Consider the following 44076-nt stretch of genomic DNA (forward strand, 5'->3'; position numbering starts at 1 on the left):
TGTTAAAAAGTGTTCACCATGTCCCCGAACACCTGTCTACCATGTCCCCGGACTGTACAGTGGGAGAGGGCCGGGGTGAGGGCATCAGGCCGCACAAAACGAACCTAACCCAGCGCCTGAATCGCCTTCTCCAGCGCCTCGCGCAGCAGGTGACGGTCATGGCGATACTTGATATCGCTGGCCTCCAGCGGCTCCTGCACCACCAGACGATTGCCAATCCCTGATACATCCACTTTTGGGCCCACGACTACGCCGTCAATGATTTTCTTACCGACGTAATGCTCCATTAATTCAAGCTTGTCTGCCAGCGACAGGCTCGCCGCCGCCGGGCTCAGTTCACGTCCCAGGTTACCGATGTAGACCATCGGGGCAGGGGTGCGGCGCAGCGCCTGCGCCAGCTCTTTCACCAGCAGAATGGGCATCAGGCTGGTGTAAAAACTGCCTGGGCCGATCAGGATAAGATCCGCTTCCCCGATGGCCTCCACCGCTTCTCGCGTGGCGGGTACGCTCGGATAGGTCATTAACTCCGTTGGCGGCAGGATGAGCTGGTCGATATTCACCTCGCCGTAAACTTCATGCCCTTCGGCGTCGATTGCCATCAAGTCAACCGGTTGTTCGGACATAGGGATCAGGAATGCATCCACCTTGAGCAGATTGCGGATTAAGTTGATGGCTTCCAGAGGCCGTACGCTCAGGTGATCAAGCGCCTTTAACATCAGATTTCCGAGGTTATGCCCGGAAAGTTCGCCATTACCGCCAAAACGGTACTCAAACATCGCCGACGCGACGCTTGGCTCGGTAATTAACTGGTTCAGGCAGTTGCGCATGTCTCCCCAGGCAATACCGCCTTCGGCACGACGAATGCGCCCGGTCGAGCCGCCGTTATCGGTGGTGGTCACTATCCCTGTCAGCCTTGAGCCGAGTGACGACAAAGAGGACATAACCCGGCCTAAGCCGTGTCCTCCGCCAAGAGCGACCACTCGGTCAAGATCCGCAAAAGTGCGATTGCGCATACGTATTCCTTATCACGTTCGATCGCGTAACAGTAACCTAACTACCCCTAAAAGACGATGCCTCACCCGATGCAAAATGACGTATATCAATGTGAAAATACGGTTTTTAGGTATTCTGTAGCGAAAATGCAGGAACGATTCGCTATATAGATGATTATATAGCGAGGAGCGATAATGGCGTCGTCAGAATTTCCGCGCTACTATCGCCCTAACCACGTTTTCAAAATTGAAAACATACACTCTAGCCCTTGTGCCTGTGTCGAAAGATATGGCGCTCTGGCCGTGGCGAATTTGCCACCAGGGTACAGAAAGAAATGACTGTGCCTCCCGATCTGGAAAGGTGTACATGGCTTCACAACTTACTGATGCTTTCGCGCGTAAGTTTTATTACTTACGTCTGTCGATTACCGATGTGTGCAACTTCCGTTGCACCTACTGCCTGCCCGATGGCTACAAACCGGGCAGCGTCACCAATAACGGCTTTCTCTCCGTGGATGAAGTGCGCCGCGTCACGCGCGCCTTCTCTGAGCTCGGCACCGAAAAAGTGCGTCTGACCGGCGGTGAACCCTCTCTGCGCCGTGATTTTCCCGACATCATCGCCGCCGTGCGTGAAAACGAACGTATCCGCCAGATTGCCGTGACCACCAACGGTTACCGCATGGCGCGTGACGTGGCGAACTGGCGCGATGCGGGGCTGACGGCGATCAACGTCAGCGTCGATAGCCTGGACGCCCGTCAGTTCCACGCCATTACCGGCCAGGATAAATTTCAGCAGGTCATGGACGGTATCGACGCGGCATTTGCGGCCGGGTTCGAGAAGGTAAAAGTCAACACGGTGCTGATGCGTGATGTGAATCATCATCAGCTGGACACCTTCCTGGCGTGGATCAAATCCCGCCCTATACAGCTGCGTTTTATCGAGCTGATGGAAACCGGCGAGGGCAGCGAGCTGTTCCGTCGCCATCACATCTCCGGCATGGTGCTGCGCGACGCGCTGCTGAGACGCGGCTGGATCCACCAGATCCGCCAGCGCAGCGACGGTCCGGCGCAGGTCTTCTGCCACCCGGATTACGAAGGTGAGATTGGGCTTATCATGCCCTATGAGAAAGACTTCTGCGCCAGCTGCAACCGCCTGCGCGTCTCCTCCGTTGGCAAGCTCCATCTTTGCCTGTTTGGCGACGGCGGCGTAGACCTTCGCGATCTGCTTGAAGACGATGCGCAGCAGGACGCGCTTGAAGCACGTATTTCTGAAGCGCTGACGCATAAAAAACAGACCCACTTCCTGCATCAGGGCAATACCGGCATTACTCAGAACCTGTCCTACATCGGCGGGTAATCAGGCTTAAGAAGGAATCAGAATATGAGTCAGGTAAGCGCAGAATTTATCCCGACACGCATTGCTATCCTTACCGTTTCCGACCGCCGCGGCGAAGAGGATGATACCTCCGGCCACTGGCTGCGCGAGGCGGCCCATGACGCGGGGCATCACATCGTCGATAAAGCGATCGTGAAGGAGAACCGCTACGCCATTCGCGCTCAGGTTTCGCAGTGGATTGCCAGCGATGAGGTGCAGGTGGTGCTGATTACTGGCGGCACCGGCTTTACCGCAGGCGATCAGGCCCCCGAAGCGCTTATCCCGCTGTTTGACCGCGAGGTGGAAGGCTTCGGCGAAGTGTTCCGCATGCTCTCCTTTGAAGAGATTGGTACCTCCACGCTTCAGTCGCGCGCCGTTGCCGGGGTGGCTAACAAAACCCTGATTTTCGCCATGCCGGGTTCGACCAAAGCCTGCCGCACCGCATGGGAAAACATCATCGCCCCGCAGCTGGATGCCCGTACCCGTCCGTGTAATTTCCATCCCCATTTAAAGAAATAAGCTATGTCACAACTGACCCACATTAACGCCGCCGGTGAAGCGCATATGGTGGATGTTTCCGCCAAAGCCGAAACGGTGCGCGAGGCGCGCGCGGAAGCGTTCGTCACTATGCTGCCGGAGACACTGGCGATGATTATCGACGGCAGCCACCATAAGGGCGACGTCTTTGCCACCGCGCGCATCGCGGGGATTCAGGCCGCCAAGCGCACCTGGGATCTCATTCCGCTGTGCCATCCGCTGATGCTGAGCAAGGTGGAAGTGAACCTGCAGGCGCAGCCGGAGCAGAGCCGCGTGCGCATTGAGTCACTCTGCCGCTTAACCGGGAAAACCGGCGTAGAGATGGAAGCGCTGACGGCGGCCTCAGTTGCCGCGCTAACCATTTATGACATGTGCAAAGCGGTGCAGAAAGATATGGTGATTGGCCCGGTTCGCCTGCTGGCAAAAAGCGGCGGCAAATCCGGTGATTTTAAGGTGGACAGCCATGATTAAGGTGCTCTTTTTTGCCCAGGTGCGCGAGCTGGTGAATACCGACAGCCTGACGCTGGATGCGTCCTTTGAAAACGTCGCTGCCCTGCGCGCGCATCTGGCGGCACAAAGCGACCGCTGGGCGCTGGCGCTGGACGAAGGCAAGCTGCTGGCCGCCGTTAACCAGACGCTGGTGGAGTTCACCCATCCGCTGAACGCAGGGGATGAAGTGGCCTTCTTCCCGCCGGTAACGGGGGGCTAAGATGGCTGAAACCCGAATTCTGGTGAGCCCCGAGCGTTTTAACGTGGGGACCGAATACAGCTGGCTGGCGGAACGCGATGAAGACGGCGCGGTCGTCACTTTCACCGGCAAGGTGCGCAATCACAACCTCGGCGACAGCGTGAAGGCGCTGACGCTGGAGCACTATCCGGGGATGACCGAGAAATCGCTGGCGGAGATTGTCGACGAGGCGCGGGGTCGCTGGCCGCTTGGCCGCGTCACGGTGATTCACCGCATCGGCGAGATGTGGCCCGGCGAGGAGATTGTCTTCGTCGGGGTGACCAGCGCACACCGCAGCAGCGCGTTTGCGGCAGGGGAGTTCATTATGGATTACCTCAAAACCAAAGCGCCGTTCTGGAAGCGCGAAGCCACGCCGGAAGGCGACCGCTGGGTGGAATCTCGCGACAGCGATAAACAAGCCGCCAGCCGTTGGTAGTCGGTTTACGTGGATGTGTTAATCTTAACGTGTGTGTCTACTTAATCTTAATCAGGAGTGAATCATGGACCGATTTCCGCGTTCCGATTCAATAGTACAGCAGACCCGTAGCGGCCTGCAGACGTATATGGCTCAGGTGTACGGCTGGATGACGGTTGGCCTGCTGCTTACCGCGTTTATCGCGTGGTATGCGGCGAACACGCCTGAACTGATGATGTTTATCTTCTCCAGCAAAATCACCTTCTTTGGGCTGATTATCGCGCAGCTGGCGCTGGTGTTTGTGCTTTCGGGTCTGGTGCAAAAGCTGAGTGCCGGAATGGCGACCACGCTGTTTATGCTCTATTCGGCGCTAACGGGGCTGACGCTTTCCAGTATTTTCATCGTCTACACCTACTCCTCCATCGCCAGCACCTTTGTGGTGACCGGCGGGATGTTCGGCGCGATGAGTCTCTACGGTTACACCACGAAGCGCGATCTGAGCGGTTTAGGCAGCATGCTGTTTATGGGGCTGATTGGGATTGTGCTGGCGTCGCTGGTGAACCTGTGGCTGAAGAGCGACGCGCTGATGTGGGCCGTGACCTACATCGGGGTGGTGATCTTCGTTGGGTTGACGGCGTATGACACCCAGAAGCTAAAAAACATCGGCGAGCAGATTGACGTACGCGACAGCTCAAACCTGCGCAAATACGCGATCCTGGGCGCGCTGACGCTGTATCTGGACTTCATCAACCTGTTCCTGATGCTGCTGAGGATTTTCGGCAACCGTCGTTAAGGTTGTTTTGCCGGGTGGGGTGCGGTCTGGTGCCCTCACCCTGACCCTCTCCCACGGGAGAGGGAACAAACACTAAAAACGGCAACAAGGTTGCCGTTTTTCTTTTATTTCGCCATTACCTTTTCGTTCTTCGCTCTCAGCTTCTTCGCCCGACTCTCCAGCACCAGATAACAGACCGTTGCCAGCGCCAGCGGCAGGAAGTAATACAGCATGCGGTATGCCAGCAGGGCCGCGATAATCGTGCCCTGAGAGACATGCTCCCCGGCCAGCAGGGCAATAAATACCGCTTCCAGCACGCCGATCCCCGCCGGAATATGCACAATCACGCCCGCAATGCTGCTCACCAGCAGCACGCCCAGCACGAAGAAGTAGTTCACGTCCTCGCCAATCAGCAGCCAGATAATGGCCCCCATCGCCATCCAGTTGGCGCTGGAGACGGCCATCTGCAGCACCGCAAACTTCCACGAGGGCAGCACCAGCTTTTGCCCCTTAATGGTCATGTGACGGCGCCTGGCAAACGCGCAGGCCCACAGATAAACGGCGATGATCAGCAGCAGTACGATGCCCAGTATGCGCAGCGTGGCCTCGTCGATATACCAGTGCGCGGGCAGCTGCACCACGCCGATGGTGAAGATCACCCCGCCGAGCAGAATATAGCCCAGCCAGTTGGTGGTGATGCTTAACGAGAAAATGCGCGTGATGGTCCCGCCCGGCAGGCCGAGGCGCGAATAAAGGCGATAGCGCATGCCAATGCCGCCGACCCAGGTGCTCAGCGTCAGGTTAAAGGCGTAGCAGATAAACGACACCAGCATAACCTGACGTTTGGCCAGCTTGTGGCCGCAGTAAGCTCGGCCGAGCAGGTCATAGCAGCCGTACATCAGGTAGCTCACGATAACCAGCCCCACAGCGCCCAGCAGCACCATCCGGTTATAGTTGCGGATGACTTTCCACACCTCTTCCCAGTCAACTTTCTGCGCGTAGACCACCAGCAGAACCGCGACCGCAATAAAAAACAGCCAGGTCAGGATCTTTTTTGCCAGCCGCCAGCGCGGATGCGATTTCGACATCAGGGTTTGCCTCCGTCTTCCGCTTCAATACGGTCCTGGGTTTCCATTTCCGGTTGTACCGGCGGGTCCACCTGCGCAAGCTTAGGCGTATGCGCCGGCAGCCAGCCGACCATGGCCGGGAAATGGCGCAGAAAGTGGAACACCACCACGCTGATGCCCAGGTTCCACCAGGTACGTTTGGGGACCATGGATTCGTCCACGCGCACGCTGTCGTTAACGATCAACGCCTGCAGGTTATCCCGCAGAGTCTGGTTAAACTGGCGATCGTGAATGATCAGGTTGGCTTCAAGGTTGAGCGATAAGCTCAGCGGATCGAGATTGCTGGAGCCTACGGTTGCCCAGTGATCGTCCATCAGCGCCACTTTGCCGTGCAGCGGTCGGCGGCGATATTCGTAGATCTGTACGCCGCCCTTCACCAGATAGTTATACAGCAGCCGCGCGCCGACTTTGACTATCGGCATATCCGGCTCGCCCTGCACAATCAGCTTCACGCGTACCCCGCGCCGGGCCGCATTGCGCATGGCATGCAGCAGACGATAGCCCGGGAAAAAGTAGGCGTTAGCAATAATCACTTCGCGCTTCGCGTTGGCGAGCATCTTGAGATAATGACGTTCAATGTCGTCCCGGTGCTCGCCGTTATCCCGCCAGACGAAAAGGACCTGCGCTTCGCCGGGCTTCCGGTTCTCTTCCGGGCGATGGCGGCGTCTCCACCAGCGGCGAACGGCCTCTTTACCCGGCAGGTTCTCCAGCTCAAAGAGCAAAATGTCCTGCACCACAGGGCCTTCAATGCGAATGGCGTAGTCCTGCTTTGCCTCCGGGCCGTAGTCGGACATATGCTCAGCGGAGTAGTTAATGCCGCCGACAAACGCCACCGTCTCGTCCACCACCACAATTTTGCGGTGCATCCGGCGGAAAAGATTGGTACGCATGCCGAACAGGCGAGGGCCGGGATCGTAGTAGCGGAACACCACGCCCGCAGAGGTCAACTCATTGACAAACGTATCGCTGAGATCCGGCGAGCCATAGCCATCAAGCAGCACTTCAATTGTGACGCCGCGCTGTGCGGCGCGCAGCAGCACGCTGTGCAACTGCTTGCCGACGTCATCTTCGAACCAGATAAAGGTTTCGAGGATCACCTTCTGCTGAGCGTTATCAATCGCCTTAAACACGGCCGGGTAGTACTCGTCTCCGTTGACCAGCAGCGTGATCCGATTGCCTTCCTGCCAGGAACATTTCATAGGTGGATCTCCGCGCTCAGCGGGGCATGGTCGGAAAGATGTCGCCAGTTAAGGAGCGCCAGGGCGGTCGGGCTGCTGGCGTGGGCATTTTTCACGTAGATGCGGTCAAGCCGAAGCAGCGGGAAACGGACCGGGAAGGTGCGCGCAGGCCTGCCGTTGGCGCGAGTAAAAATCTCCTCCAGTCCGGCATCCACCTTCAACGGATGGTTTGCCCGCTGTCGCCAGTCGTTGAAATCGCCGGCCACGACCACCGGTTCACCTTCGGGAAGCGCGTTGGCCCATTCGGCCAGCATTTTCAGCTGCGCCTGACGATGGGCTTCGCGAAGGCCCAGATGAACACAGCCGACATGCACAGGTCGCTCGAGGTCGGGCGGGGTAATGCGGCAGTAAAGCAGGCCGCGTTTTTCGCTTTCCCCGACGGAAACGTCGCGGTTTTCGTAATGTTCAATGGGGTAGCGGGACAGCACCGCGTTCCCGTGATGCCCTTCCGGGTAGACCGCGTTGCGGCCGTAGGCGTAATCACTCCACATGGTGTCGGCCAGAAATTCATAGTGCGGCGTGTCGGGCCAGTTCTCAAAGTGGAGCGGATGCACTTCGTGTGCGCCCATCACCTCCTGCAGGCAGACAATATCCGCGCTGACGGTGCGAACCGCGTCGCGCAGCTCCGGTAAAATGAAGCGGCGATTAAATGCTGTGAAGCCCTTATGAATGTTTATCGTCAGCACCTTAAGCGAGAAATGCTGCATTTTTTGAGTCATAAGCTCCTTCCTGAGTGACTATCCCAATGAAAATAAAGTGTAGTCGGCGTCACAAAAAGATGCGGCGTTACGGAATTTTCCGTAAAGTGCGGTAGTCTGATTAAGCAGAGAAAAATCCTTCAGGAGAGAAGCCATGAAGTGGCAACAACGTGTTCGTGTCGCAACTGGCCTGAGTTGCTGGCAGATAATGTTGCATTTACTGGTCGTGGCCGTACTGGTGATGGGCTGGATGAGCGGCACGCTGGTGCGTGTTGGCCTGGGGCTATGCGTCCTTTATGGCGTCACCGTGCTGTCGATGCTGTTCTTACAGCGCCACCATGAAGCGCGCTGGCGCGAGGTGGGTGATGTGCTCGAAGAGCTCACCACCACCTGGTATTTTGGTGCAGCGATGATTGTGCTTTGGCTGCTGTCGCGCGTGCTGCAAAACAACCTGCTGCTGGCCCTGGCGGGTCTGGCAATCCTCGCAGGGCCTGCGGTCGTCTCGTTGCTGACCAAAGAGAAAAAGCTACGCAATGTTGCGTCTAAACATCGCGTACGCCACTGAGCCCGTCGTGGCCGCGATGACCAGCAGCGGCCACAAACTTCCCCAGACAATATCCAGACTCGCATCCTTCAGATAGATTTGCTTGGTGATGTCCGTAAAGTGCCGAATCGGATTTACCCACGTCAGATCCTGTAGCCATACCGGCATGTTCTCGACGGGAGAAACATAGCCCGAGAGCAAAATCGCGGGCATCATAAAGACGAATACCCCGATAAACGCCTGCTGCTGCGTCGAGCAGAGCGCCGAGATCAGCAGTCCAAACCCCACCAGCGACAGCCCGTAAATCACCATCGTGAAGTAAAACAGCGCCAGCGAACCGGCGAACGGGATCTGGTAGGCCCAAATACCGACTCCCAGCACGATGGTGGCCTGGAACGTCGCGACAATCAGCGCCGGCACCGCTTTGCCGACGAAAATCTGCCAGGTGGCGAGCGGGGAGACCAGCAGCTGATCCAGCGTGCCCTGTTCGCGCTCGCGGGCGACGGACAGGGAGGTCACGATCATCACCCCGATGGTGGTGATCATGGCGATCAGCGACGGCACCACGAACCACTTATAGTCCAGGTTCGGGTTGTACCAGTTGCGTACCACCAGCTCGCTGTTGTTGGGCTTCGGTTTGCCCTCCATCAGCTCCTGCTGGTAATCCTTCACCACCTGCTGCAAGTAGTTGGCCGCTATCTGGGCGCTGTTGGAGTTGCGTCCGTCGAGGATCAGCTGCATCGGTGCGGTCTGGAAGGTATCCAGATTGCGGGAGAAATCCGCCGGGAACCGCACCAGCAGCAGCGCTTTTTGCGTGTCGATGGTGGGCTGGATCTCCTGCGGGCTTTTCAGCAGCAGGATGTGGGTAAAGGCTTTCGCACGGGCAAAGCGCTGCGTCAGCTCGACGGAATGTTTGCCGTTGTCTTCGTTGTAAATGGCGATGGTGGCGTTGGTCACCTCAAGGGTGGCGGCAAACGGGAACAGTAAAACCTGGATCAGCACCGGCAAGACCAGAATGGCGCGGGTTTGCGGCTCGCGCAGCAGGGATTGCAGCTCTTTGCGGATCAGTGTCCATAAACGGTGAAACATGCGCGCTCCTTAATCTAACCGCCGTTTGGTTTTCATCCACGTCAACCCGATAAACATCACCGCCGACGCCATCAAAAACAGGGTGTTGATAATCAGCACCACCGGAATATTCCCCGCCAGGAACAGGCTTTGCAGGGTGCTCACGAAGTAGCGCGCCGGGATGATGTAGGTCACGGCGCGGATCACCGCAGGCATACTGTCTATCTGGAAGATAAACCCGGACAGCATAATCGACGGCAGAAAAGCGGCGTTCAGCGCCACCTGCGCGGCGTTAAACTGGTTGCGGGTGATGGTGGAGATGAGCAGACCCATGCCCAGCGTGCTGAGTAAAAACAGGCTGGTGATAAAAAACAGCACGACCAGCGAGCCGCGATACGGCACGCCGAGGATAAAGACTGACACCAGCATGCAGAGCAGCATCGCCAGCATGCCGAGGAAATAGTAGGGGATGAGCTTGCACAGCAGCAGCTCGACGCGCGTCACTTCGGTAGAGAGCAGCGCCTCCATGGTGCCGCGCTCCCACTCGCGGGCGATGACCAGCGAGGTCAGTATCGCACCGATTACCGTCATGATAATCGTCACCGCGCCCGGGATAATAAAGTGCTGGCTGATGGCGGCAGGGTTAAACCAGTACCGCGTTTGCACGTCGATCAGCGGTTCAAACGTCTCGCCCCGGTCTTCCGCGCGCTGCATCTGCCAGAGCTGCCAGATCCCCTCCGCGTAGCCCTGCACGAAGTTGGCGGTGTTCGGCTCGCTGCCGTCGGTGATCACCTGGATTGGCGCCTCGGTATTCGCCCGCGCCATATTGGCGGCGAAATCCACCGGAATGACGATCAGACCGCGAATTTTCCCGGCCTGCATTTTCTGGACCAACTCCTGCCGGCTGTCGCTGATGGTGGCGTCGATGTAGGGCGAGCCGGTCATGGCGTGAGTGAAGTCCAGCGCCTCTTCGCTCTGCTGCTCCAGCAAAATCCCGACCCGGAGCTTGCTGGAGTCCAGGTTAATGCCGTAGCCAAAGATAAACAGCAGCAGCAGGGGGATCACCACCGCAATCAGCCAGCTGCTGGGGTCACGCACGATCTGCCGCGTCTCTTTGATGCACAGCGCGCGCACCCTGCGCCAGGAAAGGGCATTACTGCGCATGGGCATTCTCCTTATCCCAGTCGTGGATGAGGGTGATAAACGCCTGCTCCATAGTCGGGTCCGGGACCTCATCGTCGGCGGCCTGGTTTTTCAGGTCGTCCGGGGTACCGTGGGCAATCAGCTTGCCGCGATACACCAGCCCGATGCGGTCGCAGTACTCCGCCTCGTCCATGAAGTGGGTGGTCACCATCACGGTCACCCCTTTTTCCACCATGCTGTTGATATGCAGCCAGAACTCGCGGCGGGTAATGGGATCAACGCCCGAGGTCGGTTCATCCAGAAACAGAATGTCCGGCTCGTGCATCAGCGAGCAGGCCAGCGCCAGCCGCTGCTTAAAGCCGAGCGGCAGCTCGTCGGTGGCGTGGGAGGCAATGTTAGTTAACGCGAAGGCGTCGCTCATGCGGCGGATTTTCTCGTTCTGCGCGCGCCCGCGCAGGCCGTACACGCCGGAGAAAAAGCGCAGATTCTGCTCGACCGTCAGGTTGCCATACAGCGAAAACTTCTGCGCCATATAGCCCAGATGCTGGCGCGCCTTGCCGGAGCTGACCTTCAGGTCCATATCCAGCACCAGCGCCTTGCCGGACGTCGGCACCAGCAGGCCGCACATCATCTTGAAGGTGGTCGATTTTCCCGCGCCGTTCGGCCCGAGCAGGCCAAAAATCTCGCCGCGTTTAACCGCGAAATTGACGTTATCGGTGGCGGCGAAATCCCCGAACTTTTTGGTGAGCGATTTCGCTTCGATCACCGTTTCGCCCGGCGTGCCTTCCACCGTATGCAGAATGGCGGCAAGCGGCGACTCTGACGTACCCGCGCCGCCCAGCAGGTCGATAAACGCGTCCTCAAAGCGCGGTGCGGTCTCTTCTATCTCGATCTCAGGCATCCCTTGCGCCTGGCGAACGTCGTCGGCGGTGGCCTCTTTTTTGAGGATAATGCGCACCGAGCGGCCCTGGATCATCCCGTCGCTGACCTGCGGCAGCCTGAGCACCCGCTGCAGCAGCCTGCGGTTGGACTCCTGCGGGCTGTGCAGCAGGAAGCTGCGTCCGGCCATGCTCTGCGTCAGCGTCGTCGGCTCGCCCTGATAAAGCAGTTCGCCTTCGTTCATCAGCAGCACGTCCCGGCACTGTTCCGCTTCGTCGAGGTAGGAGGTGCTCCAGAGGATCAGCATGCCGTCGCCCGCCAGCTCGTGCACCATCTGCCACAGTTCACGGCGCGAAATGGGGTCAACGCCGACGCCGGGCTCATCCAGCAGCAGCACTTTCGGCTCGCCGACCAGCGTGCAGGCCAGCCCCAGCTTCTGCTTCATCCCGCCGGAGAGCTTGCCCGCCAGCCGGTCGGTGAACGGGCCGAGGGAGGTAAACTCCAGCAGGCGCGCGAAGGTTTTCTGTCGGGTTTCGCCGGTGACGCTGCGCAGATCGGCGTACAGGTTCAGGTTTTCCATCACCGTCAGGTCTTCGTACAGGCCAAACTTCTGCGGCATATAGCCGAGCATGGCGTGGAGCGCGCCGTCGTCTTTTATCGGGTCAAGACCGAGCACGCTGGCTGAGCCTTCATCCGGCTTGAGCAACCCCGCCAGCATCCGCATCAGCGTGGTTTTCCCCGCGCCGTCCGGGCCGACCAGCCCGGTCACATAGCCTTTCTGGATGGTGCAGTTCAGCGGCGCGACGGCCGGTTTGTCCATTCCCGCGAAGCGTTTGACCAGATTGTTGAGCTGAATAACCGCGTCATTCATGTCGTTCCCCGCTGTCTACTTTTACGGTGACGGGCATGCCCTGACGCAGCGCGTCGTCCGCATCGGTGACGATGATGCGCAGGCGATACACCAGGTCGGTTCGCAGGTCCGGCGTTTCAACCGTTTTCGGCGTGAACTCGGCGGTAGGGGAGACAAAGCCCACTTTGCCGTGATACGGCTTGTCCGGACGACCGTCGGTATAGAGCAGCAGCTCGCGGCCCGGCTGCATCTGGCCGAGATTCGGCTCGTCAACGTAGGCGCGCACCCACACCGGGCGGGTCAGGGAGAGCGTTAAGACGGTGCTGCCCGCGCTGAGCATGCTGCCCGGCTCCACGGCGCGGGTCATCAGCGTGCCGTCAGACGGCGCGACTAAGGTGGTGTCGTGCAGATCCAGCTCAGCCTGAGCCAGCTGCGCCTGCGCCTGTTCAAGGCTGGCTTTCGCCTGGGCGATATCCTGCGGGCGGTTACCGGTGTGGTACTGGCTTAATTTATCCTGCGCGGACTTCAGCGTGGCCTGCGCCTGGTCGCGGGACGAGCGCGCATTTTCCAGATCGTTGGCGGAAATGGTGCGGCTTTTCCACAGCCCCTGCTGGCGCGCGTAGAAGTTCTGCGCGTAGTCATAGGCGGCCTGCGCCTGCTTAACGGCGGCGGCGGCCTGGGCGATCTCTTCGTCGCGATAGCCTGCCAGCATCAGGTCATACTGCGCCTGAGCGACGGACACGCCTGCTTTGGCCTGCAGCAGCGCATTCTCATAGGGCGCTTTATCCAGCATCCCCAGCGTCTGCCCGCTTTTAATGGCATCGCCTTCGTCCACGTTCAGCGAGGCGAGACGTCCGCCCACGCGGAAGCTCATGTTCACCGTGCGAATATCCACGTTACCGTACAGCGTCAGGCCTTTATCCTGATGGCTCTGATACCACAGCCATCCACCGACTCCGGCGGCAAGCAAAACAACAACCACCAGAATGATGGCGACAGGTTTTTTCATGACTTCAGGCTCCTTTGCGTTAAGCCTTGCAGGATCAGATCGACGTGACAGGCGATCACCTTGCAAATCTGCGCGGCTTTATCCTCATCAAATTGTGTCCAGCCGGTGCGTAAAAGGATGGTTTCCCTGCCCAGACGGAAGGCAAGGATTTCACCCAGCAGGGCGTGGGTATGCAAAACCGTCTCGGTATCACCGGCATCCCGACCGGTATAGGCGGCAATCAGCCGGGTCAGGTGCGAGTGCATTGGCTCAATTACCCGATCGTGTACCCGTTGGTAGGCGACGGTCGGGGAGAGCTGCTCCCGGGAGATAAATTTGCTCAGGTTGAGCGTATCGTCGTGCGTCAGCAGGCGGATCATATCGTGGCAGGCGTTGAGAATAAGCTGGCGAACGGCGGCGCGATCGGGCGACGGCTGGTCGAGCAGCGCGGTGGCTTCCTCAACGTGCGGGTGAAACTGCGTGCCGATAAAATCGGCGATCCACTCGGCGCAGGCGAGGTATAAATCCTCTTTTGAGCCAAAATAGTAGGTAATAGCCGCAATGTTCTGCCCGGCCAGCGCGGCAATATCGCGCGTGGTCGCATGCAGCCCGTACTCACCAAACTGCGCCAGCGCGGCGGCGATAAGCTGATTTTTGGCCTGTTCACCTTTGGTTGTTGTGGGTGTCGTATTCATGGCGGCATTAAGAATTAATCAATCGATTGATTAAGATTATGCCTGATTCACGCTCACGTCGAGGGAATGCTGAGGGATATTTTATGCGCCACGTCACAAAAGCTGCTACACTCCGCTCCTTCGCGACATTGTGGTTTTTGTCCTCCCCTATTCGTTATATCTCCCTGAAAACTACACCTGTGATGGTCGGGGCGGTTCGGAGTTTTTATGTCTTTTGATTCCCTTGGCCTGAACCCGGAAATTCTGCGCGCGATCGCAGAACAGGGCTACGTTGAGCCAACCCCAATCCAGCAGCAGGCTATTCCTGCCGTCCTGCAGGGCCGTGACCTGATGGCCAGCGCCCAGACCGGCACCGGTAAAACCGCGGGCTTTACGCTGCCGCTGTTAGAGCTGCTGGTAAAAAACCAGCCGCACGCCAAAGGCCGTCGTCCGGTTCGTGCCCTGATCCTGACCCCAACCCGCGAGCTGGCGGCGCAGATTGGTGAGAACGTGCGTGAGTACAGCCGCTATCTCAACATTCGCTCGCTGGTGGTCTTCGGCGGCGTCAGCATCAACCCGCAGATGATGAAGCTGCGCAGCGGCGTTGACGTTTTGGTTGCTACCCCAGGTCGCCTGCTGGATCTGGAGCATCAGAACGCGGTTAAGCTGGACCAGGTTGAAATTCTGGTGCTGGACGAAGCCGACCGCATGCTCGACATGGGCTTCATCCACGATATTCGTCGCGTGCTGGCCAAGCTGCCTGCACGTCGTCAGAACCTGCTCTTCTCCGCGACCTTCTCCGACGAGATCAAGGCGCTGGCGGAAAAGCTGCTGCATAACCCGCTGGAAGTGGAAGTGGCGCGTCGCAACACCGCCTCTGAGCAGGTGACGCAGCACGTTCACTTTGTTGATAAAAAGCGCAAGCGGGAACTGCTCTCCCAGATGATCGGTCAGGGTAACTGGCAGCAGGTGCTGGTCTTTACCCGCACCAAGCACGGTGCCAACCACCTGGCGGAACAGCTGAATAAAGACGGCATCCGCAGCGCGGCGATCCACGGTAACAAGAGCCAGGGCGCGCGTACCCGTGCGCTGGCGGAATTCAAATCCGGCGACATCCGCGTGCTGGTGGCGACCGACATCGCTGCCCGTGGCCTCGACATTGAAGAGCTGCCGCACGTGGTGAACTACGAGCTGCCAAACGTGCCGGAAGATTACGTTCACCGTATCGGTCGTACCGGCCGCGCGGCGGCAACCGGTGAAGCGCTTTCTCTGGTCTGCGTGGATGAACACAAGCTGCTGCGCGACATCGAACGTCTGCTGAAGAAAGAGATCCCGCGCATCGAAACCCCGGGTTACGAAGTGGATCCGTCAATCAAAGCCGAGCCGATTCAGAACGGTCGTCAGGGCGGCGGTGGACGCGGTCAGGGCGGCGGCGGTCGCGGTCAGCAGCCGCGTCGTGCCGAAGGCGGCGCGCCGAAATCATCCGGCAAACCGCCGCGTCGCAACAACGACAGCAAACCGGCGGGTGAAAGCCCGTGGCGCAGCGGCGAAGGGAAACCGGCAGGGGAAGGGCAGCGTCGACGCCGCCCGCGTAAACCTGCTAACCCGCAGTAATCTGGAAGCCCGGTCGTAAAGCCGGGCTTTTCTTTTTGCGGGAGCGAAGAGAAAGTGCCACAATAGTGGCTGTTTATACAGTATTTCAGGTTTTCCAATGGCTTTAACCGCTGCGCTTAAGGCGCAAATTGGCGCATGGTACAAGGCGCTACAACAGCAGATCCCCGACTTTATCCCCCGAGCGCCGCAGCGGCAGATGATTGCTGACGTGGCCAAAACGCTCGCCGGGGACGACGGGCGACATCTGGCGATTGAAGCGCCGACCGGCGTCGGGAAAACCTTGTCGTATCTCATTCCCGGCATCGCGATTGCGCGGGAAGAGGACAAAACGCTGGTGGTCAGCACCGCCAACGTGGCGCTACAGGATCAGATCTTCAGTAAAGACTTACCGCTGCTGCGCAAAATCATCCCCGACCTGCGGTTTACGGCAGCCTTTGGGCGCGGGCGTTACGTGTGCCCGCGTAACCTGGCGGCGCTTGCCAGCAGCGAGCCGAATCAACAGGATCTGCTCGCGTTTCTGGATGACGAGCTAACGCCAAACAATAAGGCCGAGCAGGAGCAGTGTGCAAAACTCAAAGCCGAGCTCGACGGCTATAAGTGGGACGGCCTGCGGGATCACACCAGCCAGGCCATCAGCGACGACCTATGGCGCAGGCTCAGCACCGACAAAGCCAGCTGCCTGAACCGCAACTGTCACTACTACCGCGAGTGCCCGTTCTTTGTCGCCCGACGCGAAATTCAGGAGGCGGAGGTGGTTGTGGCAAACCACGCTCTGGTGATGGCCGCGCTTGAGAGCGAAGCGGTGCTGCCGGAGCCTAAAAACCTGCTGCTGGTGCTTGATGAAGGCCATCATCTACCGGACGTGGCGCGGGACGCGCTGGAGATGAGCGCCGAAATTACCGCCCCGTGGTTCCGCCTGCAGCTGGATCTCTTCTGCAAGCTGGTAGCGACCTGCATGGAGCAGTTCCGCCCGAAAACCACGCCGCCGCTGGCGGTGCCCGAGAGGCTGAGCGACCACTGCGAAGAGGTTTACGGCCTGATTGCCTCGCTCAACAACATTTTGAATCTTTATCTTCCGGCAACCCAGGAAGCTGAACACCGCTTTGCGATGGGAGAGCTACCGGAAGAGGTGATGGAGATCTGCCAGCAGCTGGCGAAGCATCTGGAAAAGCTGCGCGGGCTGGCGGAGATGTTCTTAAACGACCTGAGCGAGAAAACCGGCTCGCATGACGTGGTGCGTCTGCACCGCATTCTGCTGCAGATGAACCGCGCGCTGGGGATGTTCGAAGCGCAGAGCAAGCTCTGGCGGCTGGCCTCAATGGCGCAGGCGTCCGGCGCGCCGGTCACCAAATGGGCGACCCGCGACGTGCGCGACGGGCAGGTCCATCTCTTTTTCCACTGCGTGGGCATCCGCGTGGCCGATCAGCTGGAAAAGCTGATCTGGCGCAGCGTGCCGCACGTGGTTGTCACCTCTGCCACGCTGCGCTCCCTGAACAGTTTTTCTCGTTTGCAGGAGATGAGCGGGCTCAAAGAGAAAGCGGGCGACCGTTTTGTGGCGCTGGACTCGCCGTTTAACCACTGCGAGCAGGGCAAGCTGGTTATTCCGCGCATGACGTTTGAGCCGCTCATCGACAACGAGGAGCAGCACATTGCGGAGATGGCGGCCTACTTCCGCGAACAGGTCGAGAGTAAAAAGTACCCCGGCATGCTGGTGCTGTTTGCCAGCGGGCGGGCGATGCAGCGTTTCCTGGAGCACGTCACCGATCTGCGTTTACTCCTGCTGGTGCAGGGCGATCAGCCGCGCTACAGGCTGGTGGAAACCCACCGTAAGCGCATTGATAGCGGCGAGCGCAGCGTGCTGGTGGGGCTGCAGTCGTTTGCTGAAGGTCTGGATTTAAAAGGGGACTACCTGACGCAGGTGCATATCCATAAAATCGCCTTCCCGCCCATCGACAGCCCGGTGGTGATCACCGAAGGGGAGTGGCTGAAAAGCCTCAACCGCTATCCGTTTGAGGTGCAGAGTTTACCCGCGGCGTCGTTTAACCTGATTCAGCAGGTCGGGCGTCTGATTCGTAGCCACGGCTGCTGGGGAGAGGTGGTGATTTATGACAAACGTCTGCTCACCAAAAATTACGGCCAGCGGCTCCTGAACGCCCTGCCGATTTTCCCGATCGAACAGCCGGAGGTGCCGGAGGTAAAAAAACGCCCGGCAAAACTGGCCGCCGGGCGTAAGAAAAGCATCCGTGCTAAGGGGCGCGGTCCTACTGGTAAGTGAAGGTCACCTGAATCACGCTGCTGAACGTCCCGGCACTGACGGGCATAGAGGTGGCGTAATAGCGCGCGGAGAGGGGAAACGTCGCCGTGTGGTCACTCGGATTAATGGCGACGTTAAAGGCTGCCTGTGGGGCAATGAGGATCTTGTCCTGACGGTCAGCCAGCTCCAGCGCCAGCCCTTTCGCGCTGCCGGTATTGGCGAATTTTGTCGGGTGCGCGCTGTCTGCCTGGCCGTAGAAAAAGGCGGTGGCAAGCGCCAGCGTGGCCGGGCAGTGCGACACCGACAGGGAAAAGTCTTTCCACTCCCCGGTATCCCCCACGTCTTTAAAATTGCCCGACACCGCCTGGCCTAAATCCACCGTCAGGTTGCGGCTGGCGCTGTCGATGACGCAGGTGTTGGCGTAAATATTCCCCGTCATCTGAATCTGAATATCGTCGGCGCGTGCCTGAGCAATGAGCCCAAGCGCCAGGAGAGCAATGATTTTTTTCATATTGGTCACTTATAGGCGAGGGTGATGGTGGCAACGGTGTTGGCCGGTCCGGGCGTAACCATATCGCTGATCTGCTCGTAGCGAACGCTGAACGGAATGACCAGCGTTTCGTTGGCCACCGCTTCGCGTTGGGTGTTTACGTAGGTATCGAACGTGGCGATATTGTTGTCGAAAACCATTTGTACGCCGACGCCCGTTGCCATGCCGGTCTGCTGGGTGAGTTTCAGCACGCCTTCGAACGCCGTTTCATATCCGTTTGAGCTTGTCACTTTTACCTCGGGCTGCACGGTGGTGTCACAATTCACCGTGACGTCAAAATTTTGCGCCGGAGAAGAGAGTGCTCCCACGCTCACAAACGTACTGACCGGGAAATCGCCCAGATCAACCGTCAGATTTCTTGGCAGGACGGAGCAGGTGACCTGATGAAGAATGACGTTGCCGGAATACGCAATATCGTTTGGATTGCCAATCCCTTCATGGTCAAAAACGCCAATACCGAACCGGGTCTGGGCTTGTACCAGCGTGCCGGATGACACGGTATCGCTCGTTTTGACCAGCTCAAGCGTGACCTGAAAGCTAAACGACTGTGACCCGTCGGAAGAGACGTAGCCAATCGGCGTTCCGCGCGAATCGCACTGCACTCCGCCAGCGCCGCTAATACGTTGACCTTCTTCATTCATCAACGCCACGCCAATACCCGGCACGCCAGAATCGTATACGCCCTTCAGCCCCGGAATTTCCGCTCCCGAACCGTAATAGCAAGAGACAATCTCAAGACCTTTGTCGGCGCTTTGATCGCAATTACCGGCAACGTGAACGGTTTGCTCCGTCCCGGGGATGGTCTCACCAACGGCAAGCGTTGTCGGGACGGAGATCGAGGCCACGTTAATCATTTTCGGCATATCCGGCGAGGTGCAGGTCGCTTTGGCATGCGGCATAAATAACGCGGCGGTTCCGAGAACCAGTAAGAAAAAGCACTGTTTAATCATTTGCATAATGTTTCGCCTGAACGGTGGATCAGTGACACTGCGCGGCAGCGTTAATGATGCTGGTTTTCTCTTTCTCATCCGTTAGCGCATAGTCAGCGACGCAGTGCTCGCTCGCATCCTGTCCCCAGGAGACGGCAAGATGCCCTTGCTGTGGCAAACCTGAGAGGTAGGTCTGCCCGTCGTTACCGACAATAAACTCGCTGTCCTTATCGTCCGTGGTCACCGTTGCGCCGAAGGGCAGCGGTTTACCGTTGCGGGTGAGCGTCATCAGCACGCGACTGCCCACGCGGGTGCTAAAGCTGGCGCGCACCACGGCGCCGCGCGTTGGGGTCACCACCTGCGCCGCGTGCGTCACGTCGGCGTTGTCCGGCAGCGTTTCGGTATCCAGCGCAATCGTGTTGTGGCGATACGCGGTAACAAACGGCACGACGGTATAGCCGCGGAAATCGGTCTCCACGCCCGTCTGGTTAGCAATATGCGTTCCGTGCGTGCCGGGTGCTTTCACCAGCGCGATGGTTTCCCCCAGCGGCTGGCTCAGGGTGATGCCGTTCGCGTGGGCAACCACGCCGCCCTGCAGCCCGACATTCAGGGTTTGCTGATATTTGTCCTGGCTGACGCCGCCGCTCACTTCGCCGTAGGTGCCTTTGTAGTCGGCGTTCATGCTGGTCGAGTTACCGCTGCTGGTGCTGCTCAGCCCCTCCTGGATATTCCAGTTCAGCTTGTCTTCCTTCAGCGCCGTGCCGTTCAGGCCGATATTCTGCGTGGTGCCGTCTTTGGTATTGTTCAGGTTGTAGGTGGCCCAGGTGTTATGCATCCAGCGATCCAGCGGAACGGAGACGCTCAGCGAGAACTGGTTGTCGTTCGTCACTTGATTACCGTCTTCATCGCTGTCGTTGGTGTTTTTGTTCATGCTGTAGCTCAGGCTGTAGCTCACCCCGTGCCAGCTGTTGTTGTAGCTGACGCTCATGGAGGTCATGTCCTGGTTCTGGCTCCAGTAAGTCTCTTTCACCATGCTCAGGGTGACGGATCCCCAGCCTTCAGGCAGCGTCTGGTCGACGGTGGCCTCGGCTCGGGCGCGGCGCTGCTGGGGGGCAGACCAGTCGTCAGAGCGGGTATATGACTCCATGGTGTCTTCCAGGGTGTAAAACCCTTTGCTGTTGTAGCGATAGCCCGCGAGCGAGAAGTTGGTGCCTGAACCGGCAAAATCTTTGCTGTAGCGCACGCGCCAGGACTGGCCCTTGCTGGACTGCTGCTTTTTCAGCAGGGCTTTCGCGCGGGTGACGTCGATGGAGAACGCCCCGAGATCGCCCATGTTTTTCCCGGCGCCGAGCGCCTGGGACTGATAGTGGCTGCTCTGCTGAACGCCGCCGTAGGCGGTGAAACCATAGGGCAGGCCGTAGATCGCGCTGCCCTGGGCAAACGGCGTCTTCTCGACGTCTTTGTCGTAAGAACGGTACCGCCCGGCGGTCACGCTGTAGCGCAGGTTTTTTTCACGCTGCAGTACCGGCACGGAGGCATACGGCACCACGAAATGGCTTTCGCTGCCGTCGGTCTCTTTCACGGTGACCTGCAGATCGCCGCTGCTGCCGGTAGGGTAGAGATCGTTAATTTCAAACGCGCCGGGGGCGACCGTGTTCTGATAAATGACGTAGCCGTTCTGGCGAACCATCACCAGCGCGTTGCTGTGTGCGGTGCCGCGAATGATCGGCGCATAGCCTTTCTCGCTGTCCGGCAGCATGTCGCTGTCGGATTTAAGCTCCACGCCGGTGTAGGGCACGCTGTCAAAAACATCAGAAGGCGAAGAGCTTTGCCCAACGGTGAGATCGCTCTTCATCGCCACGATATCGCGCTGGGCGTAGGTATAAACGGAGGAGAATTTTTGCTGCTCTTCCTTGCCCTGGGTGCTGCGATTCCACGTGGAGTAGTTGCGTACGCGCCAGGCACCGACGTTAAAACCGGGACGCAGGTTAACGTACTGGCTGCTGTTATCCTCCTCGCCCGGCTGACGCGCATGGCTCTGGCTGGCGGTCGCGCTGTAGTTGAGAATGCCTGCGGTGATCCCCTCGTCGAATTCTTTCGGGTCGATATAGCCGCGTGGAACCTGGCCCAGGGCCAGCTGTGGAATACTGAGCAGCAGCTGCTGATTGCGAACGTGAAACGACGCGGAGGCTGCCGGGATGGCGGTTAAATCAGCGCACTGGCCTTTTGCCATCAGCGCCGGATATTTTCGAGTTTTGATCCCAAGGCTTTTTAAATCGCTCAGGCTGAAGCAGGGCTGAAGTGAACTGCTGCCGTGTGAATCTTTTTGCAATGTGAACGTGACGTCGCGGGTATCAATTTTATTATTGTTAATAAAGATAGCGACCTGATATTTACCCGGTGCCTGCCCAGGCCCTTTTTCGTAAACCGACAGATCGGTCTTACCCTGCTGCGGATTATCAATATCCAGCAGCGCCGGGTTAAAATAATCATCAGCCATAGCCTGCTGCGCAAAAAACATCATTGCCAGGCCACAGAGAATGACCAGCAGGGATGAAATTCGGCAGGTGAACGGCTTTTTATGGCTGTACATGATTATCGTAATTATCTGTGTGTGATATTAGTGGACTGATTTCGACCAGGTCTGGCTGATGCTGCCGTAATCCGTAATAATGGAATACGCCACAGTGGAACCGCTGGCGTTGCGCGGTAAGGCAAAATGCGTTTCCGTTTTCGGAATTGCCCAGGTGGCTTTATCCACTTTCTGGCCGTTCAGCGTCACCTTCTGGAAATTCATATAGAAAGGCGTCGGGTTATTAACGACCAGATCGTTACCCTCGCGATGCCACTCAAGTTTATTGGCGACATCTTCCGGTTTGTCTTTCACCGCCGATGGGCGATACAACAATTTAATACGCGTATTAATGGCTATTTGCAGGGTATTCATCCCGTCAACGTGCTTAGACGAAGGGATGGCTTTGATATTCAGCCAGTACAAGGATTCACGGTCTTCCGGTAAATTACCGCCGGTGCGCACCACGCGCAGAACGTTATCCTCTTTCGCATCCAGGCGAAAAAGCGGGGGGGTGATCAGGAAAGGGGCTTTGGCCAGGTTTTTACCGCCAGAGTCGACCCAGGACTGTACCAGATAATCCGTTGTATCCGGGTTTGAAAGACCAAGAGACGATTCCTTTTTATCCCCCTGGTAGACCAGACGTGTGCCATTAATAATGACACCTGCGTGTGCAGTGGCGGCCGCCAGTAAAAGCGTGCTCAGTAAATAAGCGTGGCGCATAAATATTTCTCAATAATAGAAGAGATATTAACGCGTATAAACGCGTTAATATCTCAGGATTGATAATATCAGTTATAGATAACGGTGAAGGTCGAAACGGAGTTAGCCGGACCTGCGGTAATCGCGGCCCCGGTTTGAATATAGCGGGCACCGAATATCAGGTCGTTAACCGCCGTACCGGAGGCTAACGGATATTGCTGAGAAGGGGTGTACAGACTCACCGGCTGCTCGGACGCGTCAACCAGCTGAATAGCTACACCCGTTGCCGCATCCACGTCCGGCGTTAATGCCAGCGTAGCGTTGTTATTCGCATCCGGCGTTCCGCCGAAGTTAATCGCGGCGGAGGTAACGGTTTCCGGACAGTCTTTTAACTGAATATCGAACTTCGTTAACGTGCTGGTGGAGCCTGCGCCGGTAAATACCGTTTTAGAGACTTTGCCTAACTGAACGTTTAACGGATTACTTAACCCATTAACCACCTGACACGCTGAATCAATAATTTCCCCGGTGAAGTTGATCTGACCTTCGCCGTTTGTTGCCGCAAATGCGGATGCAGAACACCCCACCGCTGCGGCGATGAATAAACCTAAAGCAACCTTGTTCATAGTGAATCCTGGTATGTTGCGGGTGCGAACGTTGCCTGGACGTTTTCACCGTTGACCTTTAATGACTTTCCGGTGGCTATTTAATCAAAAAATGTATGGCTAAGAATCTTCTATAGAAATCACAAATAATTGAAAAATTGCTTGTGTTTATTTTTTTTCATTAAAACAGCGTGTTGGGTTCGGGGATAAAACACTAACGGCCAGGCAATCATCAGGGCTATATTGTTAACAAGATGATGCTGTCAGGAGAGAAGTCGTGGATTATCGCAAAATTATCAAAGAGGTAGGGCGCGGGAAAAATCATGCCCGCGATCTGGACCATGAAACCGCGCGTGCGCTTTATACCCGCATGCTTGAGGGCGACGTCCCCGACCTGGAGATGGGGGGCATTCTGATCGCGCTGCGTATCAAAGGGGAAGGTGAGGCGGAGATGCGCGGGTTCTATGAAGCCATGCAGGCGCAAACGCTGCGCTTAACGCCGCCCGTGGCAAAGCCGATGCCGATCGTCATCCCGAGCTACAACGGCGCGCGCAAGCAGGCAAATTTAACCCCGCTGCTCGCTATCTTATTACACAAGCTGGGGTTCCCGGTGGTGGTGCACGGCGTAAGTGAAGATTCCACCCGCGTGCTGACGGAGACCATTTTCGGGATGCTGGGCATCGAGCCAACGCGTCATGCCGGTCAGGCGCAGGCGAAGCTGGATGGTCATCAGCCTGTTTATATCCCGGTCGGCACACTTTGCCCGCCGCTGGAAAAGCAGCTCGATATGCGCTGGCGCATGGGCGTGCGCAACAGCGCGCACACGCTGGCGAAACTGGCCACGCCGTTTGGCGAAGATGCCGCCCTGCGTCTCTCCAGCGTTTCGCACCCGGAATACGTGGCGCGCGTGGGGCAGTTCTTTGAGGCTATTGGCGGAAGGGCGTTGCTGATGCACGGCACGGAGGGCGAGGTTTATGCGAACCCGCAGCGCTGCCCGCAGGTGATGCTGATCGATTCTGCCGGTACGCGCGCCGTTCTGGAACGCGGGGAAGAGAATACCGGTGTGATATTGCCTGAGGCAAAAGATCCCCATACTACAGCCCACTGGATTGAGCAGTGCCTTGCCGGAAATGTTCCTGTTCCGCATTCGATCAAGCTGCAGATGGCCTGCTGTTTGCTGGCAACCGGAGAAGTGGAATCCGTCCAGGCCGGGCTTGAACGCGTGGCGCAGGCGTTTTAGACAAAAAAAAAGCCCGTCCAGTGGCGGACGGGCAAGCAAGGGTAACAACAACAGGGTCAATGAGGGTGGAGCAGCTCACCAGAGGGTATGGCGAGGTACAGCATTCATTCAGTCGATTATTTGTAGATAACCGCGGTACCGCTCAGCTTGTTATTGCCGTTAGCGGAGGTAATGGTGTATCCGCTTGCACCGGCAGCAGCGGCTTTCTCAGCCAGTTTGGCTTCCAGACCGTCCAGGGTGGTGGCGCCATCAGCACTGACCACACCGACTTTGTTCATGTTCTGTGCCTGAGTAGAAGAGACAGGCTCTACGGCGAAAGCGCCGAAAGACAGAGCGGACAGGGCAACAGCAGCTACAGCATATTTGATGGTTTTCATAATTAATCTCTCGCAGGTGTTTCTGTTAAGGGGACGATGTTCCGTCGATGTGATAAGTATCACGGTTTTTCGCGAGTGATAAAATCGAAGAGAATTGACGTGGTTGCTCAAAAAAATTGAATGACAAATAACTTATTGAATATTAATAAATTCAAAGCACCGCTTTACACTTCTTGCGGATGCGCTTTACAGAAGCGAGATGAAGGGCACGTTTTGCTACGCGTCTGGCTAAAAACCGTGAGCGTAAAGGAACGCGCGGGCTCGGTTAGCTTTGGTAAAGCAAAGTCAACGTAACTGGCTGTCTTTCGAACCTCTGCGATTATATCCCGAGTGTGATGCATTTTTTGAATCTTTATGCTGCTGGCACGTGATGCAAAGCCGCACGCCGGGAATGGCTTTTCGGCGCGCCTCCGGAATAGGTTCTCCGCATTCTTCGCATTCCGTTAAGCTTTCGCCGCGCGGAATTTCACCTCGGGCACGCGCAACCGCATCTTCAATTGTACTGTTGATCTGTTCGTTAACAGCGTCGTCATTTGCCCAGCCGGAAGCCATAGCGTCCTCCTGATATCGGTTTAGGCCATACGTTTACTATGGGGTTAAAAAATGAACAAACAAGGCGAAGGGAGAAGAGAACTGCACCCGTTGGGCAGATGCAGTCTTGTGGAAGAGACAGGTTATTTATAAATGGTCGCAGTGCCGTACATATGGTTATCTCCGCCAGCGGAGTTCACCACGAATCCTTTTGCACCTTCCTGACGGGCTTTTTCGGCGAGCTTAGCCTGCAGATCGTCAAGGTTACTGGCACGGCTTACCGAAACGGTGCCCGCAGGACGTAGCTGGCTAGTATCGGTACTCTGGGTCAGTGACTGAACGGCCATGGCAGAGAAGGACGCGGTCGCCAGGGCGGCTGCGATAACAGCAAGGGTCAGGTACTTTTTCATAATCACATCCTCATGAGGAAACAACAGGTGATTCCCTTTAAGTTTAGAAGCCTGACGAATGTGACTTAGCGCAAATATTTGATGATGATCTGCTTATTTTTTGAACGATATAAATTGACAATTTGCTGACGGATCATAGACATAAAGGTATTTGATTTATGGCGAGTTTTTGAGCGTCGCAGAGAAAGATTTACCGTTGGGCCTGCAAAGGGTATCTTACGCCGCTGTTTAAAGGAGAATGCCATGACTGCCCAAAAGCCGGGATTGCACCCGCGAAATCGCCACCGCAGCCGCTACGACATGAACGCGTTGTGCCTGAGCTGCCCGCCGCTGCAGGACTATCTTGTTCAGACCCCAGCGGGTGAACCCTCGGTCAATTTTGCTGACCCGCAGGCGGTTAAAATGCTGAACAAAGCCCTGCTGGCGCATTTTTACGGTGTGGCTCACTGGGATATTCCGGAAGGCTTTCTCTGTCCACCTGTACCGGGCCGCGCTGACTACGTTCATCACCTTGCCGACCTTCTTGCCGAAGGCAATGAGGGTGTCGTTCCACAGCAGGCTACCATTCTGGATATTGGCACCGGGGCGAACCTGATTTACCCGCTGATCGGCGCGCACGAATATCAGTGGCGTTTTACCGGAAGCGAAATCGGTGACGAGGCCTTTGCGAGTGCTCAGGCGATTATCAGCGCTAACCCGGGATTAAGCCGCGCCATTCGCCTGCGCCGTCAGAAAGACGCGGCGTCGATCTTCAACGGCATTATTCACAAAAACGAAAGCTATGACGCCACGATGTGCAATCCGCCGTTCCATGATTCGGCGGCATCGGCCCGTGCGGGCAGCGAGCGCAAGCGCCGTAACCTGGGCCAGGCCGAGGATGCCGCGCTGAACTTCGGCGGTCAGCAGCAGGAGCTCTGGTGTGAAGGGGGCGAAGTCGCGTTTATCCTGCGAATGATTGCGGAAAGCAAACAGTTTGGCCGTCAGGTGAAGTGGTTTACGACGCTGGTTTCCCGTGGAGATAACCTGCCACCGCTCTACCGCGCGCTGACCGAAGCGGGCGCCGTAAAAGTGGTGAAAAAAGAGATGGCGCAGGGCCAGAAACAGAGCCGCTTTATCGCTTGGACGTTCATGGACAATCACAAACGTCGCAAATAGCACTCCGTCGTAGGCCGGGTAAGGCGAAGCCGCCACCCGGCAACCAGGTTACAGCGTCGGCTCCTGCGGAGGGAGCGGCGATGCGGGCGGCGGCAATACCTGATAGGTCTGCACGGGCATCCGCACGTTCGCCAGATCAAAGTGTTTCTTCACCATGCCGTCGAGCGCAAAGCGCACCGTCCACTGCTTCAGCGGCTGGGTGGTGAACGACACGCGCAGGGTAAACGCCGTGTTCGTCAGCCCGACGATGCCGGCAAATGATGGCTCTCCGATCACCAGCCCGCGAATATCCTCCATCTCCATCAGTTCTTCTACCGCATCGCGCAGCGCCTGCTTCGCTTTGTCAGCATCCTCGTGGCGATCCACATCGTAGTTCGCCACAACGGAACCAATGCCGCGCACAAAGTTGGCGAAGGTGGTGATCGAAGACCAGGGAATGATGTGGTACGCCCCGGTGTCCTGGCGCACGCCAACCGAACGGATGGACATCCTCTCCACGGTGCCGGTTAACGGCCCGATGGTCACCAGATCGCCCGTGTTCATCCCGTTCTCAAACTGGATAAAGATGCCGGTAATAATATCCTTCACCAGCGTTTGCGAACCAAAGGAGATGGCCAGCCCCAGGGCACCGGCACCCGCCAGCAGCGGGGCGATATTCACGCCGATTTCCGACAGCACGATCATGATGGTGATGGTGCTGATAATCACCGCCAGCGCGTTGCGGAACAGCGTTAACAGCGTTCTTGCCCGCGCGCTGGGCAGGGGCCTGCCGTGAATATCCGAGACCAGACGGTTCTCAATAAGGCTCGCCAGCAGCGTCCAGCCGACGGCGGAGAAGAACAAAATCAGCGCGATGCGAATCAGGATATCGACCGTTTTTTCACCCGCACCGTTGTGCAGCCAGTTCCAGAAATCAAACAGGCTCCACGCATTCAGGAGCAGCATAATCGCCACGCAGACGGTAAGAATGCGCGCCACTTTGAGCGATACCGACATCCAGCCGTTTACCCGCTTTTGCAGTTCCGGGTAACTACGCTGGACCTGCGGCGACAGGGTGATGGTTTTCGAGATCCAGCGCGACAGCAGCCCCGACACAAAGGCCGCGATGCCGATAATGGCCAGGCTTTTGAACGTCGCCCCCATCATAAATTTCAGGCTATTGCCCGGGTCAAACAGCGAGAAGAAGCACAGTACGATGAAGTAAGCGCTTGCCAGCCAGTGCCACACCAGGGCGAACGCACGAATAAAGAGGCTAAAGAACGAGAGGGAGCGATCGGCCAGATTCAGCAGGCTTTGGGTAATGATTTTTTTATTGTGGAAGATAAGGTACAGCGACCAGACGGTAATGCAGATCATGATCAGCACGTTTGCCAGCGCGCCAAACTGGACGTTCACCTGGTTGGAGATGATCGGCACGGCAACCAGCAGACCGTAGCCAATCAGCCCGCTGAGCACGCTCAGGCGCAGCGCCCAGTACTTTGCACTCGCATCCCGAATGGAGAAAGGACGCAGCTCCGGCACGTGCGGACAAAAGAGTAACCGCAGCAGCGCCTTGAAGAACTCAATCAGGGCAAAGGCGTTCAGGAAAAGCGATTGCTGGAAGGCGATGGTTTTATTGCCTGCATTCAGCCTGTCGGCCAGCATCTGGCCTAAAAACAGCGTCAACGCCAGCAGCAGTAAATCGATGATAAACGCTGAGGCTATCATCAACGGCAGGTGCAGCCAGCTGCTTTTCTGCTGATTCTTCCTGCGTCCCCATTGCCCCATTTTGCGGTACAGCGGCCACGCGCACAGGCGCACCAGCCAGTAAAAAAGGAATACCGCACCCGCCAGCATCAGGAACTGCGTGGCGGCGGCGGTGAACGTTTGCGGATTAAATGCCTTATGCGGTGAGCCAATCAGGTTGCGGTAAAGCTGAGCGAAACGCGAGGAGAGGGCTTCCCCGTAGTGGCGGCTCACGTCGGTGACGTTTTCCAGCACCGTTTTTTGCTCCTCCACTTGTGGAGGTGTGAGGGTTGGCACCGACGCCTGCGGCGGTGTGGCGGCCACTTTCCGCAGCTGACCAATGAGTTCCTGTCGGGAGGTGTCGTTCTCGAGGACGTCAGCAAGCGCGCTGTAGGCCGCTTTTTTTTGTTCAACATCCGGCTCCGGAGGCGGCGTACTTTGCTGGCTGGCGGTTGTTCCGGTGGTCACACCGGGGATCGCGACGGCGAACGATGGCGCACTAAACAGGCTAATCAACAGCAACAGGATCCACGGCACGGCGTCCTCCGGTGAAAATGTCGAACAAAATGATAAGTATAGAGGTCGAGGCGAGGAGGGGGATTTTTGAGAACAATCTGGCGTAAAAAAGCCGGGCATGCCCGGCTTACGTGTGAAGCTAACGATCAGGATACGTGCTGCAGGAACTCCTGCAAACGCTGGCTCGGCGGGTTCGCGATCAGCTCCTGTGGGTTACCGTCTTCCGCGATGCGGCCTTTATCAATAAAAATCAGGCGGGACGCCACTTTCTCAGCAAAGCCGATTTCGTGGGTCACGATCACCATCGTCATCCCTTCTTCTGCCAGATCCTGCATGACTTTCAGCACCTCGTGACGCAGCTCCGGGTCGAGTGCGGACGTAGGCTCATCAAACAGCATCATTTTCGGCTTGACCGCCAGGGCGCGGGCAATCGCCACACGCTGCTGTTGACCACCGGACAGCTCGGAAGGGTAGTGGTGCGCACGTTCTGCCAGGCCGACTTTTGCCAGCAGATCTTTTGCCAGCGCTTCCGCCGCCGCTTTGCTGGCACCGCGCACGCGCAGTGGGCCAAACATCACGTTTTCCAGCGCCGTCAGGTGCGGGAACAGGTAGAACTGCTGGAACACCATGCCCGCTTCCTGGCGAATCAGACGGTCATCCACTTTCGGGTCGTTCACCTTCAGGCCGTCGACGATCAGATCGCCGCTGGTGATCTCTTCCAGCTTGTTGATGCAGCGCAGCAGGGTGGATTTACCGGAGCCGGATGGCCCAATAATGACCACTACTTCACCCTGTTTAATGTTCAGATCAATATTGTGCAGCACCTGGGTTGGGCCAAAGTGCTTGGAAACGTTTTTAAATTCAATCACAGGATTTTCATCCTTCTTTCAAGACGACGCAGAACGAAGCTCAGAACCAGAGTAATGATCAGGTAGACAACGGCTACCGCACTCCAGATTTCCAGCGCGCGGAAGTTGCCAGCAATGATCTCCTGACCCTGACGGGTCAGCTCGGCCACGCCGATAACAATGAACAGCGACGTATCTTTAATGCTGATGATCCACTGGTTACCGAGCGGCGGCAGCATGCGGCGCAGCGCCAGCGGCAGAATAACGTGGCGGATCGTTTCGCGACGAGAAAGACCTAACGCCAGACCGGCTTCACTGAAACCTTTATGAATCGACAGCACCGCACCGCGGGTGATTTCCGCAATATAGGCGCCTGAGTTGATCATAATGGTGACGACGGCTGCGCTGAACGGGTCGATGCGCAGGTCATTGAATGCCATTGGCAGGGCGAAGTAGATGAACATGACCTGCACGACAATAGGGGTGCCGCGGATCACTTCGATGAAAACCAGTGCGATGTGGTTTGCAATCCAGCCGCCGTAGGTGCGAGCGAAACCGGCGACAAGACCGATAATCAACCCACCAACCAGACCCAGGACCGAAATCCACAGGGTCATTTTAGCGCCTTCAAGCAAGAGTGGAATGGCAGGCCAGATGGCGCTCCAGTCAAACTGCATGATAATTTCCTGTTACTGTTACCGTGTTTCAAAAATAGCAGGGGCGAAAGGTCGCCCCCGAGTGAACGTCATTTTTACGTCTTATTATTTAGGCTCGGTACCGAACCATTTTTTGTAGATTTCGTTATAGGTGCCGTTCTCTTTCAGCGTTTTCAGCGCGCCGTTAACTTTCGTGCGCAGGTCGTCGCTGCCTTTCGGGAACGCGATACCGTACTGCTGTGCTTCCAGAGACTCGCCAACGGCTTTGAACTTGCCGTTACCGGCTGTTTTGATGAAGTACAGGATGTTAGGGGTGTCGTGCAGAACAGCGTCAGCACGGTTGGTGCCGAGTTCCATGTACGCGTTGTCGATGTTCGGGAACTGACGCAGGTCTTTGGTTTTGATATTTGCTTTCGCGTAATCAACAGAACCGGTGCCGCTCTTCACTGCCACCACTTTGCCGTCGAGATCTTTCACGCTTTTTACGTCGTTATTATCGGCTTTGACCATGACCAGCAGGCCGCTTTTGTAGTAGCCGTCAGAGAAGTCGATCGCTTTTTTACGTTCATCGGTAATGGTGATGCCTGCCAGCGCCAGATCAACGTTCTTGGTTTGCAGTGCCGGGATGATGCCGCTGAAGTCCATCGGCTTCAGGGTGTAATCCAGCTTGAGTTCTTTTGCGACAGCGGCCCACAGATCCACATCAAAACCAACGTATTTATCACCCTGTTTGAATTCAAACGGAACGAACGCCGTGTCGGTCGCCACAACCAGTTTGTCGGCAGCCTGAGAGGACACTGCAAAAGCCAGGGTAAGTGCAGCCAGTGAAACTTTTAATACAGACTTCATAGCATTTCCTTTTATATCCACGGGGCGATCCCCTGCGAGAACAGGTGGCACAATGAAAAAATCGTGCCAACTTTACAAGCTGTTGTTTTGCAAAGGGGATGATGTCATGCATTGCACAATAAATGGGGCAATGAGCTTTTATTGCACCAAAGTGAAGCACTGTTTTGGTGCGCTTCGTTTGGCTCAACTGACGGGGAGATATTTAGCGTAAATTCTGACGAAAAAACAATCTTCCGTTAACGGTTGTGTGAAGTGATTATTACATTTCGTTCACTTTTGCAGGTGTGCAGACAAAAACTGTGCACCATAGATGTGCAAAACCCTCACCGGAGGGCGAGGGTTTGATAGCAAATTCGTATGAATTACTCGATGTTAGATTCGATAAACCACAGGAACTGATCCAGGTCGCGGGATGCGGCGGTGAAAATGTCTGCGGTATCTTCGTCTTTGGCTTCGCCAATCGCTTTGCGCACGTCATTGGCCACAATCGCGTAGCGGTCCGCCAGCTCTTTCAGGTGATCCTGAACGGTATGGATATCCAGCGGATAACTCTTCAGCGGCGTTTTGCTGTTGATCACCTGCGTGGTACCCAGCGCCACGCCGCCTAGCTGAACGGCACGTTCAGCCATCGTATCGAGGTGGGTAACCAGTGCTGTGCGGAAGCCATCCAGCATTTCATGAACGGCAATAAAGTTTGCACCGCGCATATTCCAGTGGGCCTGTTTGGTGATCAGCGAAAGATCGATGAACTGGATCACCTGGCGATTCAGCAACTCAATGGTCGCTTTTTTGTCGCTATCCGATACATCGTTACGGGTATAAAGCAGATTAGACGCTTTCGTTTTCACCAGTTTAGCGGTACTCATAATCTCATATCCTCTTGATGTTTATGTCCCAGGTAATTACGGAACTAAGTATAGCACCGGATTTTTTGTCTGCGGTTTGGCTGTGCCTATCGGTTTAATAGCGAGAAGGGTGTTGAGAATTTAAACTATTGAAATTGATAAATATTTTTTAAATTGATACAGATCAATCTTAATTGCTCGAGGGGGACGTAAACGCAGAGGGATATTTCGAAAATAGCGCAAAGTATGTAAAAAATTATAACGTTTGTCTTTCTGGCCTTTATTCTGCATGGCGTGGAAGCCATGCAGAATATATGGCCTTAGCTGATATCCACTTTCTCAACTTTAGGTTCAGGGCGCATGGTGAGCGTCGAGCCCATTGATGCCGCGATAATCGAGCAGAGCGCCAGCGTCTGGGTCAATGTGAGGGTTTCGCCGAGAAACACCATCCCGGAAATGGCGGCTAGCGCAGGCTCCATGCTCATCAGGGTGCCAAATATGCGTGTCGGCAGACGCGTAAGGGCAATCATCTCCAGAGAGTAGGGGAGTGCGGTAGAGAGAATCGCGACCGCCAGCCCGATGGGCATGACGGACCATTGCCAGATAGATTCTGTAGCCTGCGCCATGCCGATGGGCACAAAGACGATGGCAGCGATCAGTGACCCCAACGCGACGGTCGCCGGACCGTGCTCTTCTCCCGCACGCTGGCCCGTGAGTATATAGACGGCCCAGCAGGCGCCTGCACCCAGCGCCAGGGCTGCGCCCGTCAGATCAATCTCAGCGACACTCTGGCCCAGGGGAAGCAGGAACCATAATCCCAGCACGGCTAACACGACCCAGATAAAATCGACCGCACGTCGCGAGGAGAAAAGCGCCACCGCCAGCGGGCCGGTAAACTCCAGCGCGACGGCGATCCCCAGCGGTATCGTCTGAATAGAGAGGTAGAACAGATAGTTCATTGCCCCCAGGGAGAGTCCATAAAACAGCAGGGGTAAACGCTGCTCCTTTTTGAAGCGCAGACGCCAGGGTTTGAAAATGACCACCAGTATCGCCGTGCCCAGCACGATACGCAGGGCGGTGACCCCAGGCGCGCCTACCAGCGGAAAAAGTGATTTTGCAAGCGAAGCACCGCTTTGAATGGACAACATGGCAATGAGTATGACTGCGACCGGCAACCAGACCGACGACGTGCGGGATAACCCAGGCATCCTTTCTCCTGTCAGCTTATGTCAAATGAGGTAATGGTTGCAGTGTAAAGGAAATAAGCGGCAACGGTTGAGGCGCTGTTGAAAAAAAACCTCGTGAAATCCGTAAAATGGTTAAGCGCTGGTGGATTTATCGCCTGATAGATTAGGAATAATCTGGATGAATGTAACGGCGCGTACGCGCACTATGCGCATTTAGTAGTGAAAATTGCATGTGATTTGAAAGAGATAGCTGACGCTGGAAACGTTCTGTTACAGGAAAGGTTTCATTAGACATCACGAATCACAAAGAGTTTCGCAAATTTTTTTGATATATTTAAAACTTACGGACTTACTTGAAGCACATTTGAGGTGGTTATGAAAAAAATTGCATGTCTTTCAGCACTGGCCGCTGTACTGGCTGTTTCCGCAGGTACCGCTGTAGCTGCTACTTCTACTGTTACTGGTGGTTACGCTCAGAGCGACTATCAGGGCGTGATGAACAAAGCTAACGGTTTCAACCTGAAGTATCGCTACGAGCAGGATAACAACCCACTGGGCGTGATCGGTTCTTTCACCTACACCGAGAAAGATCGTTCTGAAAACGGCGCATACAACAAAGGCCAGTACTACGGCATCACCGCTGGTCCAGCTTACCGTCTGAATGACTGGGCGAGCATCTACGGTGTTGTAGGTGTTGGCTACGGTAAATTCCAGCAGACTGAAAACCAGAGCGAAAGCCGCACTGCAAGCAACAGCGACTACGGTTTCTCCTATGGCGCAGGCCTGCAGTTCAACCCAATCCAGGACGTTGCTCTGGACTTCTCCTATGAGCAGAGCCGTATCCGCAACGTTGACGTTGGCACCTGGATCGCGGGCGTAGGTTACCGCTTCTAATCACTCCGGTGATTAAATAAAAAATCCGCCCAATGTGGCGGATTTTTTTTTGAAGGTAAAAGCAAAACGGCAACCCCAGGTTGCCGTTTTTAGTGTTTGTTCCCTCTCCCCGTGGGAGAGGGCTAGGGTGAGGGCATCAGTCCGCACGAGACGGCAATTACTTACTCTTAATATCAAAAATATCCGTACCCAGATGGTTGTAGTCAACTTTCTGTAACTTGAAGTTGGTAACGTACACTGGGGGAGCTTTCTTGTTAGAGACAAACGGGTAAGCCGTTTTTATCTGCTCGGCCTTAATCCCCGTCCACTGCGAGAAGAACTGCAGGAAATCATTTGCCGAACGACGCGCTTTAATAACGCGATGCGTTTTATCATCACTCGACAGCACCATAAACGGCACCTGGAAGTTCTGCTGGAACTTGTCATCGTGTGCCAGGTACTGCACCTCTTTACCACGCTCTTTAAACGCCAGCCCGTGATCCGAGAAATAGACCATGGAGAAGCTGTCGCCCGTATTGCGTAGCTGATCGTACAGCTTGCTCAGCAGGTCGTCGGTTTGCGTCATGGTGTAGAGATAGCAAGACGTCTCTTTGGACTGCACGAACTCCGCGTACTTCCCGCCGGTCCGATCGCAGGCCTGCGGGTGCGACCCCATCAGGTGCAGGACGATCAGCTGAGGCTGGGTGCGCGGCGTGGCGAAGACCTGTGCCGTCATTTTCAACAGCGCTTCGTCTTTGGTGTTTTTGTCGGCTTCAAAGTCGCCGTTCTTCAGGAACTGCACTTCGTCGGCACGTTTGGCGATACTGGCGATGGCCGTATCGTATTCGCCAATTTGCCCCTGATTGGAGAACCACCAGGTCTGATAACCCGCGCGGTTTGCCAGGGTGACAAAATTATCCTGATACTGAGGTTTGCCGTCGACGACGCGGTTAAGCGTCAGGCCGAGCGATTTCTGCGTCGAGCCGCTGGCCGCGACATAATCGGTAAACAGCGTGCCTTTGACCGAATTGGCAAACGGTGTGTTATCCCAGTGTCCGCCGAAGGCTCCCATTGCATCGCGACGTGCACTTTCGCCAATCACCACCACATAGGTGTGATATTTCGGCTTAACGGCCAGTACGTTCCAGGTGTCTTTCATATTGGAAAGCTCAGCCATGCGCGCCTGTTCGTCGAGAACCTCTTTATTATTTACAACGACGTCTTTCACGAAGCGGAAAACCGGATAGCCGATATTGATGAGCCTTAGCTTACCGTCCCAGGGAATATTCTGGATGGGGGCGACAAACGCCACGGCAATGCTGAACACCAGACAGAGTATTTCGATCTTACCCCAGGATTTTTTATCGCCCGACTGACGGCGGATGGCGATAACGCCCAGCGCGAAAATAAAGAGCCCGACCACGTAGCTGTACCACGGGAAGATCGTCAGGATCTCCGTCGACTCTTCCATATTGGTCGAGTGCAGCGCCAGCAGGGTATTAAAGTTTGGCGCGCCGTAAGCCTGACCAAACGGGAAATAGAGTGCAGCAACCAGCGAACAGATCCCGATTAACGCCTTTTGCACGCGCGGTGCGGATCGCCACAGCACATGCAGAACGCAGGTGAACGCCACCGCGTAGAGCAGACTAAAGGGATAACCCAGCGCAAAGTTAATCAGTAATGACTGCAAAAAGTAAAAACCCGTCCACGGGCTTAAGGCCCGGCTGCGGGTCACAACGGTATCTATCAGGGTTACATTCATAGGTCACTATCATGGATGAAAACGCCATGTGCTCACCCTGGCGTCAAGGGTCATAACCTGCCTGACAGTGCGTGGAGAGGGAATGAGGGTCCGCTTCAGCGAGCCGCAAATTGTGCAGGGCTGCAAGAAGATAGTGCGAGCGCTAAATAATATCAACAGTTGCTAAGCAGATGTTTTGCGAAGGGGACTGCAAATCCGTAAAAAAGATCGGGAATAAGGCGGCTGGGAGCCAGTTTACAGCGAGATTGTGACGGGAAAATGAAGCGGCGTACCGCAACGCCGCTTAGTGGGAAGGTTTGTCGTCCTGATGCGGTTTGTTGTTAAACATATCGCACAGCATGTTCAACAGCATTAAGCGCACTTTAAAAGGAGAGTGGGTAAACACGGTCATGCACCTCTTGAATTCGTTCATAAGACCTCCTGAGTTTTGATCCCTTCGATCCGTGAAGGGTGACTGCATTACATACAGATATAGCACAGGCTATATTGTATAGCTATGGCTATTTCGTTAATTTTTTGTGCTTGCGGAGCTATGGTTTACAATGTGCGCTCTCCAAACCGGGCGCTGGAAGCGTCACCCCACTGAGGAAGTACAATGAACCGTCGCGCAGGTCATCCGACAATAAGGAAAACGACGCAACTGGTGAATGTTGAAGAACATGTCGAAGGTTTTCGCCAGGTCCGTGAAGCGCACCGGCGTGAACTGATTGATGATTATGTTGAACTCATTTCCGATCTGATCCGTGAGGTTGGTGAAGCGCGCCAGGTCGATATGGCCGCCAGGCTGGGGGTTTCACAGCCAACTGTCGCTAAAATGTTAAAACGCCTGGCCTCCGTGGGCTTAATTGAAATGATCCCATGGCGCGGTGTTTTTCTGACGCCGGAAGGGGAGAAGCTCGCGCAGGAGAGCCGCGAGCGTCATCAGCTCGTCGAGAATTTTTTACTGGTGCTGGGCGTCAGCCCGGAGATCGCCCGCCGGGATGCGGAAGGAATGGAACACCACGTTAGCGAAGAGACGCTGGTGAAGTTTCGTGAATTTACGCTTAAATATGGTCCCTCCGCTGAATGAAAATCCCTGGACTGCAGGCCCTGGCACGCGATCGTTTCTTCCATCTCTTATTAATTATTGGCGCAGCGTTAAGCCTCTTTGTGCCGTTTGCCCCACGGGCCTGGCCCGCCGCGATTGACTGGCGCACCATCATTACCCTGAGCGGCCTGATGATGCTCACCAAAGGGGTCGAGCTGAGCGGCTATTTTGACGTCCTGGGACGTAAAATGGTGCGCCGCTTTGCCACCGAACGCAGGCTGTCCCTGTTTATGGTGTTCTCCGCCGCGGTGCTGTCGACGTTTCTGACCAACGATGTGGCGCTGTTTATCATCGTGCCCCTCACGCTCACGCTGCGTAAACTGTGCGAGATCCCGGTCAGCCGCTTGATCATCTTTGAAGCGCTGGCCGTCAATGCCGGCTCGCTTCTGACGCCAATCGGCAACCCGCAAAATATCCTTCTCTGGGGACGGTCCGGTCTGTCGTTCGCCGCCTTTACCTGGCAGATGACCCCTCTGGCGCTGGTGATGATGCTGTCGCTGATGGCGGTGTGCTGGTTTGCGTTTCCGGATAAAAAGCTGCAGTACCACAGCGGCACAACGGGCCCGCAGTGGCAGCCTCGTCTGGTGTGGAGCTGTCTCGGGTTATACATCGTCTTTCTGTTCGCGCTGGAGCTGAAGTATGAGCTGGCGGGCGTCCTGCTCGTTGCCGCGGGCTTTGTCGTCCTGGCGCGTCGCGTGCTGGTGAGCGTGGACTGGACGCTGCTGCTGGTCTTTATGGCGATGTTTATTGATGTGCATCTCCTTATCCAGCTTCCGGTGCTGCAAAACGTACTGCACAGCGTCAGCACGCTTTCTCAGTCGGGACTGTGGCTGACGGCGATTGGCCTGTCTCAGTTTATCAGCAACGTGCCGTCCACCATTCTGCTGCTCAACTATGTTCCGCCCGATACGCTCCTGGCCTGGGCGGTGAACATCGGCGGGTTTGGGCTGCTGCCCGGTTCGCTGGCAAACCTGATTGCCCTGCGCATGGCAAACGACCGTCGTATCTGGTGGCGTTTCCACGTCTGGTCGATTCCGATGCTGGTTTGGGCCGCGGCGATCGGTTTCGGAATATTCCTTCTCATATAGTGCGCAATTTGTCAGTTTTTCCTGGCAAACGTATAGCAACGTCCTAGCTTTAGTGAACGGCATAGTGTGATGCCGCTCACTGACAGGACCGTTGCTGACCTATGGCTGAAGATCAAAACCCGCCTGCTGACGAGCAGGAAAAAAACAATAATGAGCGTAAGCGCCCGGGCAAGAAACCGTTAATTATCCTCGGCATTGTCGTGGTGGTAATGGTCGTCGTGGCGCTGGTGTGGTGGTTTTTAACCCGTAACGAAGAGACGACCGACGACGCCTTTACCGACGGCGACGTGGTGACGATTGCCCCCAAGACGGCGGGCTACGTCACCGAGCTGCGCGTGCGCGATAACCAGCGCGTGAAAAAGGGCGATCTGCTGGTGGTTATCGATCCGCGTGATACCACGGCCCAACGCGATCAGGCTCAGGCGCAGCTTGGGCTGGCGCTTGCTCAGCTGCATCAGGCGCAGGCGCAGCTGGCGCTCTCGAAGGTGCAATATCCCGCCCAGCGTGACGAAGCCAAAGCGCAGGTGCTGAAAGCGCAGGCCGATATGGCAAACGCGCAGGCGGAGTACCGCCGTCAGCGCGGCGTTGACCCGCGTGCGACCACCCAGCAAAGCATTGATTCCGTGAACGCTCAGCTGCGTAGCGCACAAGCCGGACTGGCCAGCGCCCAGGCGCAGCTGGAAGTGGCGGAGCAGGTACAGCTGCAGATTCGCCAGCAGGAAACCAACGTTGAAGCGCGCGAGCGTCAGGTCGATCAGGCTAAAGCGCAGCTGGAAACCGCCAACCTTAACCTCTCTTACACCGAAGTCCGCGCCCCGTTCGACGGCGTTGTCACCAAACGCAACGTGCAGCCCGGCACGCTGGTGCAGGCGGGAACGGCGCTGTTCTCGCTGGTTTCCCCGAACGTGTGGGTGGTTGCGAACTTTAAAGAGTCGCAGCTTGAGCGCATGAAGCCGGGCGATAAGGTCACCGTGTCCGTCGACGCGTGGCCGGATATGGAGCTTGAGGGCCACGTAGACAGTATTCAGCAGGGCAGCGGCTCACGCTTCTCCGCCTTCCCGGCAGAAAATGCCACCGGTAACTTCGTCAAAATTGTGCAGCGCGTGCCGGTCAAAATCGTGATTGATAAAGGCCTCGATCCGAACAAACCGCTGCCGCTGGGGCTGTCGGTTGCACCGAAGGTGACGGTGGAATGACGGATCACAGCCACGACAGCTGGAAACCCGCCAGTAATCCGTGGGCGGTGGCGATTGTCGTCACCCTGGCGGTGTTTATGGAAATTCTGGACACCACCATCGTCAACGTGGCGCTGCCGCACGTGGCAGGCTCGCTGTCGTCCAGCTATGACGAATCCACCTGGGTGTTAACCAGCTATCTGGTGGCGAACGGTATCGTGCTGCCCATCTCGGCGTTTCTGAGCCGGGTGTTCGGGCGCAAGCAGTTCTTCCTGATCTGCATCGTAATGTTCACCGTCTGCTCGTTCCTGTGCGGGATCGCCACCGAGCTGTGGCAGATCATCCTGTTCCGCGTGATGCAGGGCTTCTTTGGCGGCGGGCTGCAGCCCACGCAGCAGTCGGTGCTGCTCGACTACTTCAAACCCGAAGACAGGGGCAAAGCGTTTGGTCTGTCCTCCATTGCGATTATCGTTGCGCCGGTCCTCGGCCCGACGCTGGGCGGCTGGATCACCGATAACTACTCGTGGCGCTGGGTGTTCTTTATCAACATTCCGGTGGGGATTGTGACGGTGCTGGCGATCTACCAGCTGCTGGAAGATCCGCCGTGGGAGAGCAAATCGAAAGAGAAGCTGAGCATCGACTGGACGGGGATCGGCCTGATCGCGCTGGGTCTGGGCTGTCTGCAGGTGATGCTCGACAGGGGGGAAGATGAGGACTGGTTTAACTCGAACTTTACCCGCACTTTCGCGGTATTAACGCTGATCGGCATCATTGGTGCGATTTACTGGCTGATGTATGCCAAAAAGCCGGTGGTTGACCTTCATTGCATGAAGGATCGAAATTTTACCGTCTCCAGCCTGCTGATGGCGGGGATGGCGATGATTTTGTACGGCAGCTCGGTGGTGATCCCGCAGCTGGCGCAGCAGGACCTGGGCTATACCGCCACCTGGTCCGGGCTGGTGCTGTCGCCCGGGGCGGTGCTGATCGTATTAACTATCCCGCTGGTGCTGAAGCTGATGCCGGTGGTGCAGACGCGCTGGATTATTGCCTTTGGCTTTACCTGTCTGGCGGTGTCGTTCTTCTGGTCGCGCACGCTCACGCCGGATATCGACTTCGAAACCCTGGTGCTGTTCCGCAGCGCCCAGTCGATTGGGCTGGGGTTCCTGTTTGTGCCGCTGACTACCATTGCCTTTATTTCGATTCCGAGGCGGCTCAACGCCGATGCGGCAGCGCTGTTCACCATGTTCCGTAACGTCGCGGGATCGATTGGCATATCGCTCTCGACGGCGGCCATCACCGAACGCGCGCAGGCGCACAGCGCCCATCTGGCGTACCACGCCTCGCCGTTTAACGAGCAGTTCCAGCTGGCGATACGCGAAGGCGCGCAGGCGATCCAGAACTTCACCACCCAGGTGGGCGATCCCACCGGCATCGCCACCGGGCGCATGTACCAGACGATGATTGAGCAGTCGCGCATCCTGGCCTACATCGACGTCTTTACCATCCTGAGCGTGGTGGCCTTGTTACTGATTCCGTTTTGTTTGTTGCTCTCGCCGGTTAAGAGCGAGGGGAGTGCAGGAGCACATTGATGATACACAGACGTTTACACCCTCTGATGATAATGATGCTGCTGGCGGGCTGCGCCGTCGGGCCTGACTACCAGCAGCCCGCACCGCCCGCCGTTACGCACTGGAACGATAAGGGCGACAGCGCGGTGAAGTCGCAAACCACCTCAGCCGCGACCAACCCGCGCTGGTGGAAAACCTTCGGCTCACCGCAGCTCGACAGCCTGGTTGAACGCGCCATCGCCGGAAACCTGACGCTGCAGCAGACGGTGCTGCGCATCGCCGGGGCGCGTGAACAGATTAATCAGGCGGGCGGGGCGTTTTATCCGTCGGTGAACGGCAATCTGCAGGCGACGCGCCAGCAGCTTGGGCTGGAAGGGGAGCTGAAATCCCACGGCGTGTACGACCAGGTGGATAGCATCGATCCCAATCTGAAAGGCGCGCTGGGGCCGCTGACGCAGCCGGTTAACCTCTACCAGGGCAGCTTCGACGCCCAGTGGGAAATCGACCTGTGGGGCAAGGTGCGTCGTCAGGTGGAAGCCGCCGAAGCGCAGCAGAAAGCGGCTATCGAGCAGCGTAACGACGCGCTGGTGTCGCTGGAAGCCGAAGTGGCGCGCGCGTGGCTACAGCTGCGCGGGGCGCAGAGCATTATCGCCACGCTGAACACCCAGATTAAAAGCGCGCAGCAGACGCTGGATCTGACCGAAAGTCGCCAGCGGGGCGGGCTGTCGCCGCAGATGGATGTGGAAAACGCCCGGGCGCAGTTAGGCAACCTTGAAGCACAGCTTCCGCAATATCAGGCGCAGGAGCGGCAGGCGATGAACGGTCTGGCGATCCTGCTCGGCAAGCCGCCGGGGGCGCTGGATGCGGAATTGCAGAGCGTGCAGCCGATGCCTGCCCTGCCGGATATTGTGCAAACGGGCATTCCGTCCACGCTGGCGCGCCGCCGTCCGGACGTGCGCGAAGCGGAGGCGAACCTCCACGCCGCGACGGCGCAAATCGGCGTCTCGGTGGCGGAGCTGTTCCCGAGCTTTACGCTCTCCGGGCAGTTTGGCCTGCGCAACAGCGAAACCAACTGGCTGACCGACTGGAGCAGCCACTTCTACAGCTTCGGCCCGCAGGTCTCTATTCCCATCTTCCAGGGCGGTCGACTGGTCTCCAGCGTGAAGGTGGCGCGCGCGCAGCAGGGGGCGGCGGTGCTGGACTATCGCCAGACGGTGCTGACCGCGCTCGGCGATGTCGAAAACGCGCTGGTGAGCTATCGCACCGACCAGCAGCGTGAAGCGGGTCTCGCAAAAACGATCGACGCCCTGCAAAACGCCTTTGACCTGGCAAGCGACAGCTATCGACAGGGGATTGCCAGCTTTATCGACGTGCTGGACGCTCAGCGTCAGCTGGCGCAGGCCCAGCAGCAGCGCGCACAGGCGCAGGTGCAGAGCGCGCTCGATCTGGTGGCGCTCTACAAGGCGCTCGGCGGCGGCTGGGAGCCGTATCAGCAGGTGCAGTTACCGGACTACAGCGTCTTTGGCGACGCCCCGCGCGGATAAATTCAGAGGATTGGGCAAGAAACGGACAGGAACACCACATTCGCGATGGCTGAGGGGCGGGTATAACTATCGGGTACCCAATCGACATGCGAGGAATAACTTATGCGTTATCAAAAACTGGGCAACACCGGTCTGTTTGTTTCTGAACTGTGCCTCGGCACCATGACCTTCGGCGGTGAGGGCGGCATGTGGGGCAAGATTGGCCAGCTCCAGCAAAGTGAAGCCGAGCAGCTGGTGGGCCGCGCGCTGGATGCCGGGATCAACTTTATCGACACCGCGGACGTTTACTCTGAAGGGCGCTCGGAGGAGATCACCGGTCAGGCGCTGAAAAACCTTAAAATCCCGCGCGAGAACGTGGTGGTCGCCACGAAAGTGTTCGGCGAAACGGGAACGGCAGGGGTGAACTCGCGCGGCAGCTCGCGCTATCACATCGTCAGCAGCGTGAAGGAGAGCCTGCGCCGCCTGCAGCTCGATCATATCGATCTCTACCAGCTTCACGGCTTCGACCCCGCAACGCCGATTGAAGAGACGCTCTACGCGCTGGATAACCTGGTGCAGCACGGCCACGTGCGCTACATCGGCGTCTCGAACTGGGCGGCGTGGCAGATTGCCAAAGCGCTCGGTATCTCTGAACGTCTTGGGCTGGCGCGTTTCGCGTCGTTGCAGGCGTATTACACCATTGCCGGGCGCGATCTGGAGCGCGAGCTGGTGCCGATGATGCAGAGCGAAGGCGTCGGGCTGATGGTCTGGAGCCCGCTGGCGGGCGGCCTGCTGAGCGGAAAATATGGCCGCGACGGGCAGAGTGAAGCCGGTGGTCGCCGCCTGGAGTTCGACTTCCCGCCGGTGAATAAAGATCGCGCCTTCGACTGCGTGGACGTAATGCGCACTATCGCCGAAAGCAAGGGCGTCTCCGTCGCGCAAATCGCGCTGGCCTGGCTGCTGCATCAAAAAGCCGTGACCAGCGTGATTATTGGTGCGAAACGCGTCGATCAGCTGGACGACAATATCGCCGCGACCGGGATCCGCTTAAGCGAAGACGAGCTTAAGCAGCTTGATGCGGTGAGCGCGCTGCCGCGCGAGTATCCCGGCTGGATGCTGGAGCGGCAGGGGGAGTATCGCCGTAATCAGCTTGCACAACAGTAACCTTCCTTGCCCTGGGAGTGCATAGCGATTTACTGGATAGCGAGTTTTGCGATTTTACCGTCCCTGGTCCTGATGGCCAGGGGCGTCTCTTCTGTGGGGCTGGCTTATCTGTGTGGCCGCAGGACAGCAGAAAGAGGCAGGTCAGTACTGCGGTGAATCTCCTTTTCATTGGTTTTCCTTACCACTGTCCGTACGGGTAGGTTTTGCCTTTGATAAACTCCGGCGTTTCTCCGTAATAAGCATA

The 44076-nt window shown here is 57.0% G+C and carries 43 protein-coding genes and 1 riboswitch; of the genes, 18 read left to right on the forward strand and 25 right to left on the reverse strand.

All coding sequences use genetic code 11. The features are described 5' to 3' along the window. Nucleotides 1-104: 104 nt before the first annotated feature. A complete protein-coding gene (yvcK, locus tag KIF87_RS21945) occupies nt 105-1013 on the reverse strand; it encodes a uridine diphosphate-N-acetylglucosamine-binding protein YvcK (RefSeq protein WP_039261383.1) in 909 nt (302 codons plus the stop codon). Nucleotides 1014-1238: 225 nt separating this feature from the next. After that, nucleotides 1239-1372, forward strand: a riboswitch (molybdenum cofactor riboswitch). Between yvcK and moaA the strand changes: the two genes are divergently transcribed. From moaA to KIF87_RS21975, 6 genes are all read left to right on the forward strand, one after another. After that, entirely contained in the window at nt 1360-2349 is a 990-nt protein-coding gene (gene moaA / locus KIF87_RS21950) for a GTP 3',8-cyclase MoaA (RefSeq protein ID WP_059346371.1), read from the forward strand. It overlaps the preceding riboswitch by 13 nt. Before the next feature lie 24 nt (nt 2350-2373). Then, nucleotides 2374-2886, forward strand: a complete 513-nt coding sequence (gene moaB, locus KIF87_RS21955; RefSeq protein ID WP_024908761.1) for a molybdenum cofactor biosynthesis protein B — start codon at nt 2374-2376, stop codon at nt 2884-2886. A 3-nt stretch (nt 2887-2889) separates the two neighbouring features. Next, nucleotides 2890-3375, forward strand: coding sequence for a cyclic pyranopterin monophosphate synthase MoaC (gene moaC / locus KIF87_RS21960; RefSeq protein ID WP_023292962.1), 486 nt, complete (start codon nt 2890-2892; stop codon nt 3373-3375). Next, a complete protein-coding gene (gene moaD / locus KIF87_RS21965) occupies nt 3368-3613 on the forward strand; it encodes a molybdopterin synthase sulfur carrier subunit (protein ID WP_023310854.1) in 246 nt (81 codons plus the stop codon). Before moaC ends, moaD begins: the two co-directional genes overlap by 8 nt. A 1-nt stretch (nt 3614) precedes the next feature. Further along, the gene (gene moaE / locus KIF87_RS21970; RefSeq protein ID WP_029742165.1) at nt 3615-4067 is read left to right on the forward strand and encodes a molybdopterin synthase catalytic subunit MoaE; all 453 of its coding nucleotides are present in this window, start codon (nt 3615-3617) and stop codon (nt 4065-4067) included. A gap of 64 nt (nt 4068-4131) precedes the next feature. Continuing rightward, entirely contained in the window at nt 4132-4839 is a 708-nt protein-coding gene (locus KIF87_RS21975; RefSeq protein WP_148242788.1) for a Bax inhibitor-1/YccA family protein, read from the forward strand. 104 nt (nt 4840-4943) lie between these two features. Here the strand turns inward: KIF87_RS21975 and KIF87_RS21980 are convergent, their stop codons facing one another. From KIF87_RS21980 to KIF87_RS21990, 3 genes are read right to left on the reverse strand one after another with little or no spacing between them, the layout of a single operon-like run. Then, the gene (locus tag KIF87_RS21980; protein ID WP_063442025.1) at nt 4944-5906 is read right to left on the reverse strand and encodes a lysylphosphatidylglycerol synthase domain-containing protein; all 963 of its coding nucleotides are present in this window, start codon (nt 5904-5906) and stop codon (nt 4944-4946) included. Further along, on the reverse strand, nt 5906-7144 hold the full coding sequence (gene clsB, locus KIF87_RS21985; protein ID WP_213330686.1) for a cardiolipin synthase ClsB: 1239 nt from the start codon (nt 7142-7144) through the stop codon (nt 5906-5908). Before clsB ends, KIF87_RS21980 begins: the two co-directional genes overlap by 1 nt. Continuing rightward, on the reverse strand, nt 7141-7902 hold the full coding sequence (locus tag KIF87_RS21990) for an endonuclease/exonuclease/phosphatase family protein (protein ID WP_023334979.1): 762 nt from the start codon (nt 7900-7902) through the stop codon (nt 7141-7143). Before KIF87_RS21990 ends, clsB begins: the two co-directional genes overlap by 4 nt. A gap of 133 nt (nt 7903-8035) precedes the next feature. Between KIF87_RS21990 and KIF87_RS21995 the strand changes: the two genes are divergently transcribed. Then, complete coding sequence (locus KIF87_RS21995) at nt 8036-8446, forward strand: YbhQ family protein (protein WP_014883088.1); 411 nt, start codon at nt 8036-8038, stop codon at nt 8444-8446. On the opposite strand, the gene KIF87_RS22000 is transcribed toward KIF87_RS21995, so the two are convergent. The 5 genes from KIF87_RS22000 to cecR are packed head-to-tail and all read right to left on the reverse strand — an operon-like array spanning nt 8408 to nt 14048. Next, nucleotides 8408-9514: an ABC transporter permease gene (locus tag KIF87_RS22000; RefSeq protein WP_023310860.1), complete on the reverse strand. Its 1107-nt coding sequence runs from the start codon at nt 9512-9514 to the stop codon at nt 8408-8410. The two genes, KIF87_RS21995 and KIF87_RS22000, sit on opposite strands and share 39 nt — an antisense overlap. A gap of 9 nt (nt 9515-9523) precedes the next feature. Then, nucleotides 9524-10657 carry an ABC transporter permease gene (locus tag KIF87_RS22005; RefSeq protein WP_213330688.1) on the reverse strand — a complete coding sequence of 378 codons (1134 nt, stop codon included), beginning with the start codon at nt 10655-10657 and terminating at the stop codon, nt 9524-9526. Further along, on the reverse strand, nt 10647-12386 hold the full coding sequence (locus KIF87_RS22010; protein WP_159513694.1) for an ATP-binding cassette domain-containing protein: 1740 nt from the start codon (nt 12384-12386) through the stop codon (nt 10647-10649). Before KIF87_RS22010 ends, KIF87_RS22005 begins: the two co-directional genes overlap by 11 nt. Beyond that, nucleotides 12379-13374, reverse strand: coding sequence for a secretion protein HlyD (hlyD, locus tag KIF87_RS22015; protein WP_213330691.1), 996 nt, complete (start codon nt 13372-13374; stop codon nt 12379-12381). Before hlyD ends, KIF87_RS22010 begins: the two co-directional genes overlap by 8 nt. After that, nucleotides 13371-14048, reverse strand: a complete 678-nt coding sequence (cecR, locus tag KIF87_RS22020; protein WP_213330693.1) for a transcriptional regulator CecR — start codon at nt 14046-14048, stop codon at nt 13371-13373. Before cecR ends, hlyD begins: the two co-directional genes overlap by 4 nt. Nucleotides 14049-14255: 207 nt before the next feature. On the opposite strand from cecR, the gene rhlE reads away from it, so the two are divergent. Both rhlE and dinG read left to right on the forward strand, forming a co-directional pair. Further along, on the forward strand, nt 14256-15641 hold the full coding sequence (gene rhlE, locus KIF87_RS22025) for an ATP-dependent RNA helicase RhlE (protein WP_193940187.1): 1386 nt from the start codon (nt 14256-14258) through the stop codon (nt 15639-15641). 97 nt (nt 15642-15738) lie between these two features. Then, the gene (dinG, locus tag KIF87_RS22030; protein ID WP_213330695.1) at nt 15739-17916 is read left to right on the forward strand and encodes an ATP-dependent DNA helicase DinG; all 2178 of its coding nucleotides are present in this window, start codon (nt 15739-15741) and stop codon (nt 17914-17916) included. On the opposite strand, the gene KIF87_RS22035 is transcribed toward dinG, so the two are convergent. The 5 genes from KIF87_RS22035 to KIF87_RS22055 all read right to left on the reverse strand — a co-directional run bounded on the left by KIF87_RS22035 (nt 17903) and on the right by KIF87_RS22055 (nt 23274). Further along, complete coding sequence (locus tag KIF87_RS22035) at nt 17903-18406, reverse strand: fimbrial protein (RefSeq protein ID WP_213330697.1); 504 nt, start codon at nt 18404-18406, stop codon at nt 17903-17905. The two genes, dinG and KIF87_RS22035, sit on opposite strands and share 14 nt — an antisense overlap. A 5-nt stretch (nt 18407-18411) precedes the next feature. Next, nucleotides 18412-19401, reverse strand: coding sequence for a fimbrial protein (locus KIF87_RS22040; RefSeq protein WP_213330699.1), 990 nt, complete (start codon nt 19399-19401; stop codon nt 18412-18414). Between the two features lie 22 nt (nt 19402-19423). Then, entirely contained in the window at nt 19424-21967 is a 2544-nt protein-coding gene (locus tag KIF87_RS22045) for a fimbria/pilus outer membrane usher protein (protein WP_213330701.1), read from the reverse strand. A gap of 27 nt (nt 21968-21994) precedes the next feature. Further along, nucleotides 21995-22669: a fimbrial biogenesis chaperone gene (locus KIF87_RS22050; RefSeq protein WP_213330703.1), complete on the reverse strand. Its 675-nt coding sequence runs from the start codon at nt 22667-22669 to the stop codon at nt 21995-21997. Between the two features lie 68 nt (nt 22670-22737). Next, entirely contained in the window at nt 22738-23274 is a 537-nt protein-coding gene (locus KIF87_RS22055) for a fimbrial protein (protein WP_024908718.1), read from the reverse strand. Between the two features lie 256 nt (nt 23275-23530). On the opposite strand from KIF87_RS22055, the gene ybiB reads away from it, so the two are divergent. Then, on the forward strand, nt 23531-24493 hold the full coding sequence (gene ybiB, locus KIF87_RS22060; RefSeq protein WP_213330705.1) for a DNA-binding protein YbiB: 963 nt from the start codon (nt 23531-23533) through the stop codon (nt 24491-24493). A 116-nt stretch (nt 24494-24609) separates the two neighbouring features. Here the strand turns inward: ybiB and ybiJ are convergent, their stop codons facing one another. The 3 genes from ybiJ to mcbA all read right to left on the reverse strand — a co-directional run bounded on the left by ybiJ (nt 24610) and on the right by mcbA (nt 25811). Continuing rightward, complete coding sequence (gene ybiJ, locus KIF87_RS22065; protein WP_023310874.1) at nt 24610-24870, reverse strand: DUF1471 family protein YbiJ; 261 nt, start codon at nt 24868-24870, stop codon at nt 24610-24612. A gap of 285 nt (nt 24871-25155) precedes the next feature. Further along, nucleotides 25156-25422 carry a DksA/TraR family C4-type zinc finger protein gene (locus tag KIF87_RS22070; protein ID WP_029739810.1) on the reverse strand — a complete coding sequence of 89 codons (267 nt, stop codon included), beginning with the start codon at nt 25420-25422 and terminating at the stop codon, nt 25156-25158. A 122-nt stretch (nt 25423-25544) separates the two neighbouring features. Continuing rightward, entirely contained in the window at nt 25545-25811 is a 267-nt protein-coding gene (gene mcbA / locus KIF87_RS22075; RefSeq protein WP_032661263.1) for a DUF1471 family periplasmic protein McbA, read from the reverse strand. A gap of 243 nt (nt 25812-26054) precedes the next feature. Between mcbA and rlmF the strand changes: the two genes are divergently transcribed. Then, nucleotides 26055-26966 (forward strand): 23S rRNA (adenine(1618)-N(6))-methyltransferase RlmF, encoded by a 912-nt coding sequence (rlmF, locus tag KIF87_RS22080; RefSeq protein WP_047648307.1) that lies wholly within the window; start codon nt 26055-26057, stop codon nt 26964-26966. A gap of 48 nt (nt 26967-27014) precedes the next feature. On the opposite strand, the gene ybiO is transcribed toward rlmF, so the two are convergent. The 6 genes from ybiO to rhtA form a co-directional block, all read right to left on the reverse strand. Continuing rightward, nucleotides 27015-29228: a mechanosensitive channel protein gene (gene ybiO, locus KIF87_RS22085; RefSeq protein WP_213330707.1), complete on the reverse strand. Its 2214-nt coding sequence runs from the start codon at nt 29226-29228 to the stop codon at nt 27015-27017. Between the two features lie 125 nt (nt 29229-29353). Further along, nucleotides 29354-30076: a glutamine ABC transporter ATP-binding protein GlnQ gene (gene glnQ, locus KIF87_RS22090; protein ID WP_023310879.1), complete on the reverse strand. Its 723-nt coding sequence runs from the start codon at nt 30074-30076 to the stop codon at nt 29354-29356. Next, complete coding sequence (gene glnP / locus KIF87_RS22095) at nt 30073-30732, reverse strand: glutamine ABC transporter permease GlnP (protein ID WP_010428919.1); 660 nt, start codon at nt 30730-30732, stop codon at nt 30073-30075. The genes glnQ and glnP overlap by 4 nt, the downstream gene beginning before the upstream one ends. Nucleotides 30733-30816: 84 nt before the next feature. Then, entirely contained in the window at nt 30817-31560 is a 744-nt protein-coding gene (gene glnH / locus KIF87_RS22100) for a glutamine ABC transporter substrate-binding protein GlnH (RefSeq protein WP_023310880.1), read from the reverse strand. A gap of 362 nt (nt 31561-31922) precedes the next feature. Beyond that, a complete protein-coding gene (dps, locus tag KIF87_RS22105) occupies nt 31923-32426 on the reverse strand; it encodes a DNA starvation/stationary phase protection protein Dps (protein ID WP_010428924.1) in 504 nt (167 codons plus the stop codon). A gap of 299 nt (nt 32427-32725) precedes the next feature. Further along, the gene (rhtA, locus tag KIF87_RS22110) at nt 32726-33613 is read right to left on the reverse strand and encodes a threonine/homoserine exporter RhtA (RefSeq protein ID WP_121425387.1); all 888 of its coding nucleotides are present in this window, start codon (nt 33611-33613) and stop codon (nt 32726-32728) included. Nucleotides 33614-33967: 354 nt separating this feature from the next. Between rhtA and ompX the strand changes: the two genes are divergently transcribed. Beyond that, on the forward strand, nt 33968-34486 hold the full coding sequence (gene ompX, locus KIF87_RS22115; RefSeq protein WP_023310884.1) for an outer membrane protein OmpX: 519 nt from the start codon (nt 33968-33970) through the stop codon (nt 34484-34486). Between the two features lie 157 nt (nt 34487-34643). Here ompX and KIF87_RS22120 read toward each other — a convergent pair whose 3' ends face one another. Both KIF87_RS22120 and mntS read right to left on the reverse strand, forming a co-directional pair. After that, entirely contained in the window at nt 34644-36227 is a 1584-nt protein-coding gene (locus tag KIF87_RS22120; RefSeq protein WP_213330709.1) for a phosphoethanolamine transferase, read from the reverse strand. A gap of 283 nt (nt 36228-36510) precedes the next feature. Beyond that, the gene (mntS, locus tag KIF87_RS22125; protein ID WP_014831181.1) at nt 36511-36639 is read right to left on the reverse strand and encodes a manganase accumulation protein MntS; all 129 of its coding nucleotides are present in this window, start codon (nt 36637-36639) and stop codon (nt 36511-36513) included. 183 nt (nt 36640-36822) lie between these two features. Here mntS and mntR point away from each other — a divergent pair, with 183 nt between their 5' ends. The 6 genes from mntR (at nt 36823) to KIF87_RS22155 (ending at nt 43832) form a co-directional block, all read left to right on the forward strand. Further along, complete coding sequence (gene mntR / locus KIF87_RS22130) at nt 36823-37296, forward strand: manganese-binding transcriptional regulator MntR (protein WP_045355726.1); 474 nt, start codon at nt 36823-36825, stop codon at nt 37294-37296. After that, on the forward strand, nt 37293-38402 hold the full coding sequence (locus KIF87_RS22135; RefSeq protein WP_213330711.1) for an anion transporter: 1110 nt from the start codon (nt 37293-37295) through the stop codon (nt 38400-38402). The genes mntR and KIF87_RS22135 overlap by 4 nt, the downstream gene beginning before the upstream one ends. 101 nt (nt 38403-38503) lie before the next feature. Further along, a complete protein-coding gene (locus tag KIF87_RS22140; protein ID WP_213330713.1) occupies nt 38504-39598 on the forward strand; it encodes an HlyD family secretion protein in 1095 nt (364 codons plus the stop codon). Continuing rightward, the gene (locus KIF87_RS22145) at nt 39595-41166 is read left to right on the forward strand and encodes a DHA2 family efflux MFS transporter permease subunit (RefSeq protein WP_213330715.1); all 1572 of its coding nucleotides are present in this window, start codon (nt 39595-39597) and stop codon (nt 41164-41166) included. Before KIF87_RS22140 ends, KIF87_RS22145 begins: the two co-directional genes overlap by 4 nt. Further along, on the forward strand, nt 41166-42689 hold the full coding sequence (locus tag KIF87_RS22150) for an efflux transporter outer membrane subunit (protein ID WP_159513706.1): 1524 nt from the start codon (nt 41166-41168) through the stop codon (nt 42687-42689). The genes KIF87_RS22145 and KIF87_RS22150 overlap by 1 nt, the downstream gene beginning before the upstream one ends. Nucleotides 42690-42791: 102 nt before the next feature. Then, nucleotides 42792-43832 (forward strand): aldo/keto reductase, encoded by a 1041-nt coding sequence (locus KIF87_RS22155; RefSeq protein WP_121425381.1) that lies wholly within the window; start codon nt 42792-42794, stop codon nt 43830-43832. The last annotated feature ends 244 nt before the right edge of the window (nt 43833-44076 follow it).

Origin of the sequence: Enterobacter sp. 120016 (genome assembly GCF_018383635.1) — a bacterium.
Taxonomy (GTDB): domain Bacteria; phylum Pseudomonadota; class Gammaproteobacteria; order Enterobacterales; family Enterobacteriaceae; genus Enterobacter; species Enterobacter asburiae_D.

Bases quoted from the DNA above. Each gene is read 5' to 3' on its own strand.
- yvcK (WP_039261383.1), bottom strand. From the start codon at position 1,013: ATGCGCAATCGCACTTTTGCGGATCTTGACCGAGTGGTCGCTCTTGGC.
- moaA (WP_059346371.1), top strand. From the start codon at position 1,360: ATGGCTTCACAACTTACTGATGCTTTCGCGCGTAAGTTTTATTACTTA.
- moaB (WP_024908761.1), top strand. From the start codon at position 2,374: ATGAGTCAGGTAAGCGCAGAATTTATCCCGACACGCATTGCTATCCTT.
- moaC (WP_023292962.1), top strand. From the start codon at position 2,890: ATGTCACAACTGACCCACATTAACGCCGCCGGTGAAGCGCATATGGTG.
- moaD (WP_023310854.1), top strand. From the start codon at position 3,368: ATGATTAAGGTGCTCTTTTTTGCCCAGGTGCGCGAGCTGGTGAATACC.
- moaE (WP_029742165.1), top strand. From the start codon at position 3,615: ATGGCTGAAACCCGAATTCTGGTGAGCCCCGAGCGTTTTAACGTGGGG.
- KIF87_RS21975 (WP_148242788.1), top strand. From the start codon at position 4,132: ATGGACCGATTTCCGCGTTCCGATTCAATAGTACAGCAGACCCGTAGC.
- KIF87_RS21980 (WP_063442025.1), bottom strand. From the start codon at position 5,906: ATGTCGAAATCGCATCCGCGCTGGCGGCTGGCAAAAAAGATCCTGACC.
- clsB (WP_213330686.1), bottom strand. From the start codon at position 7,144: ATGAAATGTTCCTGGCAGGAAGGCAATCGGATCACGCTGCTGGTCAAC.
- KIF87_RS21990 (WP_023334979.1), bottom strand. From the start codon at position 7,902: ATGACTCAAAAAATGCAGCATTTCTCGCTTAAGGTGCTGACGATAAAC.
- KIF87_RS21995 (WP_014883088.1), top strand. From the start codon at position 8,036: ATGAAGTGGCAACAACGTGTTCGTGTCGCAACTGGCCTGAGTTGCTGG.
- KIF87_RS22000 (WP_023310860.1), bottom strand. From the start codon at position 9,514: ATGTTTCACCGTTTATGGACACTGATCCGCAAAGAGCTGCAATCCCTG.
- KIF87_RS22005 (WP_213330688.1), bottom strand. From the start codon at position 10,657: ATGCGCAGTAATGCCCTTTCCTGGCGCAGGGTGCGCGCGCTGTGCATC.
- KIF87_RS22010 (WP_159513694.1), bottom strand. From the start codon at position 12,386: ATGAATGACGCGGTTATTCAGCTCAACAATCTGGTCAAACGCTTCGCG.
- hlyD (WP_213330691.1), bottom strand. From the start codon at position 13,374: ATGAAAAAACCTGTCGCCATCATTCTGGTGGTTGTTGTTTTGCTTGCC.
- cecR (WP_213330693.1), bottom strand. From the start codon at position 14,048: ATGAATACGACACCCACAACAACCAAAGGTGAACAGGCCAAAAATCAG.
- rhlE (WP_193940187.1), top strand. From the start codon at position 14,256: ATGTCTTTTGATTCCCTTGGCCTGAACCCGGAAATTCTGCGCGCGATC.
- dinG (WP_213330695.1), top strand. From the start codon at position 15,739: ATGGCTTTAACCGCTGCGCTTAAGGCGCAAATTGGCGCATGGTACAAG.
- KIF87_RS22035 (WP_213330697.1), bottom strand. From the start codon at position 18,406: ATGAAAAAAATCATTGCTCTCCTGGCGCTTGGGCTCATTGCTCAGGCA.
- KIF87_RS22040 (WP_213330699.1), bottom strand. From the start codon at position 19,401: ATGCAAATGATTAAACAGTGCTTTTTCTTACTGGTTCTCGGAACCGCC.
- KIF87_RS22045 (WP_213330701.1), bottom strand. From the start codon at position 21,967: ATGTACAGCCATAAAAAGCCGTTCACCTGCCGAATTTCATCCCTGCTG.
- KIF87_RS22050 (WP_213330703.1), bottom strand. From the start codon at position 22,669: ATGCGCCACGCTTATTTACTGAGCACGCTTTTACTGGCGGCCGCCACT.
- KIF87_RS22055 (WP_024908718.1), bottom strand. From the start codon at position 23,274: ATGAACAAGGTTGCTTTAGGTTTATTCATCGCCGCAGCGGTGGGGTGT.
- ybiJ (WP_023310874.1), bottom strand. From the start codon at position 24,870: ATGAAAACCATCAAATATGCTGTAGCTGCTGTTGCCCTGTCCGCTCTG.
- KIF87_RS22070 (WP_029739810.1), bottom strand. From the start codon at position 25,422: ATGGCTTCCGGCTGGGCAAATGACGACGCTGTTAACGAACAGATCAAC.
- mcbA (WP_032661263.1), bottom strand. From the start codon at position 25,811: ATGAAAAAGTACCTGACCCTTGCTGTTATCGCAGCCGCCCTGGCGACC.
- rlmF (WP_047648307.1), top strand. From the start codon at position 26,055: ATGACTGCCCAAAAGCCGGGATTGCACCCGCGAAATCGCCACCGCAGC.
- glnP (WP_010428919.1), bottom strand. From the start codon at position 30,732: ATGCAGTTTGACTGGAGCGCCATCTGGCCTGCCATTCCACTCTTGCTT.
- glnH (WP_023310880.1), bottom strand. From the start codon at position 31,560: ATGAAGTCTGTATTAAAAGTTTCACTGGCTGCACTTACCCTGGCTTTT.
- dps (WP_010428924.1), bottom strand. From the start codon at position 32,426: ATGAGTACCGCTAAACTGGTGAAAACGAAAGCGTCTAATCTGCTTTAT.
- rhtA (WP_121425387.1), bottom strand. From the start codon at position 33,613: ATGCCTGGGTTATCCCGCACGTCGTCGGTCTGGTTGCCGGTCGCAGTC.
- ompX (WP_023310884.1), top strand. From the start codon at position 33,968: ATGAAAAAAATTGCATGTCTTTCAGCACTGGCCGCTGTACTGGCTGTT.
- KIF87_RS22120 (WP_213330709.1), bottom strand. From the start codon at position 36,227: ATGAATGTAACCCTGATAGATACCGTTGTGACCCGCAGCCGGGCCTTA.
- mntS (WP_014831181.1), bottom strand. From the start codon at position 36,639: ATGAACGAATTCAAGAGGTGCATGACCGTGTTTACCCACTCTCCTTTT.
- mntR (WP_045355726.1), top strand. From the start codon at position 36,823: ATGAACCGTCGCGCAGGTCATCCGACAATAAGGAAAACGACGCAACTG.
- KIF87_RS22135 (WP_213330711.1), top strand. From the start codon at position 37,293: ATGAAAATCCCTGGACTGCAGGCCCTGGCACGCGATCGTTTCTTCCAT.
- KIF87_RS22140 (WP_213330713.1), top strand. From the start codon at position 38,504: ATGGCTGAAGATCAAAACCCGCCTGCTGACGAGCAGGAAAAAAACAAT.
- KIF87_RS22145 (WP_213330715.1), top strand. From the start codon at position 39,595: ATGACGGATCACAGCCACGACAGCTGGAAACCCGCCAGTAATCCGTGG.
- KIF87_RS22150 (WP_159513706.1), top strand. From the start codon at position 41,166: ATGATACACAGACGTTTACACCCTCTGATGATAATGATGCTGCTGGCG.
- KIF87_RS22155 (WP_121425381.1), top strand. From the start codon at position 42,792: ATGCGTTATCAAAAACTGGGCAACACCGGTCTGTTTGTTTCTGAACTG.